This window comes from Vibrio ouci (genome assembly GCF_004551525.1).
Classification (GTDB): domain Bacteria; phylum Pseudomonadota; class Gammaproteobacteria; order Enterobacterales; family Vibrionaceae; genus Vibrio; species Vibrio ouci.
Genome location: NZ_SATR01000017.1, coordinates 1 through 57,671, shown reverse-complemented (window position 1 = coordinate 57,671; position 57,671 = coordinate 1). Strand labels below are relative to the sequence as shown.

The following is a 57,671-nucleotide window of genomic DNA, read 5'->3' as shown; positions in this document are numbered from 1 at the left end:
AAAAACAAATAATACAGCTCAATTATCTGTGAAAGTTATCAATAAATTGTTCCATCCCGATTGAACATAATGCTTAAGTATGAGGATATGATGGGCAACAAAACCGGAAGGATTAGATCAAGAGGTGAGGATTCTAAGGACGAGTGAGAAGCTAACGATTTAGAGGAAACTTAAACTAGGGGCTAAACGATAAGAGATTCCCTACTCCCTCATGCTTCGGTCTATGGAATGACGGTGTATTGGGTATGAAGTTAAGAATTCTAGATGTAAAAAAGCCCCGTCATTTCTGACGCGGACGGCTAGTTGAGGCTTTCTTGAAGTTCTAGTCCAGAACTCCAAACGTAAAAAAGCCCTAGTCTTTCGACTAGGGCTTCAATAGTGGTCGGTGAAGAGGGATTCGAACCCCCGACCCTCTGGTCCCAAACCAGATGCGCTACCAAGCTGCGCTATTCACCGAAACTGTTTTTAATGAGAATTTCGCACTTCAGAGGGTCGCCCTCTGGTCCCGCTATTCTCAAACTCAGAGATGCGCTACAAATACGCTATTCACCGAGCAAATAATGGGGTGGCTAACGGGACTTGAACCCGCGACAACTGGAATCACAATCCAGGGCTCTACCAACTGAGCTATAGCCACCGCTAATTTTTGTTGTTTACCGCCATCAGCGTTAAACGAAAGAGTGGTCGGTGAAGAGGGATTCGAACCCCCGACCCTCTGGTCCCAAACCAGATGCGCTACCAAGCTGCGCTATTCACCGACATAGTATTTTTTTACTTGGTTTACGTTATAGAGAGTCAACCCTCTGGTCCCGCTTATTCCAAGAGCCGAGATGCGCTACAAACACGCTATTCACCGATTTATGTTTCTTCTCGTTTTCACAAGAAAGGGAGCAAAGCTACCTGAATAATGGGGTGGCTAACGGGACTTGAACCCGCGACAACTGGAATCACAATCCAGGGCTCTACCAACTGAGCTATAGCCACCACTGATATTTTTTACCGATAAACCTTAAGGCGATTGGCACGCCCGAAAGGATTCGAACCTTCGACCTTTGGCTCCGGAGGCCAACGCTCTATCCAACTGAGCTACGGGCGCATGCCCCATCGGCGGAGTGGAATAATACGTATATCACACTATGTCGTCTAGTACTTTTTCAACTTTTTTTATCGTTTGGCGCCTTTTTCAACAATTAAAGTGTGATAAACCCCTATTTCCCATTAGATAACTGATTACAAGGAGGTAACTTGCTGTTTATTGCAACAAGTTAACAGGATATAATCACCCATTATTTACATTGATTTAACAGCAATTCGCCCTTTGTATACGAAGTGTGCACTGCCGTTGGTCATAATCACACTCTAATAAATGGGTAAGCACGAACTTACCTTCAGGAATGTAAAGTGAGTTTAATGGATATGTCTCGAAAATTATTAACCGCTTTGGTCGCTGCAATCACTTTTTCTAGCGCCTCTTTTGCAGCAAGCGTAAGCCAAGAAGAATATGATGCAATTGCAGAACGTATTAAGCCTGTTGGTGATGTTTACCTAGCAGGTGCTGAGCCAGTGAAAGTGGAACCAACTGGCCCGCGCGACGGCGCAGCAGTTTACGGTATGTTCTGTACAGCATGTCACAGCTCTGGCGTGAGCGGCGCACCTAAGACTGGTAACGCTGGCGATTGGGCACCTCGTATCGCACAAGGTAAAGACGTACTAAAAGACCACGCAATTAACGGCTTCAATGCGATGCCGGCGAAAGGTTCTTGTATGGACTGTTCAGACGACGAAATCGTTGCAGCAATTGATCACATGATCAAAGGCCTATAAGCCCCCAAGACTGTAATAGATAAAAGAAAGGCTTGAGTGCATCACTCAAGCCTTTTTTGTTTCCTTCTATATAGAAGCAACTTAGTTACTTCTTAAACATGGCACGTAAGTTAGCGATGTGTGCCTGACCTTTTTCCATTCGCTCTTCTGCCGACACTGGTTTCTTAGTTTGCTCCCATTCGACATCATCAAACGGTAGTTCGTCTAAGAAGCGGCTCTGAGTCGGCTTAATGAGCTCACCAAACTGACGACGTTCCTTACACATGGTAAAGGTCAGTTCACGTTGAGCACGCGTAATCCCTACGTACATCAAGCGACGTTCTTCTTCGACATTGTCTTCATCGATACTGGTTTGGTGTGGCAAGATACCTTCTTCACTACCAATTAAGTACACGTATGGGAACTCAAGACCTTTTGAAGCATGCAGCGTCATTAACTGCACTGCATCACTCTCTTCATCTTCTTCACCACGTTCCATCATGTCACGCAGGGTTAAACGCTGAACCACTTCTTTAATGGTCTTCTCTTCTTGATCGTAATTGTCCCCCTCAAGGTCAGCGACAATCCAAGAGTAGAGATCAGAGACGTTCTTCATGCGCATTTCTGCCGCTTTCGGGCTCGCAGAGGTTTCGTACAACCAATCTTCATAGTTGATATCACGCACAAGCGAGCGCACCGCTTCCACCGTATCACCACGTTCAGCTTGGTCGGCAATTTTCACCAGCCAAGCCGTAAAGCGGCGTAGGTTTTCCAGACCACGACCTGATAGGGTTTGTTCTAAGCCCATTTCAAAACTGGCTTCAAACAAGCTCTTACCACGCATATTGGCATAGCTGCCGAGCCTCTCTAACGTCACCGGACCAATCTCACGGCGCGGCGTATTCACAATGCGCAAGAAAGCATTGTCATCATCTGGGTTCACCAGTACTCGCAGGTAAGCCATTATGTCTTTGATTTCTGCACGAGCGAAGAACGATGTTCCGCCTGACAACTTGTAAGGCACGCGGTTTTGCATCAGCGACTTTTCAATTAAACGTGATTGGTGGTTACCACGGTAAAGCACGGCGTAATCTTTATACTCGGTACGATTAAGGAACTTATGCGCGATAAGTTCACCGGTCACTCGCTCCGCTTCATGCTCTTCGTTTTTCGCCAGCAACACTTTGAGTTTTTCACCATCAGGAATTTCCGAAAACAGTGACTTGTCATAGACATGGGGGTTGTTGGCAATCAAGATGTTGGCCGCGCGCAAAATTCGACTGGTTGAACGGTAGTTCTGCTCAAGCTTAATCAGACGCAAGTTTGGGTAATCTTCGCCAAGTAACACCAGGTTTTGCGGTTTAGCACCGCGCCATGAGTAGATTGACTGGTCATCGTCCCCTACTACGGTCAAACGTCCACGCTCACCAACAATTAGCTTCACTAAGTCATATTGGCTGGTGTTGGTATCTTGGTATTCATCCACCAACAGGTAGCGGATACGGTTCTGCCAACGCTGACGCACCTCTTCATTGGTTTTAAGCAAAAGCACTGGCAGAGAAATCAGGTCGTCAAAGTCGAGTGCGTTATAAGCCTTCATCTGCTTTTGATACATTTCAAAACAGAAGGCAAAAAGCTGTTGCTGCTCACCCTTAGCCTGCGCTTTGGCTTGATCGGGAGTCAGCATGTCATTTTTCCAATTGGAAATGGTACTCAGCAGTTGACGCAGTAAGTCTTTATCACCATCAAGCTGCTTTTCAGTTAACTCTTTCAGCAGCGCCATCTGGTCTTGGTCATCGAATAACGAGAAGCCAGACTTAAGTCCGAGCGCTTTGTATTCGCGCTTGATGATATTCAGGCCTAAAGTATGAAAGGTCGAAACCATTAGGCCCTTGGATTCATTCTTGCCTAGTGTCTGACCAACACGCTCTTTCATTTCTCGGGCGGCTTTGTTGGTAAAGGTTACTGCCGCGATATTGCGAGCTTTGTAACCACACTGCTGAACCAGGTATGCGATCTTATTGGTAATTACACGTGTTTTACCCGAGCCCGCACCAGCAAGCACCAAACATGGGCCTGATACGTACTTAACGGCTGCGTCTTGATTGGGGTTCAGCTTCATGGTCATCTCTGAAGTACAAAAGGTGGCGCATATAATAATAGTGCAACAAGCAGATTGCTATGTTTACTCAACGATACCTAAGCGTCTCATTCACAATTTTTTTGCCTAATTCATGCAATAGTTTGTTGCATATATGGTGACACTTTAGGCTATAATGAATGAACGTTCATTCACTAACCCACTATGTTAACTGTCTGGTTCTGTTTCTATGAAAGATAAAAGACAAAAAATCATAGATGCCGCAGAAACCCTGATTGCAGAATCAGGCTTTCAAGGCCTCTCGATGCATAAGTTGGCCAAAGAAGCTGGGGTCGCAGCAGGAACGATTTATCGCTACTTCTCTGATAAAGAAGATTTACTGCAACAAGTTCGTTTAGAGGTTGCTCAACGTAACGCCGAAGCAATTCAGCGTGGTGTTGACGAATCTATGCCACTAAAAGAACGTTTTCGCAAAATGTGGTTAAACATTTTTGATCTCTCGGTGTCGAATATCGACAACTTAAAGAACCGTGCTCAGTACGACTCTTTACCTTGTGTTCGTAGCCACGAGACCAAAGAAATTGAGCGAAAGATGTTCAGTAAAGTCGATCAACTTTTCACTGAAGGGCGTGAGACGGGGGTATTTAAACCCTTAGGTAACCCAGTGTTGGCTGCTCTTAGTTTAGAAGTCAGTGTCACCCTGGCTCGTAAACAATCGCTTGGATATTACCAACTTGATCAAGATGCCATTGAAGCGGCAATTGAAGCCAGTTGGGATGCAATCATTACACATTAACTTGGAGTTCTAATTAGAATGAAAAAGTGGACTTTCTTTATGTTACTTATCGCGGTACTGCTGTTTGGCAGCGTGATAGGTTTCAATCTCTTTAAGCAACAGAAGATCGCTGAATACATGGCGAATCGACCTGAACCTGAGTTCCCGGTAACGGTAACCGAAGTTCAAGCGGTTGATTGGGTACCTGTGATTGATGCGATCGGTTTTATCGAACCTAACCAAGGTGTTACGGTTGCAAACGAAACGAGCGGTGTGATCGACAAAATTTCATTTGAGTCTGGTACTCAAGTAGAAGAAGGTCAGCCATTGGTATTGCTTGACTCTGCAGTTGAAAAAGCAAACCTAAAGAGTGCTCAAGCTAAGCTGCCAGCAGCTCAAGCGAAATATAAGCGTTACCAAGGTCTTTACAAGAAAGGCTCTATCTCTAAAGAAGCGTATGATGAAGCAGAAGCAAACTACTTCTCTCTACAAGCTGATATTGAGAGCCTAAAAGCATCGATTGATCGCCGCGAAATCAAAGCGCCATTCTCTGGTGTGGTTGGTATTCGTAACGTTTATCTAGGTCAGTACCTACAAGCTGGTACAGACATCGTGCGCCTTGAAGATACTAGCGTAATGCGTCTGCGCTTTACGGTTCCTCAAACAGATATCTCTCGTATTTCTATCGATCAAGAAGTCGATATTTTTGTTGATGCTTACCCAGAGAAACCATTCAAAGGTTCTATCTCAGCAATTGAGCCTGCGGTAAACATCCAAAGTGGCCTGATTCAGGTTCAAGCGGATATTCCAAACAGTGACGGTCAGCTGCGTAGCGGTATGTTTGCACGTGCGAACATCATTCTACCTAAGCTTGAAAACCAAGTGACTCTGCCACAAACCGCTATCACCTTTACTCTATACGGCGACAACGTGTACATCATCTCTGATAAAGATGGTGAGAAGCGCGTAACACAGCAAGTGGTTAAAGTGGGTGAACGTACACAAGACATCGCACACATCCTTGAAGGTGTGAAACCTGGTGATGTTGTTGTTACGTCTGGCCAAGTACGTCTAAGTAACCACGCCAAAGTTCGTGTAGTAGAAAGCGATGCAACTACTCCACCAGCTGAAACACCAATGCTGTAACTGGAGGCCTCATGCGCTTTACTGATGTTTTTATTAAACGTCCAGTTTTAGCGGTATCGATCAGCTTTTTGATTGCCCTGCTTGGTTTACAAGCAATCTTCAAAATGCAGGTCCGTGAATACCCTGAAATGACGAATACTGTGGTAACGGTTTCGACCAGTTACTACGGTGCCAGTGCAGACTTAATCCAAGGCTTTATTACTCAGCCATTGGAGCAAGCGGTCGCACAGGCAGACAATATTGACTACATGACTTCTCAATCGGTTTTGGGTAAATCCACCATTACCGTCAACATGAAGTTAAACACCGACCCGAACGCGGCACTGTCTGACGTTCTGGCGAAGACTAACTCGGTTCGCTCTCAGCTTCCTAAAGAAGCCGAGGACCCAACCGTAACCATGTCTACCGGTTCGACAACTGCGGTACTTTACATCGGCTTTACCAGTGATGAGCTTTCTTCAAGCCAGATCACTGACTACCTAGAGCGTGTAATCAACCCACAGCTATTCACGGTTAACGGTGTATCTAAGGTCGATCTATATGGTGGTATGAAGTACGCACTGCGTATTTGGTTAGATCCATCGAAAATGGCGGCGCTAGGCCTAACGGCGACTGATGTCATGGGCGTACTCAATGCCAACAACTACCAGTCGGCGACTGGTCAGGCTGTCGGTGAGTTCGTGCTTTACAACGGTAGCGCTGATACTCAGGTATCGAACGTTGCCGAGCTAGAAAACTTAGTCGTAAGCTCTGACGAAGGTGATATCACCCGTCTAAGCGACATTGCCAAAGTTTCACTAGAGAAAAGCCACGACGTTTACCGTGCAAGTGCTAACGGCCAAGAGGCGGTGGTTGCCGCGATTAACGCCGCGCCAAGTGCGAACCCAATTAACATTGCAGCAGATGTACTCGAGCTACTACCTCAACTAGAGCGTAACCTGCCAAGTACCATCAAGATGAACGTGATGTATGACTCAACGATTGCGATCAACGAGTCTATCAACGAAGTAATCAAGACGATTGTTGAAGCAGCGGTTATCGTACTTATCGTTATCACCCTGTTCCTAGGTTCGTTCCGTGCGGTAATCATCCCTATCGTTACTATCCCGCTATCACTGATTGGTGTTGCGATGGTAATGCAAGGTATGGGCTTCTCATGGAACCTGATGACACTACTGGCGATGGTACTGGCTATCGGTCTGGTAGTAGATGACGCGATCGTTGTTCTTGAGAACGTCGACCGTCATATTAAGTTAGGTGAGTCACCGTTCCGAGCAGCAATCATTGGTACCCGTGAAATCGCAGTACCGGTTATTGCAATGACACTAACGCTGGGTGCGGTATATGCGCCAATCGCGTTAATGGGTGGTATTACTGGCTCGCTATTTAAAGAGTTCGCCTTAACCCTAGCAGGTTCGGTATTTGTATCGGGTATCGTGGCACTAACACTATCGCCAATGATGTGTTCAAAAATGCTTAAGGCTAACGAAGAGCCAAGCAAGTTTGAGCAGAAAGTTCATCATGTCCTTGATGGCATGACGAACCGCTACGCGAAGATGCTAAAAGCAGTCATGCAGCATCGTCCAGTGGTGATTGGTTTTGCAATCATCGTATTCGCCAGTCTGCCGATGCTGTTTAAGTTCATTCCAAGTGAACTTGCGCCATCAGAAGATAAAGGCGTAGTGATGCTGATGGGTACAGCGCCATCAAACGCGAACCTAGACTTCATGCAGAACACCATGAACGACGTAAACCAAATTCTGTCTGATCAGCCAGAAGTTGCGTTTGCACAGGTGTTTACTGGTGTACCTAACTCAAACCAAGCATTTGGTATTGCGTCTATGGTGCCTTGGAGTGAGCGTGAAGCGAGTCAGTCTGAAGTAGCAAACCGCGTGGGTGGTCTAGTGGGTAACGTTCCAGGTATGGCGGTAACGGCATTCCAGATGCCAGAACTACCAGGTGCAGGTTCAGGCCTACCGATTCAGTTCGTTATCACCACACCAAATGCGTTTGAGAGCCTATTCTCAATCGCAACCGACGTGCTAACGGAAGTGAAATCGAGCCCGATGTTCGTGTATTCAGATCTCGATCTGAACTACGACTCAGCTACGATGAAAATCAACATCGACAAAGACAAAGCCGGCGCTTATGGCGTGACCATGCAAGACATCGGCATCACACTAAGTACTATGATGGCCGACGGTTACGTAAACCGTATCGACCTGAATGGCCGCTCTTATGAGGTAATCCCTCAAGTTGAGCGTAAGTGGCGTCTAAACCCTGAATCGATGAACAACTACTACGTACGCTCTGCTAACGGCAAAGCAGTACCACTAGGCAGCTTGATCACGATTGATGTTGTAGCAGAGCCTCGCTCGCTACCTCACTTCAACCAGCTAAACTCAGCAACGGTTGGTGCGGTTCCAGCACCGGGCACGGCTATGGGTGATGCAATCAACTGGTTTGAAGGTATTGCGGCAGAGAAACTACCAAGCGGCTACAACCACGACTACATGGGTGAAGCGCGTCAGTACGTGACAGAAGGTAGCGCACTATACGCAACCTTTGGTCTAGCACTGGCGATCATCTTCTTGGTTCTAGCGATTCAGTTTGAATCACTGAAAGATCCGCTGGTTATCATGGTGTCAGTACCACTAGCGATTTGTGGCGCTCTGATTGCCCTCGCTTGGGGCGCGGCAACCATGAACATCTACTCTCAGGTAGGTTTGATTACTCTGGTTGGTCTGATTACTAAGCACGGTATCTTGATCTGTGAAGTAGCCAAAGAAGAGCAGTTACACAACAAGCTGAGCAAGATGGACGCGGTAATGGAAGCGGCGAAAGTACGTCTACGCCCTATCCTAATGACCACAGCAGCGATGATTGCAGGTCTTATCCCGCTAATGTACGCAAGTGGTGCAGGTGCAGCGCAGCGCTTTAGTATCGGTATCGTAATCGTAGCTGGTCTAGCGATTGGTACCATCTTTACGCTATTCGTACTGCCAGTGATTTACAGCTACCTAGCTGAAAAACACAAGCCACTACCAGTGTTTGTTGAAGACAAAGATTTGGAAAAGCTGGCGCGCGTTGATGAAGCAAAAGCAGCTCACCGCGAGCTAGCAGACAACAAATAATCTGCTAGAAATTGAAAAGGTCACTTCGGTGGCCTTTTTTATTTGCCTCATTTAGCTGATATTAGCTTCGAATTTTTACTATCGAGGTAGCGACTTTCCGGTATCAATTACATAGAATGAGAGCAAATTGAAAGGAGTTTTAGTCACATGTTTGACCCAAAGAAACTAGAGCAAATTGCTAAACAAATTCATGATTCTATGCCTGCGCCAGTAAAAGAGCTTGGCTCAGACGTAGACCAAAAGGTTCGCCAAGTCATCCAAGGTCAGCTTAATAAGCTAGACGTAGTGAGCCGCGAAGAGTTCGATGTACAGACACAAGTCCTACTACGCACTCGTCAAAAGCTTACCGAGATGGAAAAGAAGCTAGCCGATTTAGAACAAAAGCTAGCGGATAAATAATAAAAAACGCTTCCAGATTGGAAGCGTTTTTTATTATTGCTGTTGCGCTTTGAGAGCTTGCAACGAGGCTTGCTTAAAGCCCTGCGCAGAGACGGTATAGGTATAGTCTTCCATCACCGTTTGCTCTACGATATTGATGCTACCAATCTTCACTTCTTTATTACCAATAAAGTGGCCATTGAGGAAGTTCTTGCCTGCAACGGTTGCTGGTGAGTATTGAGTAAAGCCATCGTGGCAAACCCCTTTCATCTCGATAAACTGACCATCAACGGCAATCTCTCGATTCGGTAACGGGCGATCATCAGAGCCTTGCTCGTCTTCACCGTTACAGCGATGGCCGCGGTCAACAAAATACAAAGTGAAGTCACCATCAAAGCGTACCGTCAAATAGCCATAGTTATGTTCATCAGCGGCAATAGTATCAGAGGCTACTTGAGCTCCTGAACCTGCCACAAACTGCCACTGCTGAGTATCAAACTGGCTTTTATCTAATTCTGGTAATGGACGTCCCATAGCGAAACACGATGCGGACGTAAGACCGAGAACCATACCGACGATATACTTATTCATTGTTAACTTTACCTTATTATTACCACTCCATTTATCTAACCACACTCACTAATTAATTTGTGCCCCACTTGTAGGACGCCTACAAAGTCTTGACCAAGTTTTCACCAACTTTACGTCGCACAAACAAAAAGGCTTGGTCAACGGAGACCAAGCCTTTTAATTAGATGTTGTGTTTTATGTTGTATTTATTGACCCCAGTCTATCTGGAGTTCTTTACTAACCTACAGTCTAGATTAGCGAATTACGCAGAATTAAGTCTTCACAGCTAAGAGCTTAATTCCCTTAGGGAACAAATTGCGCTGAATTAAGGTTTCATTTCTAGGAGAAGGCGCGGAGTTTACGATAGTAAATGAGCACCTTCGACACCGAAATGGAACCTTAAGGCAAGTAATTAGCCGCCTACTGCGATGTTCTTCATATCAGTCATGTAACCACGTAGCTCTTCACCAATGTACTCAACTGGGTGGTTACGGATAGTATCGTTTACTGCGATTAGCGTTGCGTTATCTACTTGGTTAGATGTTTCACCTAGACCTTTACCAATCACATCTGTTGATACTGAAGGCATGAACTTCTCACGTAGTAGTGGTGTTGCCACGTTAGCGAATAGGTAGTTACCGTATTCTGCTGTATCTGAGATTACTACGTTCATTTCGTATAGACGCTTACGTGCTACTGTGTTTGCGATTAGTGGTAGCTCGTGTAGTGACTCGTAGTACGCTGACTCATCGATGATGCCTGATGCAGTCATTGCTTCGAACGCTAGTTCAACACCGGCACGAACCATTGCTACTAGTAGGATACCGTTGTCGAAGTACTCTTGCTCAGAGATTTCAACGTCGCCTGCTGGGTAGTTTTCAAATGCTGTTTCGCCTGTCTCTTCACGCCAGCCTAGTAGGTTTACGTCATCGTTCGCCCAGTCAGCCATCATAGTGCTTGAGAACTCACCTGTGATGATGTCATCCATGTGCTTGTTGTAAAGCGGACGCATTAGCTCTTTAAGCTCTTCAGATAGCTCGAATGCTTTAACTTTCGCTGGGTTTGATAGACGGTCCATCATGTGCGTGATGCCACCGAATTTCAGTGCTTCTGTGATGGTTTCCCAACCGTACTGAAGTAGCTTACCTGCGTAGCTTGGGTCGATGCCGTCAGCGATCATCTTCTCGTAAGATACGATAGAACCAGCTTGTAGCATGCCACATAGGATAGTTTGCTCACCCATTAAGTCAGATTTAACTTCTGCAACGAATGAAGACTCTAGACAACCTGCGCGGTGTCCACCTGTACCTGCTGCCCATGCTTTTGCGATGTCCCAGCCTTCGCCTTTAGGGTCATTTTCTGGGTGAACAGCGATTAGTGTCGGAACACCGAAACCACGCTTGTACTCTTCACGCACTTCTGTACCTGGACACTTAGGTGCAACCATTACAACCGTTAGGTCTTTGCGGATTTGCATGCCTTCTTCAACTACGTTGAAACCGTGCGAGTAACCTAGTGCAGCGCCTTGCTTCATTAGCGGCATTACCGTTTCTACAACGTTAGTGTGCTGTTTGTCTGGAGTCAGGTTGATTACTAGGTCTGCTTCAGGGATTAGCGTTTCGTAGCTTGCTACTTCAAAACCATTTTCTTTTGCGTTCTTGTATGACTGACGCTGCTCGTCAATCGCTGCCTGACGTAGTGCATACGCTACGTTTAGGCCAGAGTCACGCATGTTTAGACCTTGGTTTAGGCCCTGAGCACCACAACCAACGATAACGACTTTCTTACCTTTCAGGTAATCCGCTTCTGTTGCGAATTCGCTGCGGTCCATGAAACGACAACGACCTAATTGGTCTAGCTGCTCGCGTAGGTTTAAAGTATTGAAATAGTTAGCCATCTGGGCGCTCCTTTAAAGAATTTTTCCGTTGAGGTCGGTCGTTTTGTTACCGAATGAGTTCATACTAAAACAGACATTCTGTTGCTTAAAGTGATATATTCACAATTAGTAATTGCAATTAATGCAACAAGGATGTGACCCTTTCATGAACATTAAGTGTCTGCAGTTGTTCATTCATCTGTGTGATAGTAAAAGTTTTGCCAAGACCGCCTCAGCGATGCATATCAGCCCTTCTGCACTCAGTCGCCAGATCCAAAAATTGGAAAGCGACACTGGGCAAGCACTGTTCCTGCGCGACAATCGCAGTGTCGAACTCACCCCTGCGGCGAAAAAGCTGTTGCCCGTGGCGCTGAATATTTTGGGAGAGTGGCAAAACTACAATGCGCAGCTAAAAGGTCATGAAGAAGAATTGAAGGGCGAGATTCGCTTGTTTTGCTCAGTGACGGCCAGTTACAGCCATTTGCCCGAACTGCTCTCTGAGTTTCGTCTCCAGCACCCTTTTATTGAATTCAAACTCTCGACTGGCGACCCTGCTCAAGCAATTGGCAAAGTACTCGCCGATGAAGCGGATATTGCTATCTCGGCCCAACCAGAGCAGTTACCCGCACGGATCGAGTTTGAAACCATCAGTGAGATCCCCCTGTCTGTGATTGCCCCAGTAGGGGTGAGTAACTTTGCTGAAGAGCTGAGAAAAGATAAACCTGATTGGTCGGTGATTCCATTTATTGTCCCTGAGTCAGGTACCGCCCGAGACCGCGTCAATGCTTGGTTTAAGTCAATGAAGATTAAACCTAACATCTACGCGCAAGTGTCAGGTCATGAAGCGATTGTCAGTATGGTCGCACTGGGTTGCGGCGTCGGTATTGCGCCAGATGTGGTGATCAATAACAGCCCAGTAAAAGAGAAGATTGAACGGCTTAAAGTCGCCGCGTCAGTAAAACCATTTAAGCTTGGGGTGTGCTGCAAGCGCTCACAGCTGGATAATCCGTTAGTCAAAGCACTATGGCAAATGGCCCACGATACTTATATCGCTCCATAGCCTAAGCGCCAGATACAACAAAGCCACCGCTTTTTTCCGATAAAGAAAGGCGGTGGCTTTCGATATATCCAATTATCAAACCAAGCTGTCATTTCCGAGAAGGAGGAACGACTGAGTTGGAAATCTCTAATCGCTTGATGAGATTCCCGACTACACGACTTCGTCGTTATCGGGAATGACACTGGCGTTAGATAACGCGAGAGAACTGCTGCTGCCTAGCCTTTGCTCTTAAATACTTATCAAAACACATACAAATGTTACGAATCAGTAGACGGCCACGTAGGGTAACGCGGATTTCTTCGTCATCCACTTCGACTAGCTCGTCATTGATAAAGGTCTGCAGTAAACCTAAGTCTTCTTTGAAGTAGTGATTAAATTGCACCTTAAACTCAGACTCAATCATGGTCTTATCCAGTTTAAAGTTACAAATAAGCTGCTTAATCACTTCACGACGAAGTAAGTCATCACTATCAAGTGCGACACCTTTCCATAATGCATGGCGCTGGTCCGTCACTTGCGCGTAGTACTTCTTCAACTCTTTCTGGTTTTGCGCGTACGCATCACCAATCATCGAAATCGCTGAAACACCGAAGCCAACTAAGTCTGCTTCACCTTGGGTGGTGTAACCTTGGAAGTTGCGGTGCAACACGCCATTACGCTGCGCCACGGCCAGTTCATCATCCGGCTGGGCGAAGTGGTCCATACCGATAAACTGATAATCCGCACCCGTTAGGGTTGTAATCGTGTCTTGCAGTATCGCCATTTTCTCTTCGGCGATCGGCAGATCTTCATCTTTAATCTTACGCTGCGCGGCAAACAGTTGCGGCATATGTGCGTAGTTAAACACAGATAAACGGCCTGGCTTCATTTCCAGAACTTGCTTAAGCGTCTCAGCAAACGAGTCTTTGGTTTGCTTCGGTAGGCCGTAAATCAAATCTAGGTTGGTTGAACGGAAGCCTAGATCTTTAGCACGCTCGACCATGGCAAAGATAAATTCTTCATCTTGCTCACGGTTAACCAGATTCTGCACTTCTTTGTTGAAGTCTTGAACGCCAATGCTCAAACGGTTAAAGCCTTCACCACGTAGGTGATCCAGCATGTCTAGCTCGATTTCACGCGGGTCAACTTCGATACTGATTTCAGCATCGCCTTCAAAGTAGAACTCACCGCGAAGAATCGCCATCACACGGCTAATTTGTGCTTTGGTTAGGAAAGTTGGAGTACCGCCGCCGAAGTGAAGCTGAGTCACTTTACGACCTTGAAGCAACGCCGCGCGAGTACGGATTTCTAGCTCCAACACATCAAGATACTCATCCGCTTTATGGGCATGACGAGTGATGACCTTATTACAACCACAGTAGTAACAAAGCTTGTGGCAGAAAGGGATGTGAATATAAAGAGAAAGCGGTCGCTCTGGATACTGAGTACACGCCATGTCGTAGTCTGCGACAGTAAACGCTTCATGGAATTCTAAAGCTGTTGGATACGAGGTATAACGAGGACCTGAATAGTTGTACTTATCAAGAACCGCTTGATCCCAGACAATTTGTTGGCTTGCGACGACTGGCTGCGACATGATGGTATTTCCGTTTGGGCTTTAATGCTTATGTGACCAATAGGGTCATTGTAATTAGCAGGCTATTTTGCCACACCTAACAGTGAGTCGTTGGTGCACAGGCTGCTTTTTGAGTAGCAATACTCAGAATTGATAACTCGATCACTACCCTTTTAGTGTAAGCGATCGAGTTATAAAAGTTACGCGCTAGATCATTTGAATGTTGATCTGATTATTTAGCGGTTTCACTTTTTTCTGCAGACGTTTTAGCTCTTCAGTAATATCTTGCTGAAGGCGTGACTCTGCTTTGTGGCGCTCAAGGTTTTGCTTCATGCGCTCTTGCTTAGCCAACTCCTGACGAGCTTCACCGCGCGCCATATCTTTAACGATATGGAACAGCTCAGACGTCGCTGGGTATTCTTGGTCGAAATCGACACGCTCTTCACCTTGGACGTAGTCCATGATGTTATATAGACGAATACTGATCTCAGATAGGTCACACTGCTCTTGAATGCCGGCTAAGCAAAGGACGTTGACGCTTTCAAAGATGTTGGCATTACGCTTTTCAATTGCCAACTTTTGTTGCTGCAATTGCAATTCCTTTTGCTTCTTGAGCTGGAGCAGAAGGTAACCAGCATAAGAGGCTAAACCCAGAACAATTACGCTGCCTGCGATAGCTAATAAGGTTACATTCATTGTGCTCTTTACCCTTTAAATTGGTTCAGATCCAAACCTTCAAACTGAGAAAGAAGCTCATCATCTGAATTCGCTTTTTTGCTCGGCTTCTGTTTTGCTACTGGCTCAACAACTTCTTCTTCCTCGAACTCTTCTTCTTCAGGTTCTTCGTAGATACCAAGTTGCTTCATCAGGATTTCAATACGTGCAAGTTTTTCATCGACGTACTTCTGTAGACCTGCACCTAGGTTGTCACCATTGTCTAGGCGGTCCAATAGCACATTCAGTTGCGCGTCATTCTCAAGCATTTCTAGCTCTTTCTCAGCGCTAATACGACGCTCAGCTTTGCTTGGTTTTTTCGCCGCTTCAACAACTAAAGGAATCTTCTTTTTGCTGCCTAAGCGTGGGTCGCGCTTTTGGCTCGCAGTCTGTTGCTTTTGTGTTTTAGCTTCAGAGTTGCGACCACCGGTCTTTAGACCTTTGCGCTTTTTGTCTTTTTTACGTAGACGTCCTTCAACGTCTGATTCAGTACGGTTGCGAACAACGATTACGTCGCTATTACCGCCTGATCTTGCTTTCTTACTACGGCTCATTACTGGGCTTTCCTCAGTAAAATTACATCATTACCAATAAATTCAAGCTCGAGCTGATCCCGCTCTGCCAAGTATTGAAACGTTTTACGACTGAAAAAGACCACATGGGTCAGATCGTTTTTGTAGTGCCATGAGGCAAACGCTTCAACATCAATGACCATCTTAGTCATAAGACCAATCCAGCCACCCGGCTTAACTAAATTCAACCATTGCTGCCACACTTTATTGGGCTCATAAAGGTGCTCAATAACTTCTGTGGCAGTGATAAAGTCATACGACGTGTCTAACACCGAGCGATCTGGGTGATAGTAAAGGTCATACAAACTCATGGTGTGTCCTTGCTGTTCCAACATTAAAGATAACGTTGGTCCTGGGCCACAACCAAAATCTAACCCGTGAGAGTTGGGAGCTATACGCGTTAATATGGGGTCAGAAACCCGAGATAAAAAGCGTCGATATCCTTCGTCATTTGGATCATTCTCATGCAGATCGTAGTGGGCTTTTTCCGCTTTTGCATCCAAACGCTGGTCTGGATTAACAAACACAAGCTCACACTGCTGGCACTGAAGATACTCTCTACGCTTATCTTCATAATAGTGCTTGATGTCTAAGCTCTGACAAAGGGGGCAATTATGCATATCGGCTGCGTAAACTCATCCTCAAACAGGGATGCGAAACATACCAGAAACTGGCGTTAGAGTGGAGCACTATTGCGCAAATAATCATCGATTTTTGAAAAATAGGAATAAAAAAAGCGATAGAGTGTCTCTATCGCTTTCTAAATGCCTTGCGGCAAAACTGTGTTGTACTGAGTTCAGTACACCAATAATCCATTTGTTTTTAGCGCTTTCCCTGCCAAAAGTGTTGTTTGCCACCGTCCTGGTGAGTTTTGGCTTTCCTTTAACTTCCTGCTATCTGGGCTAGTCCTTAGCCTGATCCTTTACGCTGTCTTAAACCATTAGACAAGTCGACCATCCGTATCAAGTAGGTGTCCTACCTACCCTGATTCCATTCCTCAACAACCAAGCATCCTTCGCTTGCGTCCTTGGAGACCTCCTGGTCTGAAATCCTTCATCAGCGCCCTGCCGATAACGATACTTTACCGTGATAACGGCTTTGAACAATCCTCAAAAAACAATATTTTCAGTTAATTTCTCGCGTTCAAATCATAGCCTTAAATTTCAACACCTTGCAGAGATCCCACAGAAAATAGATGAGTAATGTATGGACGATCTCTTACAAGCAGAGTGGCGAGAAAGAACATTGGCTCCGATTGGCGAGAGTGATCGCGATCATACGAAAAAGCCCAGACCGAAGTCTGGGCTTTTTCAATACAACTTATGCTCGAACAAATTCAAAGGGCTTAGTGTAGGCCACCAACATATTTTGAAAGAGTATCGATATCTTCATCCGTTAGCTTCTTAGCGATATCACGCATCATTTCGTTCATATCGTTTGCACGAGAGCCGTCACGGAATCTTTCTAGCTGAGCTTTAATGTAATCAGCATGTTGACCTGAAATTTTCGGGAAGCCAGATAGCTCAGTACCATCACCACGAGGACCGTGACATGCGATACAAGCTGTTAGACCACGTTCAGCGTCACCAGCGGTATAAAGAACCTTGCCAGCATCAACAACATTTTCAGGTGTTGTGTTGTCCGAGATAGGTAGAGATGCGTAGTAAACCGCAAGATCTTTCATATCTTGCTCAGACAGTGGCATAGCCATACCACCCATCACTGGGTCTACACGACCTTGTTTACCACCACTAGTCATACCCAACTTGAATTCTTTCAGCTGCTTTTCAATATATTTAGCATGCTGACCAGCAATTTTCGGGTACATTGCGAGTTGACTGTTGCCGTCAGCACCATGGCAGGCAACACAGGTTTGAGATTTTGCTTTACCAGCTTCTATGCTGCCTTGGGCCCATACGGAGCAGCTGGCTAAAAGACTCAATATTAGCGCTAATTTCTTCATGACATTCCATTTATAATTATCAAGCTTCCAGTACCACTCATGGTACAATAGGCGACCTTATGCCGAGCACGGTTATTTTACACAATTTCACAAAAAAGTAATCAATCGACTACACAAAGTCGAGATGGAGTTAACAGTGAGCGTAAAAATTCATTATCAAAACACTCATTTCATCACAAGTGCGCCGGATATCCGCGCCTTGCCAGCAGATGAAGGTATCGAAGTTGCGTTTGCAGGACGCTCCAATGCGGGCAAATCAAGCTCACTTAATCGCTTGACCAACCAGCGTAGCCTTGCAAAAACCAGTAAAACGCCTGGTCGTACGCAACTTATTAACTTATTTAAAGTGACTGACGGTTGTCATATTGTTGACCTTCCTGGGTACGGCTTTGCACAAGTCCCGTTAGAACTGAAGAAGAAATGGCAAAAATCGCTAGGTGAATACCTACAGAAACGCTCATGCCTAAAAGGCCTAGTGGTACTGATGGATATCCGTCACCCGATGAAAGACCTAGATCAGCAGTTGATTTTCTGGGCTGTAGACAGCGGTATTCCAGTCCAAGTGTTGCTTACTAAAGCCGACAAACTGAAAAGTGGTGCACGTAAGGCACAAGTATTGAAGATTAAGAAAGATGCAGTTGGCTTCGGAGGCGATGTCAGCGTTGCTGCTTTCTCTTCACTAAAAGGACTTGGGGTTGACGTACTGCGTAACAAACTCGATGAGTGGTTTGCACCAGCACTAGCCGAGTCAGTGGTTGAAGAGATCATTGAAGAAGAAAATATCGACGACGAGCAGCAATAATAGCAACTCGATAAATCACTTCTATATAGATAGGCCCTGCAGCAATGCGGGGCTTTTTATTACTATTCCGTAGGGAATAAGGGATATTCCAACAATCGAACACTGTTTCTTTATACTTGCCTAAATTAAATTACTCCACAGGCTGGTTATCCATGAAACGCATCACTTTCCTATCTCTTGCAATGGTCTTCTCTATTTTTGCGCATGCAAATCTTATCGTCGATAAATCCGGCGTTGATGAGAAGGACTATGTTTACGATATGCACCAATGTGAAAACCTTGCTGGAGGAGTAAAAAAGGAGACGCGTTCACGAGGTGCTGTGGGGGGTGCATTGAAAGGCGCTGCTGTCGGTGCGGCGGGTAACGCCATTGCAGGTGGCTCAGGCAGTCAAGGCGCTAAGACTGGTGCTGCGGTTGGCGGGGCTGTCGGTGTCGTTGGTGGAAGTCGAGATCGCCGTGCCAACCAAGCTGCATACGAAAGTGAGCAACACACCGTCATGAGAAATTGCATGACAAACCGCGGCTATACGGTTCTCAACTAATATTATCTCGCCGCAGAAACAAAACGCCCCACCATCCTGGCGGGGCAACGGGAGAGAAATAGTTGTTATAAATTATTGTGCGCCCTAGATTACGAATTTCTCAGTTGAGGTCAACTCGGCTCCCTCTCTATTAACCGCTAGAAAAACCACCCTTCTTTCTGAATTAAAACAAATACTTAAATACAAAACCAACTAATAAAATGAAAGATAATTAGATTGTTTTTCTGCCCAAAATAACCAAACTGTGAATGGAGTAAAGTTACAAAGTTTTGTGTGATTACAGAAAGGTGAATCAATGGCTTATCATGACAATGATTATCGACAACGAGATAGGCAAATAGCGAGATATCGGGAGATATTTAGGCAGCATATTGAGTTTATTGAATTTTTCTTTCGCCCAATAAAAAACGCCCCAGTCAAAAACTGACTGGGGCGGCTGAATCAGCCTAATCCAATAACGTGAAACAAAAGGTCTGAAAGATAGAACATCTTACCTCTGTACCCTACGCAGATTAATGTACAACAATTGGTCAGAAATGAAAACTACTTTTGTAAGTTTTTTTCATTAAAATTTTATTAAATAACATTTTGACAAAATCATCAGGAACTTATTTCTTGATAAAAAAAAGCCAGTGTTTGTGCACTGGCTCATGTTATTTGTTGGTATTTGACTATTTTTTGTCTAGTGCGCCTGATCCCAGTTATCACCATGACCCGCTTCAGCAACAAGAGGAACATCTAGCTCTGCAGCCGATTCCATTAATTCTTGTACTTTACTTTCAATTTCGGTCAAAGCTGACTCTTGAACTTCAAATACTAATTCATCGTGTACTTGCATCAACAGCTTAACGCGACCGTCGCCTTCAGTTTGAATCCATTCATCAACCAATAGCATCGCTTTCTTAATGATATCTGCCGCGGTGCCCTGCATTGGCGCGTTGATCGCCGCTCGCTCAGCCGCTTTACGACGCATACCATTACGAGATTGGATTTCAGGTAGATGTAAACGACGGCCAAAGATGGTTTCAACATAGCCTTGCTCAGATGCCGTGCTACGCGTGTCTTCCATGTACTGCATTACACCAGGGTAACGCTCAAAGTATTTGTTCATGTAATCTTGAGCTTCACCACGTGGGATACCCAATTGCTTCGCTAGACCAAACGCACTCATACCGTAGATAAGACCAAAGTTCACCGCTTTTGCACGGCGACGCTGCTCTGAGCTCACTTGGTCAATGGTAGTGCCCATGATCTCGGCTGCGGTTGCTGCGTGGATATCTTTACCTTGTTGGAATGCGTCCAATAGCGCTTGATCACCTGACAGGTGCGCCATAATACGCAATTCAATCTGAGAGTAATCGACTGCCATGATTTTATAGCCATGTGGGGCAATAAACGCTTGGCGAATACGGCGACCTTCTTCGTTACGGATTGGGATATTCTGTAAGTTTGGATCGGTCGAAGATAGACGACCTGTCGCTGTAACTGCTTGGTGATAAGAAGTATGCACACGCCCCGTTTCAGGGTTAATCATCTTCGGTAGCTTATCGGTGTAAGTTGACTTGAGTTTCGCCAGACCACGATATTCCAAAATCAGTTTTGGTAATGGGTAATCCAGTGCGAGCTCTTGCAACACTTCTTCGTTAGTAGAAGGCGTGCCTGACGGCGTCTTCTTGATGACAGGTAAGCCCATTTTTTCAAACAGTAGTGCTTGCAGCTGCTTCGGTGAGTTCATATTGAACTCTTGCTCAGCAATCTCATACGCCTTCTGTTCAAGCTCATCCAATCGCTGAGCAATCTCTTGCGACTGAGCGCCTAGCTTCATGTCATCAATCAAGACACCAGTTCGCTCAATGCGAGAAAGAACAGGAACCAATGGTACTTCTATCTCTTGATAGATAGCTTTAAGCTTCTGGTCTTGATCGATGTTTTCCATCAAGCGATTGTGCAGGCGAAGCGTCACATCCGCATCTTCTGCAGCATACGGAGACGCTTCATCAAGCTCAATTTGGTTAAAGGTCAGTTGCTTCTTACCTTTACCGGCAATTTGTTCAAATGAGATGCAGCTATGCTGAAGGAAGCGCAGTGCCAAGCTGTCCATATCATGCTTACCACCCACGCTGTTATATACATACGAAGCCAGCATGGTGTCGTGCTTGATACCTTTCATTTCAATGCCGTAGCGCGCTAATACACTGGCATCGTATTTGAGGTTTTGGCCCACTTTCGCTTGAGCGTCATCTTCTAGAATTGGTTTTAACTGCTCTAGTACCCAATCACGATCTAGCTGAGCGGGTGCATCTAGGTAATCATGAGCAACAGGAACGTACGCAGCGACACCTTCTTCGGTTGCAAACGAAAGACCCACAAGATTCGCGACCATGTAGTCTAGGCTGTCAGTTTCGGTATCAAAAGCGAATACCTCGGCTGCTTTGAGCTTCTCTAGCCAAGCGTTAAAGCTTGCTTCATCTAAAATAGTCTCATATTGGCTGCGATCGATGGTCACCGCTGAAGTGTCCATCTCTGCGCCACTTGATGCTTTCGCAGCACCCGTTACAGAGCCAGATTTTTCATCCGCCTCTACTACGCCGTTACCGCCATCTAATAACTCATTGAGCCATGACTTGAACACTAGCTGACCGTAAAGTTTAATCAGTTCGTCTTTGTTTGGTTCCGCTTTTAGTAGCGACTCTGGCGTCTCTTCTAGTTCAACATCAAGCTTGATAGTTGCGAGTTCATAAGACAGTTTGGCATTGTCTTGGTTGTCGATAAGCTTTTTAGCCATGGTTTTAGAACCGCGGAAACCAAGTGGCGCGATATCATCAAGGTTTTGATACAACTTATCTAGACCACCAATACCTTGTAGCAGAGCCGTTGCCGTCTTGTCACCGACACCAGGAACACCAGGGATGTTATCGACTTTATCGCCCATCAGCGCTAGGTAGTCGATGATCAGTTCCGGTGGAATACCAAACTTCTCAATCACACCTTCACGATCCATCACCACATTCGTCATGGTGTTGATCAAAGTAACGTTATCATCCACCAACTGAGCCATATCCTTATCACCGGTACTGATCAGTACTGGCATACCCGCTTGAGAGGCTTGATACGCTAAGGTACCGATCACGTCATCGGCTTCAACGCCAGGGATACAGATCAGCGGCAGGCCCATTGCACGAATCACATTATGTAGTGGCTCGATCTGGCAACGCAGATCATCAGGCATAGGTGGACGATTTGCTTTGTACTCTGGATACATATCATCACGGAAGGTTTTCCCTTTCGCATCAAAGACCACAGCAATACGATCGGAAGCAAATTGACGCATCATGCTACGCAGCATGTTGACCACACCGTAGACCGCATTAGTTGGAATATCGCCATTACTCATCGTGCCTGGGTAGGCATGAAATGCGCGATATAGGTAAGAAGAACCATCGATAAGAATCAACGGATTATCAGGAATATTGGCCATAGTCTTTACGTATCCAAAGAAAATGCAAAAAAGATCTGCTTAGGATGCCATGAGTCCGTCAGTGAATCCATTTTAACTCTCTCAACTCTACTCACACATTTGATTATTCTTATATCAACGGCCAGCCTCACCTGTGGATAACTCTGTTTATATTATTTATACACAGGATATAAAAATGGAATAGAAGCACGACAAAAACACCATAAGCCCATGTAATAAAAGAACATTAACAGAGATCGATCATCCACAGATCGATCTTGAAACGATCTTGCATTGTGGAAAAGACTATTGGTGTCCTTTTATTCGATCCCAAATCGCAGGCATAAAAAAAGCGACATCTTTCGATGTCGCCTAGCAAAAAGGGGTCAAAGCAATTCAGGTGAATGAGGTGCTTTGCCATAAAGCTATAAATTACACTGGAAGCAATGTGAGCAATGTCGTGTCAAAAAGAACTCGTGCAAGTTCGATTAAGTTCAGTGTCATCACCGTCTCCATATTGAATCTGGTAACTCAACGTCCTTGTGAACTTCTCTCATTCCCTAAGACGAGATAAATAATAACCATTCTCATTTGATGCGTCAACAGTTAAATGAGAAAAAATCTCATTTAATTTTTATATCAGTGCTATAGCTGCTTTACGAAGTGGATTCTACTCTCTATAAGAGGATGCTTTTCTTCAAAATTTTCAATCAGATAGCCATTTCTAATCAGCAGTCTCAACATCGCAGGAAATTGATTTCGCGATTTCACTTTTAGCTGCTTATAACCCTGCTCTGCTACCCACTTTTCTTGAATTTCCAACAGTTTTTGCGCCACACCTTTATTGCGAGCCAGTGAGGAAACGCCACCAAACCAGCTGTAAAAGGTTTGCTCATCCAATTGATAACCAATTTTAAAACCAAGTAGGTTGTCCCCTTCTTGCGCGACCTGGATAAGAGAGCGTGCTTTACCTTCCAAACGCGCCGATAAAGTTTCGACCGTCTCTTTATGGGCAAACTCTTGGATCTGCTCTACAACTTGGACACACTCGGCCAATGTGCCCTCTCGGTATATAATGCTCATTGCAACTCTCCAAAACTAGAAAAGGCTGACAAATGCCAGCCTTTTGAATCATTCATTCGATAATGACTACTCTTGCTCTTCTCGCAAGAAGGTCGCTGCTTGAGCATTTTCTTCCGCTAGCCACTCTGCCACGTCTTTGGCAAAGTAAGTCAGAATGCCATCGGCGCCCGAGCGCTTAAAGCACATCAGTGATTCCATCACGGTTTCACGCTCTTTTAGCCAACCGTTGGAAAATGCTGCTTTGTGCATCGCATACTCACCGGAAACTTGGTAAGCAAAAGTCGGAACTTCTAACTCAGACTTCACGCGGCGAACAATATCAAGATATGGCATACCTGGCTTAACCATTACCATATCCGCGCCTTCGTTGATGTCCATCGCCACTTCATGGATCGCTTCATCGCTGTTCGCCGGATCCATTTGGTAGTTCTTCTTGTTACCGCCTTTAAGGTTACTTGCGCTGCCGACCGCATCACGGAACGGGCCATAGTAGCAAGACGCATACTTGGCAGAGTACGCCATGATTTGAGTATTAATGTGACCCGCTTGCTCTAACGCTTTGCGAATCTCGCCGATTCGGCCATCCATCATATCTGAAGGTGCCACAACATCTGCGCCCGCTTCAGCATGAGACAGCGCCTGCTTAACCAAAACCTTAGTAGTTTCATCATTAAGCACGTAGCCCTCTTCATCAATGATGCCGTCTTGACCATGGGTAGTGAATGGGTCGAGTGCCACATCAGTAATCACGCCAATTTCTGGCACATGCTCTTTCAGTGAACGTACCGCACGCTGAACCAAACCTTCTGGGTTGTAAGCTTCAGCGGCACATAAGCTTTTCGCATCTTGGTTTACTACAGGGAATAGAGCGATCGCTGGTACACCTAGCTGAGCAAGGTACTGCGCTTCTTCCAGCATCAAGTCGATCGATAAGCGTTCGATACCCGGCATAGAATCCACGGTTTCGCGGCGATCTTTACCCATCAGGATAAACATTGGGTAGATTAGATCGTTAACAGACAATTGGTTTTCAGCCATGAGGCGACGGCTAAAGTCATGTTTACGCATACGGCGCATACGACGGCCAGGGAATTGACCTTGAATCGAAACTGACACTCTATTCTCCTTGTGTGGTGAAAGTGCTTGAATTGAATAATATCATTCAATGGAGGCGACGCTAGCAACAAAACGTAAAAATGCAGAAAATGACCAAAGGCCCACACTGCCGTATACTGGTGCCACTTAGTTAGCCGAATCATTTGCCCAGAGAACGATCATGATTGATACCCACGCCCATATCTATGCCAGTGAATTTGATGCAGACCGTGATGACGTTGTAAAGCGTGCACTAGCCCAAGGCATTGATAAGATTCTCCTACCGAACATTGACCTAGAATCGATTGAGCCAATGTTAAAAACAGAGGCGAGTTATCCAGAAGTTTGTCGCTCAATGATGGGCCTTCATCCATGTTATGTCGATAGCAATGTGAAACAAACCCTTGAGGTCATTTGCTCTTGGTTCAACAAACATAACTTCATCGCCGTAGGTGAAATTGGCATCGACCTGTATTGGGATAAAACCTATAAAGCCGAGCAGGAAATGGCTTTCATCACTCAGTTAAACTGGGCTAAAGAGATGAAACTTCCAGTGGTGATTCATACTCGCGATTCGATTGAGGAAACTCTGGCGCTACTTCGCCAAGAGCAAGATGGCTCCCTCTCTGGGGTATTCCACTGTTTTGGTGGCAGTGTTGAAGAAGCAAAGGCGATCAATGACCTCGGCTTCCACTTAGGTTTAGGTGGTGTATCAACGTTTAAAAACGGTGGTATGGATAAGGTGATCCCGCACCTTGATATGAACTATGTGATTCTAGAGACAGATTGCCCATACCTAGCGCCTGTGCCACACCGTGGTAAGCGTAATGAGCCTGCCTATACTTCTCTTGTCGCGCAACGAGTGGCGGAACTAAGAGAGATAAGCCTAGCTGAGGTAGACAGCCTAACTACGGCCAATGCGCTGCAGCTGTTCAAACTGTAAATCGAAAAAACAAAAAGGGGTTGATGCTTTCACATCAACCCCTTTTTTCATTGTGGCGATAAGGCCTACTCTTCGACTTCTTCGTCTTCATCTTTACGCTCATAGAAGCGCGCAAAGAACAAACCGACTTCAAACAGCAGACACATTGGAATCGCTAATAGTGTCTGAGAAATCATGTCTGGCGGCGTCAGCATCATACCGACAATAAACGCACCAACGATGATGTATGGGCGCTTCTCACTCAAGCTCTTAGGGTTAGTCGCCCCGGTCCAACATAGCAAGATGATCGCTACTGGTACTTCAAACGCGATACCGAACGCCAAGAACAGCGCTAAAACAAAATCGAGATAGCTGGAGATGTCGGTTGCAAACTCTACCCCGCCAAGAGAAATAGCGGTAAAGAAGCCAAACACCAACGGAAATACCACAAAGTACGCGAAAGCCACACCACAATAGAACAGCAGTGAGCTTGAGAACATCAATGGCATGATCAAACGACGTTCATGCTTATACAAGCCCGGTGCAACAAACGCCCACACTTGGTACAAGATAAACGGCACCGCTAGGAAAATAGCCGCGATTAAAGTCAGCTTTAACGGTGTAAAAAACGGTGACGCGACATCGGTAGCAATCATCGTTGCCCCTTCTGGTAGACGCTCTACCAAAGGCGCGGAGACAAACTCATAGATGTCATTGGCAAAATAGATCAGACCAAGAAACACCACTAGCACGGCAACAATAGCACGTAGCAAGCGGTTACGAAGTTCCAATAAGTGGCTGATCAAAGGCTGTGTCTGCTCAACAGAAGACATGGAAACCTCTACTCAAAAAGATAGAAAAAGAGCTACGGACTTTATACTTCAAGTCGTAGCTCCTCTAAATACGAGACTATTCGGCTTTTTTATCTGCCTGTGGTGTTGGCTGAGTGTTTAAACTTTCAACCTCACCAGCGGAGTCATTGGCGCTGTGAACGGATGCAGCTTGGTCATCCACAGTCTCAGTACTGTTCGTTGCTGAGTCGCTTTTGCTCGCGTACGGACGTTGGACGTCTTGCGCAGCTTGCTTCAGTTGTTCTACTGAAGACTTAAGCTCAGGAGAGAGATCTTCCATCCCCATTTGCTCTGCTTTACGCAAGTTCTCTTGCAGTTCTTGTACCTTAAGCTCGTGAGAAAGTTCGTCTTTCACACTGTTTGCCATACTTTTCGCGGCACCAACAAATTTGGAGACACTGCGAATCGCATGTGGCAAACGCTCAGGACCAAGCACCACCAGCCCAACAACAGATATTAATACCAGTTCCCAAAAACCGATATCAAACACGAGTTACGCCTGCTCTTTGTCTTTCTTAGTTTCAGCAGTTGCTTCTGTTTTCTGCTGCTCTACGCTTTTTTGCTGATCAACAGCTTTTGGCTCGAAATCTGCGTCTTTTTTGTCTTTGTCCGCATCATCTTCGCTCATTGCTTTCTTGAAGCCTTTTACTGCGCCACCAAGATCGCCACCAATACCGCGTAGTTTCTTAGTACCAAACAGTAGAACTACAATGACAGCAATAATAAGAAGTTGCCAAATACTAATACCACCCATTCTTTTTACCTCGGGTCTTATTAAACAAATTTATTTCAAGAGTTTAACGTCTATTGACGGTAAGCTCGCCAACTAAGCAACCAAAATGTGACCCCGCCAATGGCACTGGTCAATGAAAGCTGCTCATAAGTGCTGTTTACCAATATTGCCGAGCATACGACTAATGTGGCACCAACACCAAATAAAAATTTACCGGTCGCCTGCTGACGTTTACTTGAACGATAACCTTGGTAGAGCTGATCCATACGTTGGTTCATCATCTTACCTTGGCGCAAGCTGTCATACAGCAACTCTGGCAGTTCTGGTAGTTTTTCTGCCCAGAACGGCGCGCGATCTTTCACCGCGTTGATCACCGCTTGCGGGCCAACTTGGTTCATCATCCACTCTTCAAGGAATGGCTTAGCGGTCTCCCACAAATCTAGCTGTGGGTATAACTGACGCCCTAGACCTTCCACATAAAGCAGTGTCTTTTGTAGCAACACTAATTGCGGTTGCACTTCCATATTGAAGCGACGCGCAGTGTTAAACAAGTTTAAAAGCACATGACCAAACGAAATTTCACACAGCGGCTTAGCAAAAATCGGCTCACACACAATGCGAATCGCAAATTCAAACTCGTCAATGTTGGTTTCACGTGGAACCCAACCTGAGTCAACATGCAGTTCAGCAACGCGTCGGTAGTCACGATTAAAAAACGCTAAGAAGTTTTCCGCTAAATAACGCTTATCTTCACTGTTTAGCGTACCAACAATACCGCAATCTAGCCCAATCCAACGTGGATTCTCTGGATGTTCTGGTTCAACAAATACGTTGCCAGGGTGCATGTCGGCATGGAAGAAGCTATCGCGAAATACCTGAGTAAAGAACACACTCACACCACGTTCCGCTAGAAGCTTCATGTTGGTGCCGTTGGCCTTCAAGCCTTCAATATCAGAAACTTGAATGCCGTATATTCGCTCAGAAACCATGACAGTTTCATTACTAACGTCAGTAATGACCTCTGGCACATACAATTCTTCGCTGCCTTCGAAGTTGCGACGTAATTGAATTGCATTGGCCGCTTCACGACGTAGGTCTAGCTCATCCAATAATGTTTTTTCGTACTCACGTACCACTTCGACTGGTTTCAATCGACGTGCTTCAGGAAGCGCTTTGGCGACTATACGTGCCATTCGGTACATAAGTTTTAGATCTGCATCAATGACCGGGCGAATATCTGGCCTGATGACCTTTAATACCACTTCTTGGTTAGTCTGTTTGAGCTTAGCGGTATGCACCTGAGCAATTGACGCCGACGCTAGCGGTTCAATCTCAAAATCATCAAACCAAGTATCCAGCGGACCACCTAATGCTTGCTCCATTTGCTGTTTCGCCAACTGGCCATCAAACGGTGATACTTGGTCTTGCAGTAAGGCTAATGGGTCTGCGATATGAGGAGGAAAGAGGTCGCGGCGGGTCGACATCATCTGACCGAACTTAATCCACACTGGGCCAAGTTCTTGTAGTGCTAGACGTAATCGGTCACCCAGCGGCTTTTCTGGATGTTGATTTTTAATCCAGAACAGACTTTTTCTTAGCAGAAGAGGCGCTTTAGTTAACTGATGTTCAGGAAGCAGTTCATCAAGCCCATACTCAAGCTGGACTCGAACGATATGATATAAACGGCGCAGCTCAGTTAGGGTCATGCAAGCTCCAACAATTTATTGAGCTTCGCTTCCACGCGCGCTGCCTGACTTTTCACATCATCAACCTGATCACAGAAATGTGCCACTTCTAGCGGTGCTGGAGCAATCTTCCACTCTTCCGTTAGTACCTGCGCAAGATGGTTTTGATGCTTACTCGCCTGAGCTTTAAGCATATTGCCAACGCCAGTAACACCTTGCACAAGCGTATGTGCAACGACATCACCTGTCAGTTTAGATAACCACTCTTCAAGATCTGGTTTGCAATCGGTCATCAGCTGCGAAAACTTCTGCGCAAGTTGGATATCACCTTCTAACACCAACTTATCTTGCTTGATGAGCTTAGTGATATTGGATTGATCACGCAGCTCAGGCAATACCGATAAGTTAAGTGATAGATAACAATCAGGTTGCCCTTCGTAGTTAGCCAGCACATCAATCTGCTGACTAAAGATGAATGTCAGGGTCTTATTGAGTTCTTTGAGGTTAACTTGAATCACTTGCCCTTTAAGGCGAGCAAGTCGACGACCCAATTCTGGATCGTTTTTAACCAATGTATTGAGTGTGGTCTCAATGACCGCAGTAACAAGAGGTTCAAATGGCATCGTCAGCAACCTTAGAACTTATAACCACGGTGCAACGCCACAATACCACCGGTTAAGTTGTAGTAACTGGTGTTATCAAAGCCCGCTTCATCCATCATGCCTTTCAAGGTTTCTTGATTCGGGTGCATACGGATAGATTCAGCAAGGTAACGGTAGCTTTCTGCATCGTTGGCCACCAGCTCACCCATCTTAGGTAACAGGTGGAATGAGTAGGTATCGTAAATTTTTGATAGCGGCTCTAGGATTGGCTTAGAAAACTCAAGCACAAGGAGACGACCACCTGGCTTTAGCACACGGTACATAGAACGCAGCGCTTTATCTTTATCTGTTACGTTACGTAGACAGAAGCTGATAGTGATGGCATCAAAGTAGTCATCTGGGAATGGCAGCTCTTCAGCGTTGGCTTGTACATAGTGAACGTTGCCAACAATGCCGTTGTCGCGCAGTTTGTCACGGCCAACATTGAGCATAGAGTTATTGATATCAGCCAGAACCACATGGCCTTTTTCACCTACGATGCGTGAAAACTTAGCAGTAAGGTCACCGGTACCACCACCAAGGTCTAGAATACGCTGACCAGGACGAACACCACTACAATCGATAGTGAAACGCTTCCACAGGCGGTGAATACCACCCGACATTAGGTCATTCATAATGTCGTACTTAGCCGCCACAGAGTGGAAAACTTCAGCAACTTTCGTCACTTTCTCGTCTTTTGCTACGGTTGTGAAACCAAAATGCGTGGTTTCATTTGATTCTAAAGCTGTATTCGATTGCACGCTTGTATCCGTCATGATGATTCCTCTTCGAGCAGCGCTACTAATTAATACGACCTAAGCGCTGCGGGCGATTAGTTTACTTTATCCTCATCCGGATGTCTTTCGGCGAAAGAATCATTTTTATCCAATACACGCTTTTCTGTGAGGCCATCGTGTTGAGCAAGTTGGACCAAATCACTTGAGATTGGCTTTTTCACCTCAACCCCGAGCTGTTTAAAGCTTTCAGCTTGGCGAATCACATTACCTCGACCACTTGCTAACTTGTTCATCGCGCCTTGATAATTCTGGTTGGCTTTATCTAACGCACCGCCCAAACTTTCCATATCATCAACAAACAGGCGTAGCTTGTCGTAAAGCTTACTGGCTCGCTCGGCGATGATTTGTGCATTCTGGTTTTGACGTTCATTGCGCCATAAATTGTCGATAGTGCGTAGTGCTACCAGCAAGGTTGTCGGACTGACCAAGATAATGTTTTGCTCCATCGCATCTTTGACCAAGCTCGGATCCGCTTGAATCGCCACTTGAAAGGCAGGCTCAACCGGAATGAACATCAGTACATAATCGAGGCTTTGAATGCCTTTCAGTTGATGGTAGTCCTTATTGGATAAGCCTTTAATATGAGCACGCAATGCAAGTAAGTGGTCACTTAGGGCGCGTTCCCTTTCGGCGTCGGTTTCGGCGTTAAAGTAGCGTTCATAGGCGACCAAAGCCATCTTCGAGTCAACCACCACCTGCTTATCTTGCGGTAGGTAAACAATCACATCGGGCTGATAACGCTTACCCGCTTCGTTTTGCAGACTGACTTGGGTTTGATATTCATGACCTTCACGCAGACCAGATTCCGCTAGCACACGCGCTAGTACCACTTCGCCCCAGTTGCCCTGCTGCTTGTTGTCGCCTTTAAGTGCTTGCGTCAGGTTGAGCGCTTCTTTGGTCATCTGCTCGTTCAAACGCTGCAGGTTTTTCAACTCATGCACCAGCGTGTGACGCTCTTTGGCTTCTTGGTTAAAGCTGTCATTGACCTGCTTCTTGAAGCCTTCTAACTGTTCACGCAATGGTGAAAGCAAGCCATCGAGGCTTTGGCGGTTTTGCTGGTCAACTTTGGCGGTTTTCGCCTCAAACAGTTGATTAGCTAAGTGCTCAAATTGCTGCTTAAGGCGCTCTTCGGCTTGCTCTAGCAATTGCAGCTTTTCTTGATTGGCTTTGTTTTGTTGCTCGTGACGCGCTTCTTGCTCACGCAGTTGGGCCTCAAGCTGTGATTTATGCTCGCGAACTTGGTTTAGATCGTCAGCATACTGCTGGCGCTCTTGTTTGACCGCATCGAAATAGCGCAGCTTCTCTAGTACGGCCATCAGTTTGCCGTGAGACTGTTTGAGCTCGTAGGCAGCTTTATCTCGCTCGCTATCGAGTTCATCCAGCTCGCTTTGCGCCTCAGCTAACTCTTTGTGTAACTGGGCGATTTGACTCGTGGCCAACTGCTGATTTGATTCTAACTGCTGCTCTAAAAGCTGATTGTCGAAGCGCATTTTCTGTTTGACCCACCAGCCAACAGCGACACCACTGGTAATTGCGCCCGCTACACCGCTGACCAACACACTTTGATGCTCAAGAATCCATTGCATAATAACGATTTAACTCTTCTTTATTTGGTATTGATAATGGTATTTTACCACTGGATAAATGTCCAGTTTGTCGGTTAGATATCGAACAGCTAGACTAGGCGCTCCGTACTCTGTACCACTCTTGTGACCACTGAACGATAAGTCGTTGGTTTTATTAAAGGAATATCATGAACGAGCGTCGCGCTTTAGGATTAGGTTTATCCGCTGTACTACTCTGGTCGACGGTAGCCACTGCTTTCAAACTCACCCTAGCTGAGTTCTCTCCCATTCAAATGCTCACTGTGGCGAGTATTGTTTCTGCCATTGCGCTGATCATCATCTGCGCGGTGTCGGGCAAATTGAAGTTACTATCGAGTACTTTTCTTTCTAATCCTTGGTACTACCTATTACTAGGCCTTATCAATCCACTCGCTTACTACATCATTTTGTTTAAAGCCTACGATTTGTTACCCGCCTCTCAAGCACAAGCGATTAACTACAGCTGGGCAATCACCTTAACCTTAATGGCAGCGGTATTCCTCGGACAAAAAATCCGAACGAAGGATTGGATTGCATGTACCTTTAGTTACCTTGGCGTGATTGTTATTGCGACCAAAGGTGATGTGCTAGGGCTAAACTTCGATAGTCCACTGGGTGTTGGTCTAGCTCTGCTATCGACACTGCTTTGGGCGGGCTACTGGATTTTGAATGCCAAGAATAAAGCGGATCCAGTCGTTGGCGTATTGCTCGGCTTTTTGGTCGCGATTCCATTTGCGATTGGTTTAACCCTCTATGAAGGGGAAAGTTTTGCTCAGATAAGCACTCAAGGTTGGCTAGCGGTGACCTATGTCGGTTTATTTGAGATGGGTGTAACATTTGTTCTGTGGCTTAGCGCTTTAAAAGCAACGCAAAACACCGCTCGAATCAGCAACCTGATTTTTGCATCACCATTTATTTCATTGATGCTACTGGCCAGCATCATCGGTGAACAAATTCACCCAGCGACGTTGGTCGGCTTGGTACTGATTATCACAGGATTAGTGATCCAACAGATCAAAGTCGGCAAAAAAGATCAGTCGAAACAAGCCGCTTAACAACTTGATAACTTGGTCTATCAGCCATCAAATAGCTGATAGGCCAATTCACTGCCCTGTCCTCTTACTCCATCGATTTTGACCGCCAGTTCTGGCGAGGCATGCAGTGCCTGCGCTGCCTTACTGTTGGCCAGATAACGCTGCTTTTCGGCCTGATCAAACATATTATCCCAACGTTGGTGCGCATCGCGCGCTAGATACATCAGACAAGCCAAGCGTTTTGACTCGACCGCTTTAGCTGGGTGATTAACGTTAGCAATCGCATCAACCAATTGATTGGGGAACATCCAGCTTTCTGCTAACGCCGCACCTAACTGCTGCGCATCAACCCCTAACAGCTCTCGCTGCACTTGGGCTGGGTTTTCTCCACTAGAGATTCGATGACTAATAATCACTGCTTTTTCTGGCTCAAGGGTATGAATCATCAGCTCACCGATATTGTGTAATATCCCGGTACTAAAGGCTTCATTGGGGTCGAGCTTAATATCTTTGGCGATGGTACTGGCAATGGTGGCGACTTCAAAAGTACCCGCCCAGTAGTCTTTAACGTTAAGGGTTTCAATTTTAGGAAAGGTAGACGCGAGAATCGAAGATGAAATCAAATTACGGATCGCGCCAATACCTATCCGAACAATCGCATCATTGATGTTAGATACCCCTTTGACTCCGCCAAATTGGGCCGAGTTAGCCATCCTGAGCACTCTCGCCAATAACACCTGATCCATCGCCATTTTATGGGCCAAATCACCAAAATCGATCGACTCTCGATTGACCATTTCCAGTAGTTCTTGCAATACACTTTCGATACGTGGCAGCTCGTTGATACGAGAGATCAGTGCTTGTTGACTCATAGAGTTCACTCCTTGCGCCTAATGAGTTGTACTTCATTAATATAGGCTAGGATTAGCGCCTTGGGATGATAATTGTCGCCGTTATCGTGACCTTGACACCAAGTTCAAATTCTCAACACTCAACCATGTCAAATAGACACCAATAATCTAATTAGACAAAATTTCATCCTGTCATTTAGACACAATTTAACGTAAAAAGCCTTTAATAACAGCAAAGTAAGACTGGGCATGCTTCTTGATATAGCTATAACAACTCAACTAAATAGGAAGCGCGCTATGTCGTTTATCAATACACACCACAAACCTGAAGGCCTCTCCGAAAAGACCGCTCTATTGGTCACACGTATTCTTAAAAAAACGCTTAACTTGTTCTACGGTAAACATCTAGCCAAGCGTGCTATGTTACTTGAAACCATCGCCGCTGTTCCTGGAATGGTTGCTGGAGTGTGTAACCACCTAAAAGCTTTACGCAGAATGAAAGACGACGGTGGTTGGATCAAAGATCTACTGGATGAGGCGGATAATGAACGCATGCACTTGATGATTTTCCTTGATGTCACTCATCCATCAATTTTTGAGCGTATCATCGTCATGTCACTGCAATTTATCTTCTTGTTTATCTACGGTTTTATTTATTTAATTTCCTCTAAGACCGCCCACCGCATCGTGGGTTATTTTGAGGAAGAGGCGTGCAATAGCTACTCGGAGTATATTGAAAAGATCGAAAGCGGCGCACTGCCAAACCTACCTGCACCAGAAATTGCTTTGAGCTACTATCAGCTTCCAGACAACGCAACCTTCCTCGATGTTCTGCATCGTATTCGTCAAGATGAAGCCAAACATCGCGATAATAATCATGAGTTTGCCGATCTCTATAAAAGCCGCACACTGCCGGCGCACCAAAGTTAATCAGCATACAAAAAAGCCAGTATCCAACGATACTGGCTTTGTCATAAATAAGTGCTTACTTACACCCATTGCCCTGCAACGAAGCCTGAGCTCCAACACCACTGGAAGTTATAGCCACCAAGCCAACCCGTCACATCCATCACTTCACCGATAAAGTACAAACCTTTGAACTGCTTACATTCCATGGTTTTTGATGACAGATGATTGGTGTCTACGCCGCCTAAAGTTACCTCTGCAGTGCGATAGCCTTCGGTGCCATTTGGTGCAATTTGCCAATTTTCGAGAGTATGCGTGATCTCACTCAGTTGCTTGGCATTGAACTGCTTGAGCGGCTTGTCTTGCAGTACTTTTCGATCAATCAGTACTTCGACTAAACGCTTCGGTAATACCTTTGCTAAGGTGTTTTTCAGGCTCTGATTTGGGTGCTTCTCAAGTGAGCGTTGCAATAGCTCATCAATATCCGCTTCTGGCACCAAGTTAATCGTGATCTTTTCGCCCGCTTTCCAGAATGAAGAGATCTGCAGTACCGAAGGACCGGACAAGCCACGGTGAGTAAACAGCAGCGCTTCTTTAAATACCGTCCCATCTTGCGCGGTGATCTCAGCCGGAATCGCGATTCCAGACAATTCAGCAAAGGCTTCTTTGTCTTCTTTGTGCAGGGTGAATGGCACCAGCCCCGCAGTGGTCGAAATAATATCTAGACCAAATTGCTCGGCAATTTTATAACCAAATGGCGTCGCACCCAATTTAGGCATCGATAATCCACCTGTCGCAACGACCAGAGACTGACACTCGATCACGCTAGTATTGGCATGCAACGTAAAGCCAGATTCCGTTTGCTCGATATGATGAATGTCTTGCTGATAGCGTTGGCTAACGCTTGGATAGTCACACTCAGCCAGTAGCATTTTGACGATATCTTTTGAGTCATGATCACCGACACAAAATAGCTGTCCATGGTCACGCTCTTCAAACTCGATACCGTGCTTGCTCACCATCGAGATAAAGTCCCAGTTGGTGTATTGCGATAAGGCCGATTTTACAAAGTGTGGATTTTGACACAGGTAGTTGTTGGCAGAAACATCATAGTTGGTGAAGTTACAGCGCCCACCACCAGCGATCAGAATTTTGCGCCCCGGCTTTTTGGCATGATCGAGCACTAATGTTTTACGACCGCGTTTACCCGCTTCTGCCGCACACATTAAACCTGCCGCACCCGCACCGATGATGACAACATCAAACTTTTCTGTCATGAACAACTACTCATAAAAAACCAATAAAAAAGGATGTGCATAACGCACATCCTTTGCAATTTGAGCGGATATTCTAGCGATATTTAATCAGATTGCCAATTCGCTGCTTAAAGAATCATCGCCGCCAGTAACGTCACAGCCAGTAAAGAGGTCGATAAGATAAACAGCTCTCGAACCCGATCGCATTTACCTGTAAACACCTCATCATGGTGATGGTGGTACTCTTTACTCTTAATGTAGTGGAAGAGGCGGACTTGCTTGGTCACATTACCATGGGTGGTAAAGAAGCCATTGCCATCCACCTGTTGATATAACAGCGGGTGTGCTTCTCGCATGATATAGATTAAAGAACGCAGTGCAGTCAGGTAACGAGCCATGTTAACCACGGTTACCATCATTAGCGCAAATAGAATGGTGTCAGCATTGATCATCTTTTCCTCCCTACATCTTCATGTTTGCCCGGAGAAAAAGACGATCTACTTAGAGTGTCTTGTGCTGAATGTTACTCAGCAGGGGCATCCATAATTGAAGATGAACCTTCTTTTGCCAAAGCAGCTAAGTCTTTATCGATAAAGAACAGCGCTTTGCCATCTTCACCAACAAGATCCAGCTTATCTAAGATCCCTTTAAATAACTTCTCTTCCTCGTGCTGCTCTGCAACGTACCACTGTAAGAAGTTGAATGTTGAATAGTCTTGAGATGTAAACGCGACATGAGCCAGTTTATTGATTTTCTCAGTAATCATTTGCTCATGTTCAAATGTCTCGCGAAATACGTCGCCAAGGCTATTGAACTCGTGCTTTGGTGCTTCGATCGCACCTAAAATTGGCATTGCACCGGTTTCACTCACGTAAGTGAATAAACGCTGCATGTGCTCCATTTCTTCTACGGCGTGGGCACGTAAAAATTCAGCTGCGCCTTCGAATCCCTTGTCTTCACACCAAGCACTCATTTGTAAGTATAGATTGGATGAGAAAAATTCGAGATTAATTTGCTCATTCAATTGTTCAACCATTGCTTGAGAAAGCATTTGCTACTCCTACTAAGTCTCTGAAGTTAAATTGACTATATCATGTTCGCAACCATAACACTTTGTCTAACAAATGTGGATCTGAGATCACTCTTGCAAAATTTCTTCAACCAAGGTGCTAATCTTTAAACAGATACTTACAAGGAGATAGCATTATGAGTTATCAGCATATTTTGGTTGCCATCGACCTCTCTGAAGACAGTAAATTGTTGGTCAACAAAGCGGTATCCTTGGCCAAACCTCTTGGCGCCAATATTTCGTTTGTCCATATCGATGTGAACTACGCAGAGCTCTACACTGGACTGATTGATATCAACTTGGCAGAGACCCAGCATCAAGCGATTGAGGCATCTCAGAAGCAACTGCAAGACCTCGCAGAACATGCCAATTACCCAATCAAACATACCTTAGTCGGCAGCGGTGATTTAAATAACGAGCTGTGTGACACGATTAAAGAGTTCAATATCGACTTAGTGGTTTGCGGCCATCATCAGGATTTTTGGAGCAAACTACTCTCGTCAACTCGACAACTGATCAACTGCTCTCCGGTCGATATGTTGGTAGTACCACTCAAAGACTGATTCCTGAAGCGTATTAATATAGAATGCGCCCATAGTTTTTGATAATGAGTCTTAATCATGGGTTATCTATCTGCCGTCACGCTACTGTGGGCATTTTCTTTCAGCCTGATTGGTGTCTACCTCGCCGGTCAGGTTGACTCTTGGTTTTCTGTTTTTATCCGAGTGGCACTTGCGAGCTTGGTGTTCCTGCCATTTTTGAAGTTTAAAGGTGTTGATAAGGGGCTTATCGTGAAGTTGATGACCGTAGGTGGTTTTCAACTCGGTTTGATGTACTGCTTCTACTATCAGTCGTTCTTGCTGCTATCCGTGCCTGAGGTTCTACTCTTTACCATCTTCACTCCTATCTATGTCACTTTGATCTATGACTTACTCAAACGTCGTTTTTCACCTTGGTACTTAGTAACCGCCGCGATTGCGGTAGCCGGTGCAGCGGTGATCAAGTTTGCCGAAATCAATGAGAACTTTATTGTTGGTTTCTTAGTGGTACAAGGAGCAAATGTCTGTTTCGCGATTGGACAAGTTGGCTATAAATACCTAATGGAACAATATGACGTCGACCTGCCACAGCACTCGATCTTTGGTTACTTCTATTTAGGTGCCCTGTGTGTTGCAACGGTTGCGTTCGCTCTGATGGGCAATCTAGACAAAATGCCAACCACCAGCACTCAATGGGGAGTATTAATTTATCTTGGTTTAATCGCTTCAGGTGTCGGTTACTTCGCTTGGAACAAAGGTGCAACCATGGTCAATGCGGGCGCTCTGGCGGTAATGAACAATGTACTTGTCCCGGCAGGACTTATCGTTAACATCCTCATTTGGAACCGCGAGGTCGATCTGGTGCCACTGACAATTGGCGGGGCAATTATTTTGCTTTCTCTGTGGGTCAACCAGACTTGGGTGAAACGCAAAGTCGAACAAAGTTACCAATCGGCGTAAACAAAAAAGCTCTCCAACTGGAGAGCTTTTTTATATCTAGTGAATGCTTGATTGATTCTGCGCTGACCTTGCCTCAGGCATTAGCGCTGCCAACTCTTTTGAGTACTCAATACTGGCTTCAAGTTTCTTCTGTCGCTTCAATAACTTGTTTTGCTTTTTAGCCAACTTCAGCAATTTCTTTTGCTGTTTAAATTGCTTCTTCAACGCTTTGTTGGCTTTCTTTACTGCCTTCTCATCAGCTAAATCCACCATACTGAGCGCGATATCGTCAGCAGGTTTATCGGTAGTGATGACTTTTTGCAGTTGGGCTTTCTGTTTCACCTTTTCCACCACACGGCGCACTGCTTGAGCTTTTTCCTCTGAACGAGAAGGAAGTGCTTCCGCCAACAAAGCACAGCTCTGCTGCTCTTGGAGTGGCTTATTTTGGCAGTGCTGAGGAGGAATCGCTGCGGGCTTACAAAGTGATGCACTTTCCGCAGATGAGCGAGCACATGAACGGCAGACATACTTAGGTTCAACAACCAAGCGATGGATATCACCTAAGTTTTCCGCAATTTGCTTGCGATTCATCTTACAAAGTCGTTTAGCCACTCCAGCTAATAATACGAATAGTTCTTAGTAAGATATACCCGCTAATTAACCAATAGGCAAGCTTTAAAAGTGGCTAACAGATACGGTGTGCGCTAAGTCATTGATGCGTTGACATAAACATCAAATCGATTCTTTTTGGTCTCTATCGCCATCGATGGTTTACGCTCATTTAACCAATTTGCATAGTCTGGGCGCTTAACTACAACACGCTTAGTGGCAAGAGCTAATGCTGGCTCTAATAACCCATCTGCATCCAAGTCAGCACCGACTAATGACTGAAATACGCGCATCTCTTTTTTGACCAAAGCGCTCTTCTTTTTGCTTTCTGGGTGCGGATACATAGGATCCAGGTAGACCACATCAGGCTTAACAAAGTCAGCGTCATTGGCAAGATCGCTCAATGCACTGAGGCTTGATGCGTGAATCAAAGACATACGCTCACTGACCCACTGACCAATTTCAGCATCTTGTTTCGCGCGCTCTAAGCCATCATCCAACAAAGCTGCGACCACTGGATGTCGCTCGACCATTTGCACTTTACAGCCTAAAGAAGCCAATACAAACGCATCACGCCCTAGCCCAGCCGTTCCATCAAGAACTGTCGGTGTGGTGCCTTTATTTAGTCCTGCCGCTTTGGCGATCGCTTGGCCTTTACCACCACCAAACTTACGACGATGCGCGACAGCGCCACTGGCAAGATCGACAAAGATAGCACCTAGCTTTGGCTCATCCAGCTTACGTAACTCCAATTGCTGTTCGGTCAATACCAATGCAAACGGGCTATCTTCGCTATGGGTTAACCCCCAGCGCTCTGTCAGCTGTTGAAAACGGTCTAATTGGGTTGAGTCTTCACAATGAAGTTGTAGTTGCACGGAGTGCTCCAAAGCCTAGTCACGATATAGGGTACGCAGTGTACTGGATTTTCGATTACGGTACTAAAATTTCTATTTATCCATCAGCTCTTCAACTAGCTCCGCCAGCGGTTTAGGTTTGCCGATGATATAACCTTGTGCGTAATCGACCTGAAGCTCCATGAGTTGCTCAATAATACGCGTATTCTCAACGAATTCTGCCACGGTTTTCTTGCCCATTTGACGCGCTAAATCGTTGATTGAACGTACCATCAAGTGGTCCATTTCATTGACATCGATATCGCGCACGAACAAGCCATCAATCTTTACGATATCGACCGGTAACTTTTTAAGGTAACCAAACGAAGAAAGACCCGACCCAAAATCATCCAATGCGATACGACAACCGAGCTCTTTAAGCTGGCTAAAGAACTCTATCGCTTGATTCATATTGCTCATCGCCGCCGTTTCGGTGATTTCTAAGCAGATTTTCTCACACGGCACTGAACTGCTCTCAAGCTTGTCTAATAAGAACGAGATAAACTCTTTATTACCCATTGAGTGGCCCGATAAGTTAATCGAACATAAGCTAAGCTGCTCTAGGGCTTGGCCATTTTCAGCCAGCCAATCTAAGGTCTGCGTGACGACCTGCTTATCCAGCAAATGAGCGATGTTATAACGCTCCGATGCTGGCATAAAAATCCCCGGGGAGATGTACTCACCTTGCGCATTCTTAATTCGAATTAGGATTTCAAAATGCATTCCAGGCTCTGAATCGGTCAAACTCAAAATCTGCTGAGCGAACAGTTCAATACGTTGATTGGCTAGCGCATCATGAACAAGGTTGACGCTTTCCATCTCCTGCTCACGGCGGCGCAGCTCTTTATCATCCAAGCAGTACAGGTTGTAGCGATTACGTCCCTCTTCTTTCGCCACGTGACACGCGGTATCAGCCTGTGCATGAACCATTTGCGGTGACAGCGCCGTGTGGTCAATCAATCGAATACCAATCGAGCAATTGAGGCTAAGACGAATATCTTCCCAAATAAATGGGTGCTCACTGAGAGTATTAATAATGGTCGAGGCCAACTTCTTCGCGTCCACTTCGGTACAGTCTTTCAGCAGAATCGCGAATTCGTCTCCACCCAAACGCGCTAAGATGGTGTTATATGGCAGCACTTCTTCTAGCATGCTGGCACAGAACTGAATCGCCGCATCGCCCGCCTCATGGCCAGCGGTGTCATTAAGCACTTTGAGCTGATCAAGGTCGATGTATAACATCGCATGAGTTCGCGTATAGCTTTCAACTTCAGCTAACGCCTTGTTCAGCTCAGTTTCGAAATAGTTGCGGCTGTAGGTGCCGGTCAATAAGTCATGTTCAGCCTGGTATTGCAGTTGATCCGACAGTTGTCTCGTTGCTGTTACATCCTCACCGACGATGAGCAGGTGGCCACTTTCCACCAGCGGGCGGATGTTCTCTCGAATCCATACAGTATGACCATCACAATGTCGATATTCGATCTCTCTGCGCCACACGCCTTTCAACGCCTGCTTGGGTTGCAGCAGTACCTGACGAGGGATAATCGCATCCTCATGAAGGTAGAACTCTCTCAAGCGATGGCCCAGCAGTTGGTCCGAGGTATAGCCCAACAGCTGCTCAGCAAATTGATTGACCTGTTGAATTCGGTTCTGGTCATCAAGTGTCAACATCATGATTGGTTGCTGATCATAGTAATGGCTTAGATTCGCCTCACGCTGAAACAGTCTCTCTTCAGTGATTTTACGCGAGGTAATATCACGAGCTTCGAGTAAGAACTGTTTGCCGCTGTTGAGCGATGGAATCGGTTTAAACGACAGCTCTAACACCATAGAGCCAAGCTCAGCATGCCAAATTTCTGCTTCAAACTGCGCATTGGTATCGGTCGTTGCTTCGCTAAAAAATTGCTTAATCTTCTGCGACGTCGCGGCTTCCCAATGGTGATGCTGCCAGATTGGCCGTTCAACCGCGAAGTTTTGGTCATACAGCAACTCTTGCAACTTACGGTTGCTCGACACCACAGTGCCATGCTCATCCAGAACACCAATAAAGTGGTAACTCTGATCAAACACCATTTCAATTAAAGTTTGACTTTCCTTGGCGAGCTGCTCACTGCGTTTGATTCGCGTGAGGTAGTAAACCAAGACTAGGATGATGACAGAGAGCACCGTGACCACACTGCCGGCAATCTTAAGCTCATTATGATAACGCTGTGAGAAGCTGAGCGGCTTATTAAAGATGACCGAGGTGGCTTCTCCTTCAATGCCTAATCCCCACTTGAGGACAGCTTGGTAGTCGAGCTTAATCTCTGGTGTACCGACTTCGATTTTCGGTAATGGTTGTTCTGGATTTTCTAGGACATCCACCAAGATACGCGCGGTTTGTTTGCCATTCATCACACCGCTTTGGATAACCCCGCCTACTGCGCCATAACCCAGACCTAGGTCGTGCACCATATAGATGGGTGCATTAGCTGCTTGATTGAGTTGTTTCCACTGCTCGGCATCGGTTCTCACTGTGCCGTCCTTATCGCGGTAGTAAATCCAAAATAGCACACTGCTGTTACGATCTAGCCCTGCGACCAGTTCAAGCAATTGAGGGTAGCTATCTGGGACCACAGAAATAATCTTCTGACGATATTTAGGATTGTTGTTCAGGAAATTGGTGACCTGGCCGCGAACCGCCTCTCCCGTTACTGAGTGATCGCTGATGATATAAATCGATTCTACTTCGCCTTGAAGGCGCTCTATCAGTGAGATGTTGCTAAATAGGTCTATATCCTCAATCACCCCAGTTGCTGTGATATCTTGGTGTAATTCAGGGCTGTAATTATTGATGCCACCAAAAATGACCGGCGTCTGGCCAAGCTGCGGGGAAAGTTTATTCATCAGCGCTAGCGCATTGTTGTCACTGACCACAATTGCGCGAAACTTCTCTTGCTCAAACTTGGTTTTATAGAGATGGTACAACTGCTGTAGATAACCATCACTCTGCAAGCGCTTGGTATCTAGGTAAAGCACACGTGTGGAAATATCCGTTGCTTTTAATTCCGCATCAAGACCTTTTTGAAAGGAGTCTGTCCAAAAAAAACCTTGATGGTAAGAGTGTACAACCAGTACATCTCTGTTATCAGCAGCAACAAACATGCTGGTTAAAGCGGACAGCAAAAGAAGGCAAAAGCGCACTAAATTTAGGTCTCGATATTTGAGGAGTATAGGTATAATTGTATCACTAACGGTGATTATTTGTACTTATTCCATAGTGTTAACGTGAGCAGTAAGGAGTTCTATGCACGCGCAAAACGTAAAGCTCGATGATCTTGATAAGGCGATTCTTAAGACTTTAATGGAGGACGCTCGTACTCCGTATGCCGAGATGGCCAAGCAATTCGAAGTCAGTCCTGCAACGATTCACGTCCGAATCGAGAAAATGAAGTCTGCTGATATCATCCAAGGCACAGAGGTCATTGTCGACACTAAGAAGCTTGGCTATGACGTTTGTTGCTTTATTGGTATCAACCTTAATGCGGCTCGTGATTACCACTCTGCGCTCGAAAAATTGAATGCGTTAGAAGAAGTGGTTGAAGCGTATTACACCACAGGTGCCTATAACATTTTCGTCAAGTTAATGTGTCGCTCGATTGAAGAACTGCAATACGTGCTCATCGATAAGCTGCAAGCCATTGATGAAGTCCAATCAACAGAAACACTCATCTCATTGCAAAACCCAATTAATCGTAACGTTAACCCATAAAAAAACTCGCCGTAGAGAGTTTTTTATCAGATTTGAAATCTATTTTGAGGCCAAGTACTGCTTTAAATCCTCAACAGAAATACCTTGTTGAGCGATCTCTTTAGCTAATGATTCAACTTGCTCGCCTTTACGGGACTCTATCACCTGTTGAAACTGATAAACCATATCACGTAAAACTGGTAGAGGAACTTGCTTAGCGGCGCTTTGAATACGCTCAGCGCTTTGGTTGCCTAGCTCATTAAGAACCTTACCAAACATGAGTTTTTCTGGAGCGTCGTCTAGTTGCTCCATAACACGAGCCATCTCGTATGCTGTCATTGACATCGTTGTGATTTATCCACAGATTTCGATATAAGAAGCTCAAATATACAGCGTTTCATTTAATTAGCAAAGCGCATTTCCGCTTTCTTAAGCCGTTGCGTGATGCCATGTCTTGCCTGACTTCGACCATAAGATCATCAGGGCTGGCGTCACAATAAGCATCAAGGTTGCAATCATTACCTGTGGCTCCATACCTAAGCGCTGAACCGTACCAACCACTAATCCAGATCCGCTCATTTGAAATAGTCCCAGTAGCGCAGCCGCGGTACCCGCTTTATCACCAAATGGCGCAAGCGCTTTACCTGCTGCAGCGCCCAGAATCCATGCAAAGCCAATCGACGACATAAAGATTGGTAGCATAAAGGCAAGTGGCGTCGCTTGTGTTGCTAGCGATAACATAACCATACCCGCTAATGCTAAGGTCACAATTCCGACAGTCAGTGCCCAATGGGTACCAAACTTGTCCATAAACTTAGGCGCACTCATACACGCTACGATGTTGATAGCCGCATTAATACCAAACCAGAAGGTGAACTCATTCATGCTAAGGCCTAAGTTTTCCATCAACACCACCGGCGCAGAAGTCACGTAACCAAGAATTACCGCCATAGCCAACATACAGAGCGATGCATGGAATACAAACGAAGGCGTTTTCACTACATCTAAGTAACGATTAAGTTTGAAAACAGGCTCTTTACTCAATTGAGGGTTAGTCTCTTTCAAACCGACCCATAAGAACACCAACACTACGACCGCAAAGCCAGCCATAAAACTGAAGTTTGAACGCCAGCCAAATTGTTGTGTCAGCCAACTACCAAGAATCGGCGCTAATGCAGGTATAAAACAGATTGCCCCATTGAGGTAGCTGATCATCTTGCCACTTTTTTGTGGACCAAAGATATCGCGAACTGTTGCAAAGGCTGCTACCGATGTCGCGCACGCACCTAAGCCTTGTAGCAGTCGAGACACCAACATCCATTCAATACTTTGAGCACTCCACGCCAATAAAGCGCTCACTGCATAGATGCTGACACCGCCCAATGCAACAGTTCGACGTCCGAGTTTATCTGCTAAAGGCCCAGCAAAGAGTTGGCCGACGCCCATAGCAAATAGAAACCATGTGATCGTATCTTGTGCTAACGCGTGTTCCACGTGAAACGTTGATGAGATCATAGGCAAAGCAGGCAGATAGATATCAATCGCTAATGGGCTGAATAAAACCAACAGTGTCAGTAACACCAGTTGCGATTTCTTTGGAACATATTGGTTTGCCGTTTGCACTTACTACTCCGTTGCACAAGATGAATTTGGCGACATAGTAAGCTAAACTAGATATGCCATCCAATGACGAATAGTCATCAAAGTTATTCTATATGGGAATTTCTAATGAATATTGAAAAGCTTGCACGCCTCGACCTCAATTTGCTGGTTTGTTTACGCGTTCTGCTTGAAGAGCTTAATGTTACTCGGGCTGCTCATCGCCTTTGTTTAAGCCAATCAGCCGTGAGTAAAAACCTCGCTAAGCTGCGAACCCAATTTGATGATGCGCTGTTCGTCCGTCATGCACACGGGTTAAAACCAACACCTAAAGCACTGTTTCTTAAACCTAAGCTTGAAGTACTCATTCATCAGCTTGAGCAACTGACACAACCTGAAGAGTTTTCTCCTAGCTCAAGTGATTACCGCTACCAAATTGCCGCTGTAGAAAGTGTCTATCCTTTAATCTTGCCGCACTTTTTACCGCAGATATTTAAACGAGCGCCGCAGGTAACCATCGCTACCCACGCTTGGTCTGAAGAGACGTTTCGACAGATACAAAGAGGTGAAATTGATCTCGGCATCACAGGTAAAGATATCGACATTAACGATGCTAAGTTAACCATGCTGCCACCCAGCGATATTTGCGAACAAGAGATCTACCGTGATAACCAAATGTGTTTAGTCAGGAAAGACCACCCTGCACTCAATCAAAACTGGAATTTGGATAGCTATCTGGCTCAACGCCATGTCCAAGTCCGTTGTGATGGTAACGAGCGTTGGCTGTTGGATTATCGTCTCGCGGACTACGGCAAAGAACGCGATATTGCCATCACAGTACCGGATTTTAATAGCGCCGCGAGTCTATGCTCTTATACCGATTTTGTCTTCACTGCACCTAGCCACTTCGTCAAATTGGCCTCTAAGCAGCTCGATCTAACCGTGTTACCGCTACCAATGGAATTTCCTCCTATGGCATACACATTATTCTGGCATAGAGACCGAGAAAACGATCCGGCACTCTCTTGGTTACGCCAGATAATTAAAGATAAAACCACTGCGTTGAGATAGTTTGCAGCCCGCCGGTAAAAAGAGTAGCTTAGTGGCATCGTCCAGGTGGCATAACGTTGTAATGGACGCCATAACCATAATGAAGGATTAACACAGATGCTAACTAATACTGAGCAGCGCCTAACTGCGATTCGCGAATGGCTTGCAAACAACAATATTGATGCCCTGCTTGTTCCCCATGAAGACGAGTATTTAGGTGAATACGTACCAGCGCATAATGAACGCTTACATTGGTTAACGGGTTTTACCGGTTCTGCTGGTGCGGCTGTAATCACACAAGATAAAGCAGCAATTTTTGTTGATGGCCGCTACACAGTACAAGTCACTAAACAAGTTCCTGCTGATCTATTCGAGTACCGCCACCTGATTGAAGAGCCTGCGCTAGATTGGATTAAAGACAGCCTTTCAAATGGTGCTTCTGTGGCGATCGACCCTCGCATGCACAACTCAGCTTGGCTAGACATGGCACAGGCAAAACTTGCAGGAGCGCTTGAGCTTAAGATTCTCGCCAGCAACCCAATTGATGAGCTTTGGCACGATCGCCCTGCTACTGTGGTTTCTGATGTTCGCCTAATGGCAACAGAAGCGGTTGGTCAATCAAGTGACAGTAAACGCCAAGAAATCGCAGCGCTGGTTAAAAAAGCTGGTGCAGACAGCGCAGTAATCACAGCGCTTGACTCCATCTGTTGGTTACTCAACGTGCGTGGTCTTGATGTATCACGTCTACCAGTTCTGCTTTCTCATGCGATTCTGCACTCAGATTCAAGCGTGGAATACTTCCTGGATCCAGCTCGCGTACCTGCTGAATTTGACGCTCATGTTGGTGTGGGTGTGACCGTTCATCATCCAGAAGCACTACAAGCACGACTAGAAGCTCTAACTGGCAAGAATGTACTGGTTGACCCTGCGACAAGTAACGCATGGTTTAAGCTGGTTCTTCAAGACGCAGGCGCATCTGTGGTGAATAAAGCAGATCCATGTCTAATGCCAAAAGCAGCGAAGAACTCAGTTGAAATCGCAGGCATGAAAGCATGTCATATCCGCGATGGCGTGGCGATGAGTAAGTTCCTATCTTGGTTAGATGCAGAAGTTGTTGCAGGTAACCTGCATGATGAAGCGACACTGTCTGACAAACTCGAAGCGTTCCGTAGCGAAGACCCGACACTTATGGACCTTAGCTTCGATACGATTTCAGCTGCCGGCGGCAACGCTGCTATGTGTCACTACAACCATGAAAACCAACCGGAACCAGGTAAGCTAGAACTCAATACACTTTACCTGGTGGATTCAGGCGGTCAGTACCTAGATGGCACTACAGACATCACGCGTACCATCGCGATCGGTCAGCCTTCACAAGAGATGATTAAACAATTCACTCTCGCGCTAAAAGGTCATATCGGTGTTGCTCGTGCACGTTTCCCGAAAGGCACACGTGGTTACCAAATCGATACACTTGCTCGTCAGCACTTATGGGCGGAAGGCTACGATTATGATCACGGTACAGGTCATGGTGTTGGTCACTTCCTAAGTGTTCATGAAGGTCCAGCTAGCATTTCGAAGAAGCAAATCGATGTACCTTTAACAGAAGGTATGGTGCTGTCCAACGAGCCAGGATATTACCGTGCAGATGCATTTGGTATTCGTATCGAGAACTTAGAGCTTGTTGTTGAAACACCGACTAACGGTGACTTCCCTGTTCTGTCATTTGAGTCTCTAACACGCTGCCCGATCGACAAGCGCAACATCAACGTGGATATGCTGACTCGTCCAGAGCTTACTTGGCTGAATGATTACCACCAGAAAGTGTGGGATGAGATCAGCCCACTTGTTGAAGGTGATGTGAAAGAGTGGCTTCGCCAAGCGACTCTAGCTGTGGCGCATTCATAACTGAATCATCACACCTCAATACACAAAAGGCTCTCCAATGGAGAGCCTTTTTATTGCCATACCGTACTGTGCAACAGGCAGATGTTTCACGTGAAACATCGAATTTGTTCTAGACCAATGTCTTTTAACCAGAGTATGCCGAATGCCAATCGCGCCATACCGGGTCAAACCCTTTTGCGCGAATCATATCTTCAACCGAAGCGGCACTGCGTTCATCACTGATCTCAAACTGCTCTAGTTCAACATCATCCATTGCATAGCCTCCTGGCTGAGTTTTCGATGCTGCAGACATGCTAGTCACACCCAGAGGAAGCACGTTGTCCCTAAATGTTGCCGACTCACGAGTTGATAGTGACAGTTCAACTTCAGGGTTTAACAAGCGATAGGCGCAAATCAATTGGACCAATTGTTTGTCACTCATGACCGACTTTGGCTGAAGGCCACCTTCACAAGGACGTAAACGCGGAAAAGAAATTGAGTAGCGAGTTTGCCAATAGGTTCGTTCAAGATAATCTAAATGCGCAGCGACGTAAAAGCAGTCCGTTCTCCACTCTTCTAACCCAATCAGGGCACCAATACCGATCTTATCAATACCTGCTTTTGCTAAGCGATCCGGCGTATCCAAGCGGTACTCAAAATCCATCTTATTACCACGGAGATGGTGCTCGGCATAAGTATAGGGGTGATACGTTTCTTGATACACCATCACCGCATCCAAACCAAGAGTCCGAAGTTCTGCGTAATCGCCTTGATCCAGAGGCTGAACCTCCATCGCCAGATAATTAAACCGTTGCTTGATAGTCGGTACCATTTCGCGGAAATATTTCATCCCAACTTTGGTTTCATGCTCCCCTGTTACCAATAGCACACTATCGAACTTCATTCGCTTAATGGCTTCAACTTCAGCAATGACTTCGTCCTTATCAAGCGTGCGGCGTTTGATTCTGTTCTCCATCGAAAAGCCACAATAAGTACAAGCGTTAGCGCACAAGTTAGAAAGGTACAATGGAATATAAAGCGACATGGTATTACCAAAACGCTTACGAGTTGCCGAATATGACAACTGTGCCATTTGCTCCAAGTAAGGTTCCGCAGCTGGTGAAATTAGCGCTTTGAAATCTTCTAAATCACGCTTGGGCCTATTCAATGCGCGCTCGACATCTTGTGCGGTTTTGGCGTAAATCGACATCGAAATGTCATCCCAATTGAGCTGCTTAAATTGTTCAACGAAGCTCATGAACACCTCACTTATAGCTCATCCAAAAAGGAAGTCAGTGGGCTAGATGCAACAGCGTGAGACACCTTACCAGCAAGACCGGCTTCATAGGCCATACGTCCTGATTCGACCGCCATCTTAAATGCCTTCGCCATCGCTATCGGATCGCTCGATGCGGCAATAGCTGTATTTACCAGTACTGCATCTGCGCCCATTTCCATCGCGCGCGCTGCATGTGAAGGCGCCCCTATTCCCGCATCCACAACCACGGGAACGTTAGCTTGGTCGATGATGATCTCTAGGAAGTCGTGAGAAACTACACCTTTGTTTGAACCGATTGGCGCGCCCAAAGGCATTACTGCTGCACAGCCAACTTCTTCTAACCGCTTACACAACACAGGGTCGGCATGACAGTAAGGTAATACTATAAATCCTTGGCGTACTAGTTGCTCTGCCGCGGCGAGTGTCTCTATTGGATCTGGCATTAAGTATTTTGGGTCTGGGTGAATTTCCAATTTTAGCCAGTTAGTGCCTAACGCTTCTCGCGCAAGCTGGGCAGCAAAAACCGCGTCCTTGGCATTCTTTGCGCCTGATGTATTGGGTAGCAAGTTAACACCGGATTCAACTAATGGCTGCAAAATGTCATCTTGTTGGTCGTTCACATCGACACGCTTCAAAGCCATGGTTGCCAATTGCGAGCCCGACACTTGAATCGCTTTGGCCATCAACTGACTATTAGCAAATTTACCAGTGCCCGTGAACAGTCGTGATTTGAATTGTTTATCTCCAATTTGTAGCATCGACATTAGCCCCCTGCGATCGCTTGAAACAGAGAGATACTATCTCCCTGTGTAAGTTCTGTGCTCACCCATTCACTGCGCGGCACAACATTATTGTTGATTGCAAAAACACAGCCCATTTCAGGAAGTTCAAATTGACTGATGATTTGCTGTAGATTCGAATTAGTTGCAACTTGGTGTGATTGCTCGTTAATAGTAATGGTTATCACACCTGTTTCAGCAGCAAACTCTGGTGTAGTTGATTGTTGTAACGATGATGTCATTGCTGGCGACTCTCATATTCTTCGATAATAGGTATAGATGGATGCGGCCTATCTCTAAGCGCAAACTAGGCATTGCTTATCTTTTTGTATTTTCATGGTTTGCCACTGCATTCGTAGCCCATCAAATAGATGCAATTGAAATGGTTTCACGTGAAACATACCTGTCGATAGTCTTTGAATAGCAGCGAGTGCTTGGTAATTCCCAAGAGTGCCAACCACCGGACCAACAACACCACTATCACTACAGCTATTAGCTTGTTTAAGCTCATCAAAGGGATAAAGACAGCGATAACAGGCCTCATCCTTATCTAGCGCCAAGTAGTCAAACACGGCGAACTGCCCTTGCCAGCCAACAGCTGCTGCAGAGACTAATGGTGTATGACTTTCAAAGCAGACTTGGTTGATAAGCTGTCTAGTCTGCATATTGTCACTGCAGTCGAGAACCACATCTGCCAGCATGACCTCTAGATCCAGCTGAGCTTTGTCCAACCGTTTACTTATAGCACGTACTCGAACCATAGAATTGAGCTCAGTGAGATGTTTTACTGTCGCATCTGTTTTCGCGACTTGCAGATCTTGCTCGCGATAGATCACTTGTCTCTGTAAGTTGCTGCTATCAACCTCATCATCATCAACGATAACAAGTTTGCCGACACCGGCGGCAGCTAAGTACAAACTCGCTGCGCTACCTAATCCACCACAACCGATGATCAGCACATGTGATTTACTCAATCGCTCTTGCCCGCTTTCAGCAATTTCAGGTAATGCTACTTGGCGTTGATAACGAAGAAACTGCTTATCCGTGAGCATGTTCATCCCTCTTGATGTCTACCAGTTCGTTGTTCTGATCAGTAAACGTCTGTTGTCTTTCCTTCATCAGCTGTGCGAAAAACTCTATGACGGACTGAGGTGATTCTGCCAGCGTAATTGCACGAACTACCGCCAGACTAGAGATACCTGTTTGCCAAACTTGGTCAGCATTAGATTGGTCAATGCCTCCGATCGCAACCGTTGGAAAACCGAGCATGTCGCTACTTTCTGACTTATCCTTCTTCAGGTGGAAACCAGCATCAATGGCTCGATAAGGAATGCTATCAATCAGTTTTTGATACAGCGCCAAACGCACTAAACCCTGTGGTTTCGATGGCATCTGTTTTGTCGTGGTTGGAAAGATATGCCCTAATGCAATGTAGCTAGGATGAATTTGTACGATACGCAGCAATTCGTAATAGCCGTGGGTTGAAAGACCAAGACGAATGCCAGCTTGGGTTAGCTGAGCCAAATTCGACTCTTCTATATCTTCCTGCCCAAGATGAACACCGTAAGCATCATGTTTTATTGCCAGTTGCCAGTAATCATTGATAAACACTTGAGCCTTATACTGACGGCCAAGCTCTATCGCTCGGACAATTTGCTGCTCTAAGTCCTTTTGCTCTGGGTTCTTAATACGCAATTGAATGGTGGAGATTCCAAGCGGTAGTAAGCGCTCGATCCATGCAACATCATCAACAACAGGGTACAGCCCTAAACTCTGCTTAGTTAGGCTTGGAAAGCTGATGCTCTCGCCTTGCGCTGACCAACCTACTTGTATACCTAATCGACTATCTTCAAGAACTGGTGTTGGGAAATCATCAAATTGGCAAGCCCACTGAGTAGGTCGTCCCTGATCAAAGGTGTCACTCAACAGTGTTTCACGTGAAACATTGCCTTGTTGAGTAATCATTGCTCTCGCGAGTGTCAACGCATCCTCGATAGGAAAATCGAGTACTGTCAGCGTAACAACCCAGCCAAGATGATGTTCAGGTGCGAATATAGTGCTGGCTTTAGATTTAACGGAAAGCGCTCTCACTTCATCGTTAATTGGATGACGCCAAATATCAAGCTGAGACACCTTTCCATTTTTATCGGCTACTTGGCTATCAGAAATAGCAACAAAAACGGATGTCGATGGTTGCTTTGCACATATATCTACCGATAAGTCTGAGCGGTAATAAAACACGAATGAGCAGTCAGACTCAGGGGAATATCCATCAATGAGATCGGTAGTTACGTGTGTAATTTGTTGGTCGCGAACAAGCTGAATAGATTGAGTTGGGCTCACACCCAGCTCAATATCTTCGATGGAAAAGCCCTGCTCTTTCGCCAACAACAAGTATTGCTGAACTAAACCAGTCAGTTCAATCAATGATGACGGAATAAGGATTTTTCTCATTAGTCGCTCACCTCTGCATGCGCAGCTGGGTGGTACAGCTCGGAGCCTGTTTCTCTAAATTCCTGTGATTTTTGGCGCATCCCTTCAAGTGGGTCATCAAGCATTTTGATCGAGATAGCTTGGTCAGCAGCAACTTGCTCAGTATCTTTTGCATACTCTCGAACTTCTTGAGAGATCTTCATTGAGCAGAACTTAGGACCACACATCGAACAAAAGTGAGCAACCTTACCAGACTCTTGAGGTAGGGTTTCGTCATGGAAAGCGCGCGCAGTTTCAGGGTCGAGTGACAAATTGAATTGGTCTTCCCAACGGAATTCAAAACGAGCCTTGGACAGTGCATTGTCACGAACCTGTGCTCCAGGATGTCCCTTCGCCAAGTCTGCAGCATGTGCAGCAAGTTTATAGGTGATCATGCCCACCTTAACGTCTTCTTTGTTTGGTAAACCAAGGTGCTCTTTCGGTGTTACGTAGCAAAGCATCGCACAGCCATACCAACCAATCATGGCAGCGCCAATACCAGAGGTAATATGATCGTAACCCGGTGCGACGTCTGTAGTCAGTGGACCAAGCGTGTAGAACGGCGCTTCATGGCAGTGCTCTAACTGCTCTTCCATGTTCTCTTTAATCATGTGCATAGGTACATGCCCTGGTCCTTCAATGATGACCTGTACGTCATATTCCCAAGCGATTTTGGTCAGTTCACCTAGGGTACGTAACTCGGCAAATTGAGCCTCATCATTAGCATCAGCGATCGAGCCCGGGCGAAGTCCATCGCCCAAAGAAAGTGCTACATCATACTTGGCACAGATTTCACAGATCTCTCGGAAGTGGGTGTATAAGAAGCTTTCTTGGTGATGCGCTAAACACCATTTCGCGATGATAGAACCACCACGAGAAACAATGCCGGTAACGCGCTTAGCTGTCATGGGCACATAACGGAGTAACAAACCTGCATGGATAGTGAAATAATCAACGCCCTGCTCTGCTTGCTCAATTAGAGTATCGCGCATCACTTCCCAGTTAAGGTTTTCCGCAACACCATTCACTTTCTCAAGCGCTTGGTACATAGGTACGGTACCGATCGGAACCGGACTGTTACGTAGAATCCACTCGCGAGTTTCGTGGATATTACGTCCAGTTGAGAGATCCATAACGGTATCTCCACCCCAGCGAGTTGCCCATACAAGTTTCTCTACTTCTTCTTCGATCGAGGAAGTCACCGATGAATTACCGATATTGGCATTCACTTTAACCAGAAAGTTACGACCAATAATCATTGGCTCAGATTCAGGGTGATTGATATTAGAAGGGATTATCGCGCGACCTTCGGCCACCTCTTTGCGCACAAACTCCGCGGTAATGTCCTTTGGCAGGTTTGCTCCGAAGCTTTGACCAGGATGCTGTTGAGTTAGCACTTCATCACGGTATTGAGCACGTCCCATATTTTCACGCAGAGCGATGTATTCCATTTCTGGGGTAATAATACCTTTGCGAGCATAGTGCAATTGGGTTACGCACTGGTCACCTTTAGCACGTCGAATTCGTGGTAGATTGCCGTAACGAAGATCGTCTAGCGTCTCGTCTTCTAAACGTTCTTTGGTGTATACAGAGCTCACTTCGTTGAGTAATTCCGTATCAGCACGCTCTTCAATCCACCCTTCTCTTAGCTTTGGTAAGCCGCTGTAGAGGTCAATGGTGTGCTCTGGGTCTGTGTATACGCCAGAGGTGTCATAAACGCGTACTGGCTCGTTAGGCTCGAAAATAGGCGCTTCTTTTGTGCCTCCAATAAGGCTATCGGCTAAAGAAATTTCGCGCATAGGAACGCGAATATCGGGGCGTGATCCCTCAACATAGACTTTGCTTGAGTTTGGGTACGGTTGTACCGAGAGTGTATCTATAAACTGTTTTGCTTCCAGTCTCGCTTGTTTGCGACTCGACATAGCATTTTTCCTTGCTTTGTTATTCTTAGATAAAAAGTAACGGGATAAAAATGCTTGGCGGAAAGATGCGACAAGAGGAATCGAATTATGGCCTAGGCGCGTGACCTAATGACCTACAACGGCATTCGATTATTTGATAGGTAAACCAGATAGAACTCTGGTGTAGATATCTTCTCTTGTTCCCTTCGCAGATATTAGTCTGATCAGGTTCAACGGATCCCGAATTAACGGTCTCAGCCTTATGGCACTCCGACAAGTAGAACGAGTATATAAAATCGGCTTGGGTAAACCAAGCCGACCTGACTAAAAATGTGTCACTTTTTGAACAGTGCTAGCTTTTGATCAGCAATTGAAAACCAATCCAAGCAGCGGAAATACTCAGTACAACATTGAGCAGAACGTTAAGCCCCATCTTAAAAAATGCACCTTGCTGCATAAGAAGCACGTTATCCATTGAGAAGGTCGAGAAAGTCGTTAAAGCACCGAGAAAGCCGAGGCCGATAATTTGACGCCAAGGTTCAGTCGCCAGCATTTCATTTTCAAAAGCGGCAATCAAAAGACCCATCATAAATGAGCCCACGACATTAACCGTTAGAGTTCCGTATGGGAATCCGCGCCCTAGTAGTAATGCGCATAGTTCAGCAACCAAATATCGTGAACACGCTCCAAATGCCCCACCAATCGCGATGAAGCCCAATATAGAAAGCTGTCCCATCATTTCCTCCAGTTAATATTTTTGTACATAGTAGTCGCTAACTAACCTATTTTTACAAGTTTAAATCAACAAATAGCCCAATAAACTAGTGAAAAATTCAAAAGTTACAGGAGTCACTTTACTTCGATGTATCCCATAAGCCCGGTTTTCATATGCTCAATAACATGACAATGATACATCCAGCGCCCGGGGTTATCAGCAACAAATGCGGCTTTCGCGCTGCCATTCTTACCAAGTAGTACTGTGTCGGTGTGAAACGGCTCTGCTACTTTTCTTCCATCGAGCTCAAGTACAGTGAACGTATGACCATGAAGATGAATGGGATGATGGTATTGAGTGACGTTCTTGAGATTAAATATATAAGTCTTACCGAGATCAAGCGTCGTTAGCGGTGCAGGAATATTATCTTTACTCATCCCCTCCCAAGCGCGCTTATTGGTCAACCAAAATTTAGGCATCACTTTACCATCTTTGCCTACCGGGCTTACTGCACCTTCCCATTCAAAAATAAAATCTATTTCTTCAGCACTATCGAGAGCTAACTGAGGAACTGGGTTAAGAGGCAATGTAGGGATCGGTTGCTGATCTGGAAGATCCGAGGCGATCACTTTAAAATCGCACAGAGCAAATGGGAAACGCCCTTTCATTTGACGCACGTATACACGCTCTCCTGCTTTGGGAGCAGTAAAAGCAACATCAACCCTCATCCCTGGCCCTATCTTGTGCTGTGTAAGCTTATAGGGCGTCCTAATAGGGTTTCCGTCAATTGCTACCACCCAAGCATCAACACCTTCGATAGCAATCGGATAAGTGATTGTATTATCGACATTAGCTATTCGAATCCGTGTCGTGGCGTTGGCCTTAAGAGTATAAGTTGGTTCATGGACTCCATTGACGCTACTCCACTCACCCGGCGTTCCCATACGGGCACTAAGACGTGGGATCATTAAGTCTTTCCACTGACCTTGCGTATCGAGGTGCCAGTGTTTGAGCATCAATACATGCTCCTCATCAAACTCAACTGACACTGCTTCTTCAACAATGATTAAACCAACTAATCCCATACCGAGCTGTTTTACGCTATTCATATGGGGGTGATACCAAAATGTGCCAGCATCAGGAGGCGTAAAACGATAGACAAAGGTTTCACCTGGCATTATCGGTGGCTGACTTAGAAATGGCACTCCATCCATTTCTATTGGAATTCTTAGTCCATGCCAATGAATCGTCGTAGGCTCTGAAAGCTTATTGGTAAACCTAATCGTGACCTCTTCCCCCTGACGACAACGTATAGTTGGAGCGGGTATTTGACCATTAAAGCCTAAGACATTGGTTTGAAAGCCAGGTACAAGCTCTGCAGTTGCAGGCTGAGCGGTAAGATCATATACAAGGGAGCCATTACTATCTTTAGCTCGAGTTATCGAACACGCTGGCAATAGACTAATAGCTGAAATAGCCAAGCTAGATTTAATGAAATGACGACGCGAAATATTCATAAACTAAGACGTTACTGAGTAGGTTAGACGAGTAACAGTAACATCTTGGTAAGAATAATTCTCAATAAGATTGAAGGTTTGAGGAGTGTAAGCTCCTTAAACGTAAAAAGCCTTAGTCGAAAGACTAAGGCTTTTAATATGGCAGGAGTGGAGAGATTCGAACTCCCAACACGCGCTGTTTTTGGTAAATTGGGGAATCCGCTGCTCTGCYAATWGAATRCTTCAACATCAAAAAGCAAAAAGGCTCCAGTCYTTCGACTAGAGCCTTAAATATGGCAGGGGTGGAGAGATTCGAACTCCCAACACGCGCTGTTTTTTGGTAAGTCGGGGAATCCGCTGCTCTGCTAATTGAATACTTCAACATCAAAAAGCAAAAAGGCTCCAGTCCTTCGACTAGAGCCTTAAATATGGCAGGGGTGGAGAGATTCGAACTCCCAACACGCGGATTTGGAATCCGCTGCTCTGCCAATTGGAGCTACACCCCTGTAGAATCTTTTCAAATTGTAGATTCGAAAAAACCTCGCTATAAGCGAGGCCTTCTAAATAAGTGGCGGAGCGGACGGGACTCGAACCCGCGACCCCCGGCGTGACAGGCCGGTATTCTAACCAACTGAACTACCGCTCCGCACTGGTTAGACACTAAGTCTAAATTTAAAGCCTGGCGATGTCCTACTCTCACATGGGGAAACCCCACACTACCATCGGCGCTAATTCGTTTCACTTCTGAGTTCGGCATGGAAATCAGGTGGGTCCAAATCGCTATGGTCGCCAAGCAAATTCTTTAATT

At 45.7% G+C, this 57,671-nt stretch carries 52 protein-coding genes, 7 tRNA genes, 1 rRNA gene and 1 riboswitch; of the genes, 16 read left to right on the top strand and 44 right to left on the bottom strand.

The genetic code is table 11. The annotated features are described in order from the left end of the window. Positions 1 to 379: 379 nt before the first annotated feature. The 5 genes from ELS82_RS12565 to ELS82_RS12545 all read right to left on the bottom strand — a co-directional run bounded on the left by ELS82_RS12565 (position 380) and on the right by ELS82_RS12545 (position 1,096). Positions 380 to 456: transfer RNA gene (locus ELS82_RS12565), tRNA-Pro, on the bottom strand. Between the two features lie 105 nt (positions 457 to 561). Beyond that, a tRNA-His gene (locus tag ELS82_RS12560) sits at positions 562 to 637 on the bottom strand. Between the two features lie 44 nt (positions 638 to 681). Further along, positions 682 to 758 (bottom strand) — tRNA-Pro (locus tag ELS82_RS12555). Between the two features lie 150 nt (positions 759 to 908). After that, positions 909 to 984: transfer RNA gene (locus ELS82_RS12550), tRNA-His, on the bottom strand. Between the two features lie 35 nt (positions 985 to 1,019). Continuing rightward, positions 1,020 to 1,096: transfer RNA gene (locus ELS82_RS12545), tRNA-Arg, on the bottom strand. Between the two features lie 314 nt (positions 1,097 to 1,410). Here ELS82_RS12545 and ELS82_RS12540 point away from each other — a divergent pair. Further along, a complete protein-coding gene (locus tag ELS82_RS12540) occupies positions 1,411 to 1,824 on the top strand; it encodes a c-type cytochrome (protein WP_134835769.1) in 414 nt (137 codons plus the stop codon). An 85-nt stretch (positions 1,825 to 1,909) separates the two neighbouring features. On the opposite strand, the gene rep is transcribed toward ELS82_RS12540, so the two are convergent. Beyond that, positions 1,910 to 3,925, bottom strand: coding sequence for a DNA helicase Rep (rep, locus tag ELS82_RS12535; RefSeq protein ID WP_134835768.1), 2,016 nt, complete (start codon positions 3,923 to 3,925; stop codon positions 1,910 to 1,912). A 208-nt stretch (positions 3,926 to 4,133) separates the two neighbouring features. On the opposite strand from rep, the gene ELS82_RS12530 reads away from it, so the two are divergent. The 4 genes from ELS82_RS12530 to ubiK all read left to right on the top strand — a co-directional run bounded on the left by ELS82_RS12530 (position 4,134) and on the right by ubiK (position 9,358). After that, complete coding sequence (locus tag ELS82_RS12530; protein WP_134835767.1) at positions 4,134 to 4,700, top strand: TetR/AcrR family transcriptional regulator; 567 nt, start codon at positions 4,134 to 4,136, stop codon at positions 4,698 to 4,700. Between the two features lie 18 nt (positions 4,701 to 4,718). Further along, on the top strand, positions 4,719 to 5,825 hold the full coding sequence (locus ELS82_RS12525) for an efflux RND transporter periplasmic adaptor subunit (protein ID WP_134835766.1): 1,107 nt from the start codon (positions 4,719 to 4,721) through the stop codon (positions 5,823 to 5,825). Positions 5,826 to 5,836: 11 nt separating this feature from the next. After that, on the top strand, positions 5,837 to 8,959 hold the full coding sequence (locus ELS82_RS12520; RefSeq protein ID WP_053440741.1) for a multidrug efflux RND transporter permease subunit: 3,123 nt from the start codon (positions 5,837 to 5,839) through the stop codon (positions 8,957 to 8,959). Between the two features lie 147 nt (positions 8,960 to 9,106). After that, the gene (gene ubiK, locus ELS82_RS12515) at positions 9,107 to 9,358 is read left to right on the top strand and encodes a ubiquinone biosynthesis accessory factor UbiK (RefSeq protein ID WP_004409681.1); all 252 of its coding nucleotides are present in this window, start codon (positions 9,107 to 9,109) and stop codon (positions 9,356 to 9,358) included. A gap of 33 nt (positions 9,359 to 9,391) precedes the next feature. Here ubiK and ELS82_RS12510 read toward each other — a convergent pair whose 3' ends face one another. After that, positions 9,392 to 9,928, bottom strand: coding sequence for a hypothetical protein (locus ELS82_RS12510; protein WP_134835765.1), 537 nt, complete (start codon positions 9,926 to 9,928; stop codon positions 9,392 to 9,394). Between the two features lie 391 nt (positions 9,929 to 10,319). Further along, a complete protein-coding gene (gene ilvC, locus ELS82_RS12505) occupies positions 10,320 to 11,804 on the bottom strand; it encodes a ketol-acid reductoisomerase (RefSeq protein WP_134835764.1) in 1,485 nt (494 codons plus the stop codon). Between the two features lie 145 nt (positions 11,805 to 11,949). Here ilvC and ilvY point away from each other — a divergent pair, with 145 nt between their 5' ends. After that, the gene (gene ilvY / locus ELS82_RS12500; protein ID WP_134835763.1) at positions 11,950 to 12,843 is read left to right on the top strand and encodes an HTH-type transcriptional activator IlvY; all 894 of its coding nucleotides are present in this window, start codon (positions 11,950 to 11,952) and stop codon (positions 12,841 to 12,843) included. A 187-nt stretch (positions 12,844 to 13,030) separates the two neighbouring features. Here the strand turns inward: ilvY and hemN are convergent, their stop codons facing one another. The 5 genes from hemN to ELS82_RS12475 form a co-directional block, all read right to left on the bottom strand. Then, positions 13,031 to 14,419 (bottom strand): oxygen-independent coproporphyrinogen III oxidase, encoded by a 1,389-nt coding sequence (gene hemN, locus ELS82_RS12495; RefSeq protein WP_134835762.1) that lies wholly within the window; start codon positions 14,417 to 14,419, stop codon positions 13,031 to 13,033. A 186-nt stretch (positions 14,420 to 14,605) separates the two neighbouring features. Continuing rightward, positions 14,606 to 15,094, bottom strand: a complete 489-nt coding sequence (locus ELS82_RS12490) for a DUF2489 domain-containing protein (RefSeq protein ID WP_134835761.1) — start codon at positions 15,092 to 15,094, stop codon at positions 14,606 to 14,608. Between the two features lie 8 nt (positions 15,095 to 15,102). Further along, a complete protein-coding gene (yihI, locus tag ELS82_RS12485) occupies positions 15,103 to 15,666 on the bottom strand; it encodes a Der GTPase-activating protein YihI (RefSeq protein WP_134835760.1) in 564 nt (187 codons plus the stop codon). Beyond that, entirely contained in the window at positions 15,666 to 16,304 is a 639-nt protein-coding gene (locus ELS82_RS12480; RefSeq protein WP_134835759.1) for a class I SAM-dependent methyltransferase, read from the bottom strand. Before ELS82_RS12480 ends, yihI begins: the two co-directional genes overlap by 1 nt. 725 nt (positions 16,305 to 17,029) lie before the next feature. Further along, positions 17,030 to 17,647, bottom strand: a complete 618-nt coding sequence (locus ELS82_RS12475) for a c-type cytochrome (RefSeq protein WP_134835758.1) — start codon at positions 17,645 to 17,647, stop codon at positions 17,030 to 17,032. 136 nt (positions 17,648 to 17,783) lie between these two features. On the opposite strand from ELS82_RS12475, the gene yihA reads away from it, so the two are divergent. Then, positions 17,784 to 18,449 carry a ribosome biogenesis GTP-binding protein YihA/YsxC gene (gene yihA, locus ELS82_RS12470; protein ID WP_134835757.1) on the top strand — a complete coding sequence of 222 codons (666 nt, stop codon included), beginning with the start codon at positions 17,784 to 17,786 and terminating at the stop codon, positions 18,447 to 18,449. 152 nt (positions 18,450 to 18,601) lie between these two features. Beyond that, the gene (locus ELS82_RS12465; RefSeq protein WP_134835756.1) at positions 18,602 to 18,991 is read left to right on the top strand and encodes a glycine zipper family protein; all 390 of its coding nucleotides are present in this window, start codon (positions 18,602 to 18,604) and stop codon (positions 18,989 to 18,991) included. A 441-nt stretch (positions 18,992 to 19,432) separates the two neighbouring features. Here ELS82_RS12465 and spfP read toward each other — a convergent pair whose 3' ends face one another. The 4 genes from spfP to hemB all read right to left on the bottom strand — a co-directional run bounded on the left by spfP (position 19,433) and on the right by hemB (position 24,647). Continuing rightward, a complete protein-coding gene (gene spfP, locus ELS82_RS27900) occupies positions 19,433 to 19,480 on the bottom strand; it encodes a small protein SpfP (protein ID WP_438356636.1) in 48 nt (15 codons plus the stop codon). A 193-nt stretch (positions 19,481 to 19,673) separates the two neighbouring features. Beyond that, on the bottom strand, positions 19,674 to 22,469 hold the full coding sequence (gene polA, locus ELS82_RS12460) for a DNA polymerase I (RefSeq protein WP_134835755.1): 2,796 nt from the start codon (positions 22,467 to 22,469) through the stop codon (positions 19,674 to 19,676). Between the two features lie 624 nt (positions 22,470 to 23,093). After that, the gene (locus ELS82_RS12455) at positions 23,094 to 23,531 is read right to left on the bottom strand and encodes a GNAT family N-acetyltransferase (RefSeq protein ID WP_134835754.1); all 438 of its coding nucleotides are present in this window, start codon (positions 23,529 to 23,531) and stop codon (positions 23,094 to 23,096) included. 66 nt (positions 23,532 to 23,597) lie between these two features. Next, the gene (gene hemB, locus ELS82_RS12450) at positions 23,598 to 24,647 is read right to left on the bottom strand and encodes a porphobilinogen synthase (protein ID WP_134835753.1); all 1,050 of its coding nucleotides are present in this window, start codon (positions 24,645 to 24,647) and stop codon (positions 23,598 to 23,600) included. A gap of 160 nt (positions 24,648 to 24,807) precedes the next feature. On the opposite strand from hemB, the gene ELS82_RS12445 reads away from it, so the two are divergent. Beyond that, complete coding sequence (locus ELS82_RS12445; RefSeq protein WP_134835752.1) at positions 24,808 to 25,569, top strand: TatD family hydrolase; 762 nt, start codon at positions 24,808 to 24,810, stop codon at positions 25,567 to 25,569. A 65-nt stretch (positions 25,570 to 25,634) separates the two neighbouring features. Here the strand turns inward: ELS82_RS12445 and tatC are convergent, their stop codons facing one another. The 7 genes from tatC to rmuC form a co-directional block, all read right to left on the bottom strand. After that, complete coding sequence (gene tatC / locus ELS82_RS12440) at positions 25,635 to 26,381, bottom strand: twin-arginine translocase subunit TatC (protein ID WP_134835751.1); 747 nt, start codon at positions 26,379 to 26,381, stop codon at positions 25,635 to 25,637. A 76-nt stretch (positions 26,382 to 26,457) separates the two neighbouring features. Next, complete coding sequence (gene tatB / locus ELS82_RS12435) at positions 26,458 to 26,889, bottom strand: Sec-independent protein translocase protein TatB (protein WP_134835750.1); 432 nt, start codon at positions 26,887 to 26,889, stop codon at positions 26,458 to 26,460. A 3-nt stretch (positions 26,890 to 26,892) separates the two neighbouring features. After that, positions 26,893 to 27,153: a Sec-independent protein translocase subunit TatA gene (gene tatA, locus ELS82_RS12430; protein WP_004409706.1), complete on the bottom strand. Its 261-nt coding sequence runs from the start codon at positions 27,151 to 27,153 to the stop codon at positions 26,893 to 26,895. Positions 27,154 to 27,203: 50 nt separating this feature from the next. Beyond that, positions 27,204 to 28,838 carry a ubiquinone biosynthesis regulatory protein kinase UbiB gene (gene ubiB, locus ELS82_RS12425; protein ID WP_134835749.1) on the bottom strand — a complete coding sequence of 545 codons (1,635 nt, stop codon included), beginning with the start codon at positions 28,836 to 28,838 and terminating at the stop codon, positions 27,204 to 27,206. After that, on the bottom strand, positions 28,835 to 29,440 hold the full coding sequence (locus ELS82_RS12420) for a ubiquinone biosynthesis accessory factor UbiJ (RefSeq protein WP_134835748.1): 606 nt from the start codon (positions 29,438 to 29,440) through the stop codon (positions 28,835 to 28,837). Before ELS82_RS12420 ends, ubiB begins: the two co-directional genes overlap by 4 nt. An 11-nt stretch (positions 29,441 to 29,451) precedes the next feature. Next, on the bottom strand, positions 29,452 to 30,234 hold the full coding sequence (gene ubiE, locus ELS82_RS12415) for a bifunctional demethylmenaquinone methyltransferase/2-methoxy-6-polyprenyl-1,4-benzoquinol methylase UbiE (protein ID WP_053440724.1): 783 nt from the start codon (positions 30,232 to 30,234) through the stop codon (positions 29,452 to 29,454). A gap of 56 nt (positions 30,235 to 30,290) precedes the next feature. Beyond that, complete coding sequence (rmuC, locus tag ELS82_RS12410; protein WP_134835747.1) at positions 30,291 to 31,841, bottom strand: DNA recombination protein RmuC; 1,551 nt, start codon at positions 31,839 to 31,841, stop codon at positions 30,291 to 30,293. A gap of 167 nt (positions 31,842 to 32,008) precedes the next feature. Here rmuC and ELS82_RS12405 point away from each other — a divergent pair, with 167 nt between their 5' ends. Beyond that, the gene (locus ELS82_RS12405; protein ID WP_134835746.1) at positions 32,009 to 32,914 is read left to right on the top strand and encodes a DMT family transporter; all 906 of its coding nucleotides are present in this window, start codon (positions 32,009 to 32,011) and stop codon (positions 32,912 to 32,914) included. Positions 32,915 to 32,934: 20 nt separating this feature from the next. Here ELS82_RS12405 and ELS82_RS12400 read toward each other — a convergent pair whose 3' ends face one another. After that, complete coding sequence (locus ELS82_RS12400) at positions 32,935 to 33,765, bottom strand: HDOD domain-containing protein (RefSeq protein WP_134835745.1); 831 nt, start codon at positions 33,763 to 33,765, stop codon at positions 32,935 to 32,937. A gap of 276 nt (positions 33,766 to 34,041) precedes the next feature. On the opposite strand from ELS82_RS12400, the gene ELS82_RS12395 reads away from it, so the two are divergent. Continuing rightward, positions 34,042 to 34,674 (top strand): alternative oxidase, encoded by a 633-nt coding sequence (locus ELS82_RS12395; protein WP_134835744.1) that lies wholly within the window; start codon positions 34,042 to 34,044, stop codon positions 34,672 to 34,674. Between the two features lie 59 nt (positions 34,675 to 34,733). Here ELS82_RS12395 and ELS82_RS12390 read toward each other — a convergent pair whose 3' ends face one another. The 3 genes from ELS82_RS12390 to ftnA all read right to left on the bottom strand — a co-directional run bounded on the left by ELS82_RS12390 (position 34,734) and on the right by ftnA (position 36,957). Next, positions 34,734 to 35,927: a BaiN/RdsA family NAD(P)/FAD-dependent oxidoreductase gene (locus tag ELS82_RS12390; protein ID WP_134835743.1), complete on the bottom strand. Its 1,194-nt coding sequence runs from the start codon at positions 35,925 to 35,927 to the stop codon at positions 34,734 to 34,736. Between the two features lie 107 nt (positions 35,928 to 36,034). Continuing rightward, complete coding sequence (gene uspB, locus ELS82_RS12385) at positions 36,035 to 36,358, bottom strand: universal stress protein UspB (RefSeq protein WP_004409720.1); 324 nt, start codon at positions 36,356 to 36,358, stop codon at positions 36,035 to 36,037. Positions 36,359 to 36,429: 71 nt separating this feature from the next. Further along, on the bottom strand, positions 36,430 to 36,957 hold the full coding sequence (ftnA, locus tag ELS82_RS12380) for a non-heme ferritin (RefSeq protein ID WP_004409725.1): 528 nt from the start codon (positions 36,955 to 36,957) through the stop codon (positions 36,430 to 36,432). Between the two features lie 155 nt (positions 36,958 to 37,112). On the opposite strand from ftnA, the gene uspA reads away from it, so the two are divergent. Next, on the top strand, positions 37,113 to 37,538 hold the full coding sequence (gene uspA / locus ELS82_RS12375; protein WP_134835742.1) for a universal stress protein UspA: 426 nt from the start codon (positions 37,113 to 37,115) through the stop codon (positions 37,536 to 37,538). A gap of 57 nt (positions 37,539 to 37,595) precedes the next feature. Next, positions 37,596 to 38,474 carry a carboxylate/amino acid/amine transporter gene (locus ELS82_RS12370; protein ID WP_134835741.1) on the top strand — a complete coding sequence of 293 codons (879 nt, stop codon included), beginning with the start codon at positions 37,596 to 37,598 and terminating at the stop codon, positions 38,472 to 38,474. A gap of 36 nt (positions 38,475 to 38,510) precedes the next feature. Here ELS82_RS12370 and ELS82_RS12365 read toward each other — a convergent pair whose 3' ends face one another. The 3 genes from ELS82_RS12365 to ELS82_RS12355 all read right to left on the bottom strand — a co-directional run bounded on the left by ELS82_RS12365 (position 38,511) and on the right by ELS82_RS12355 (position 43,138). Further along, positions 38,511 to 39,065 (bottom strand): hypothetical protein, encoded by a 555-nt coding sequence (locus tag ELS82_RS12365; RefSeq protein ID WP_208733161.1) that lies wholly within the window; start codon positions 39,063 to 39,065, stop codon positions 38,511 to 38,513. Positions 39,066 to 39,157: 92 nt separating this feature from the next. Next, positions 39,158 to 39,937 carry a class I SAM-dependent methyltransferase gene (locus tag ELS82_RS12360; protein WP_134835739.1) on the bottom strand — a complete coding sequence of 260 codons (780 nt, stop codon included), beginning with the start codon at positions 39,935 to 39,937 and terminating at the stop codon, positions 39,158 to 39,160. A gap of 72 nt (positions 39,938 to 40,009) precedes the next feature. Beyond that, complete coding sequence (locus tag ELS82_RS12355) at positions 40,010 to 43,138, bottom strand: EAL domain-containing protein (RefSeq protein WP_134835738.1); 3,129 nt, start codon at positions 43,136 to 43,138, stop codon at positions 40,010 to 40,012. Between the two features lie 103 nt (positions 43,139 to 43,241). Here ELS82_RS12355 and asnC point away from each other — a divergent pair, with 103 nt between their 5' ends. Then, a complete protein-coding gene (gene asnC, locus ELS82_RS12350; RefSeq protein WP_053440711.1) occupies positions 43,242 to 43,706 on the top strand; it encodes a transcriptional regulator AsnC in 465 nt (154 codons plus the stop codon). Between the two features lie 39 nt (positions 43,707 to 43,745). Here the strand turns inward: asnC and tsrA are convergent, their stop codons facing one another. Beyond that, entirely contained in the window at positions 43,746 to 44,030 is a 285-nt protein-coding gene (gene tsrA, locus ELS82_RS12345; RefSeq protein ID WP_134835737.1) for an H-NS-like global regulator TsrA, read from the bottom strand. An 84-nt stretch (positions 44,031 to 44,114) separates the two neighbouring features. Then, the gene (locus tag ELS82_RS12340) at positions 44,115 to 45,308 is read right to left on the bottom strand and encodes a multidrug effflux MFS transporter (protein ID WP_134835736.1); all 1,194 of its coding nucleotides are present in this window, start codon (positions 45,306 to 45,308) and stop codon (positions 44,115 to 44,117) included. A 105-nt stretch (positions 45,309 to 45,413) separates the two neighbouring features. On the opposite strand from ELS82_RS12340, the gene ELS82_RS12335 reads away from it, so the two are divergent. After that, positions 45,414 to 46,355 carry a LysR substrate-binding domain-containing protein gene (locus ELS82_RS12335; protein WP_134835735.1) on the top strand — a complete coding sequence of 314 codons (942 nt, stop codon included), beginning with the start codon at positions 45,414 to 45,416 and terminating at the stop codon, positions 46,353 to 46,355. A gap of 96 nt (positions 46,356 to 46,451) precedes the next feature. After that, complete coding sequence (locus ELS82_RS12330; RefSeq protein ID WP_134835734.1) at positions 46,452 to 48,242, top strand: aminopeptidase P family protein; 1,791 nt, start codon at positions 46,452 to 46,454, stop codon at positions 48,240 to 48,242. Between the two features lie 124 nt (positions 48,243 to 48,366). On the opposite strand, the gene thiH is transcribed toward ELS82_RS12330, so the two are convergent. From thiH to rrf, 11 genes are all read right to left on the bottom strand, one after another. Further along, positions 48,367 to 49,479, bottom strand: coding sequence for a 2-iminoacetate synthase ThiH (gene thiH, locus ELS82_RS12325; protein ID WP_134835733.1), 1,113 nt, complete (start codon positions 49,477 to 49,479; stop codon positions 48,367 to 48,369). An 11-nt stretch (positions 49,480 to 49,490) separates the two neighbouring features. Next, positions 49,491 to 50,258 carry a thiazole synthase gene (locus ELS82_RS12320; protein WP_134835801.1) on the bottom strand — a complete coding sequence of 256 codons (768 nt, stop codon included), beginning with the start codon at positions 50,256 to 50,258 and terminating at the stop codon, positions 49,491 to 49,493. 5 nt (positions 50,259 to 50,263) lie between these two features. Beyond that, entirely contained in the window at positions 50,264 to 50,521 is a 258-nt protein-coding gene (gene thiS / locus ELS82_RS12315) for a sulfur carrier protein ThiS (protein ID WP_134835732.1), read from the bottom strand. Between the two features lie 54 nt (positions 50,522 to 50,575). After that, positions 50,576 to 51,331, bottom strand: coding sequence for a HesA/MoeB/ThiF family protein (locus tag ELS82_RS12310; RefSeq protein WP_134835731.1), 756 nt, complete (start codon positions 51,329 to 51,331; stop codon positions 50,576 to 50,578). After that, positions 51,318 to 52,733: a thiamine phosphate synthase gene (locus tag ELS82_RS12305; protein WP_134835730.1), complete on the bottom strand. Its 1,416-nt coding sequence runs from the start codon at positions 52,731 to 52,733 to the stop codon at positions 51,318 to 51,320. Before ELS82_RS12305 ends, ELS82_RS12310 begins: the two co-directional genes overlap by 14 nt. Then, positions 52,733 to 54,673 (bottom strand): phosphomethylpyrimidine synthase ThiC, encoded by a 1,941-nt coding sequence (gene thiC / locus ELS82_RS12300; protein ID WP_134835729.1) that lies wholly within the window; start codon positions 54,671 to 54,673, stop codon positions 52,733 to 52,735. The genes ELS82_RS12305 and thiC overlap by 1 nt, the downstream gene beginning before the upstream one ends. A 163-nt stretch (positions 54,674 to 54,836) precedes the next feature. Beyond that, positions 54,837 to 54,935: riboswitch (TPP riboswitch) on the bottom strand. A gap of 69 nt (positions 54,936 to 55,004) precedes the next feature. Then, complete coding sequence (crcB, locus tag ELS82_RS12295; RefSeq protein WP_134835800.1) at positions 55,005 to 55,388, bottom strand: fluoride efflux transporter CrcB; 384 nt, start codon at positions 55,386 to 55,388, stop codon at positions 55,005 to 55,007. A gap of 113 nt (positions 55,389 to 55,501) precedes the next feature. After that, positions 55,502 to 56,884: a multicopper oxidase family protein gene (locus ELS82_RS12290; RefSeq protein WP_134835728.1), complete on the bottom strand. Its 1,383-nt coding sequence runs from the start codon at positions 56,882 to 56,884 to the stop codon at positions 55,502 to 55,504. Between the two features lie 408 nt (positions 56,885 to 57,292). Beyond that, positions 57,293 to 57,369 (bottom strand) — tRNA-Trp (locus ELS82_RS12285). 63 nt (positions 57,370 to 57,432) lie between these two features. Continuing rightward, positions 57,433 to 57,509 (bottom strand) — tRNA-Asp (locus ELS82_RS12280). A 31-nt stretch (positions 57,510 to 57,540) separates the two neighbouring features. After that, a 5S ribosomal RNA gene (gene rrf / locus ELS82_RS12275) occupies positions 57,541 to 57,657 on the bottom strand. Positions 57,658 to 57,671 lie beyond the last annotated feature (14 nt).

Coding starts and splice junctions, on each gene's coding strand:
- ELS82_RS12540 (WP_134835769.1), top strand. CDS start 1,411: ATGGATATGTCTCGAAAATTATTAACCGCTTTGGTCGCTGCAATCACT.
- ELS82_RS12445 (WP_134835752.1), top strand. CDS start 24,808: ATGATTGATACCCACGCCCATATCTATGCCAGTGAATTTGATGCAGAC.
- ELS82_RS12320 (WP_134835801.1), bottom strand. CDS start 50,258: ATGCTACAAATTGGAGATAAACAATTCAAATCACGACTGTTCACGGGC.
- thiC (WP_134835729.1), bottom strand. CDS start 54,673: ATGTCGAGTCGCAAACAAGCGAGACTGGAAGCAAAACAGTTTATAGAT.
- hemN (WP_134835762.1), bottom strand. CDS start 14,419: ATGTCGCAGCCAGTCGTCGCAAGCCAACAAATTGTCTGGGATCAAGCG.
- ELS82_RS12520 (WP_053440741.1), top strand. CDS start 5,837: ATGCGCTTTACTGATGTTTTTATTAAACGTCCAGTTTTAGCGGTATCG.
- tsrA (WP_134835737.1), bottom strand. CDS start 44,030: ATGTCAATGACAGCATACGAGATGGCTCGTGTTATGGAGCAACTAGAC.
- ftnA (WP_004409725.1), bottom strand. CDS start 36,957: ATGCTTTCTCAAGCAATGGTTGAACAATTGAATGAGCAAATTAATCTC.
- ELS82_RS12420 (WP_134835748.1), bottom strand. CDS start 29,440: ATGCCATTTGAACCTCTTGTTACTGCGGTCATTGAGACCACACTCAAT.
- uspB (WP_004409720.1), bottom strand. CDS start 36,358: ATGATCAATGCTGACACCATTCTATTTGCGCTAATGATGGTAACCGTG.
- ELS82_RS12390 (WP_134835743.1), bottom strand. CDS start 35,927: ATGACAGAAAAGTTTGATGTTGTCATCATCGGTGCGGGTGCGGCAGGT.
- ilvY (WP_134835763.1), top strand. CDS start 11,950: ATGAACATTAAGTGTCTGCAGTTGTTCATTCATCTGTGTGATAGTAAA.
- rmuC (WP_134835747.1), bottom strand. CDS start 31,841: ATGCAATGGATTCTTGAGCATCAAAGTGTGTTGGTCAGCGGTGTAGCG.
- ELS82_RS12525 (WP_134835766.1), top strand. CDS start 4,719: ATGAAAAAGTGGACTTTCTTTATGTTACTTATCGCGGTACTGCTGTTT.
- ELS82_RS12480 (WP_134835759.1), bottom strand. CDS start 16,304: ATGCATAATTGCCCCCTTTGTCAGAGCTTAGACATCAAGCACTATTAT.
- crcB (WP_134835800.1), bottom strand. CDS start 55,388: ATGGGACAGCTTTCTATATTGGGCTTCATCGCGATTGGTGGGGCATTT.
- uspA (WP_134835742.1), top strand. CDS start 37,113: ATGAGTTATCAGCATATTTTGGTTGCCATCGACCTCTCTGAAGACAGT.
- ELS82_RS12290 (WP_134835728.1), bottom strand. CDS start 56,884: ATGAATATTTCGCGTCGTCATTTCATTAAATCTAGCTTGGCTATTTCA.
- ELS82_RS12475 (WP_134835758.1), bottom strand. CDS start 17,647: ATGAAGAAATTAGCGCTAATATTGAGTCTTTTAGCCAGCTGCTCCGTA.
- ELS82_RS12400 (WP_134835745.1), bottom strand. CDS start 33,765: ATGAGTCAACAAGCACTGATCTCTCGTATCAACGAGCTGCCACGTATC.
- thiH (WP_134835733.1), bottom strand. CDS start 49,479: ATGAGCTTCGTTGAACAATTTAAGCAGCTCAATTGGGATGACATTTCG.
- thiS (WP_134835732.1), bottom strand. CDS start 50,521: ATGACATCATCGTTACAACAATCAACTACACCAGAGTTTGCTGCTGAA.
- ubiK (WP_004409681.1), top strand. CDS start 9,107: ATGTTTGACCCAAAGAAACTAGAGCAAATTGCTAAACAAATTCATGAT.
- ELS82_RS12510 (WP_134835765.1), bottom strand. CDS start 9,928: ATGAATAAGTATATCGTCGGTATGGTTCTCGGTCTTACGTCCGCATCG.
- ELS82_RS12395 (WP_134835744.1), top strand. CDS start 34,042: ATGTCGTTTATCAATACACACCACAAACCTGAAGGCCTCTCCGAAAAG.
- yihI (WP_134835760.1), bottom strand. CDS start 15,666: ATGAGCCGTAGTAAGAAAGCAAGATCAGGCGGTAATAGCGACGTAATC.
- ubiB (WP_134835749.1), bottom strand. CDS start 28,838: ATGACCCTAACTGAGCTGCGCCGTTTATATCATATCGTTCGAGTCCAG.
- ilvC (WP_134835764.1), bottom strand. CDS start 11,804: ATGGCTAACTATTTCAATACTTTAAACCTACGCGAGCAGCTAGACCAA.
- asnC (WP_053440711.1), top strand. CDS start 43,242: ATGCACGCGCAAAACGTAAAGCTCGATGATCTTGATAAGGCGATTCTT.
- tatA (WP_004409706.1), bottom strand. CDS start 27,153: ATGGGTGGTATTAGTATTTGGCAACTTCTTATTATTGCTGTCATTGTA.
- ELS82_RS12455 (WP_134835754.1), bottom strand. CDS start 23,531: ATGAGCATTATATACCGAGAGGGCACATTGGCCGAGTGTGTCCAAGTT.
- ELS82_RS12370 (WP_134835741.1), top strand. CDS start 37,596: ATGGGTTATCTATCTGCCGTCACGCTACTGTGGGCATTTTCTTTCAGC.
- ELS82_RS12465 (WP_134835756.1), top strand. CDS start 18,602: ATGAAACGCATCACTTTCCTATCTCTTGCAATGGTCTTCTCTATTTTT.
- tatC (WP_134835751.1), bottom strand. CDS start 26,381: ATGTCTTCTGTTGAGCAGACACAGCCTTTGATCAGCCACTTATTGGAA.
- ELS82_RS12405 (WP_134835746.1), top strand. CDS start 32,009: ATGAACGAGCGTCGCGCTTTAGGATTAGGTTTATCCGCTGTACTACTC.
- ELS82_RS12310 (WP_134835731.1), bottom strand. CDS start 51,331: ATGCTCACGGATAAGCAGTTTCTTCGTTATCAACGCCAAGTAGCATTA.
- ELS82_RS12305 (WP_134835730.1), bottom strand. CDS start 52,733: ATGAGAAAAATCCTTATTCCGTCATCATTGATTGAACTGACTGGTTTA.
- rep (WP_134835768.1), bottom strand. CDS start 3,925: ATGAAGCTGAACCCCAATCAAGACGCAGCCGTTAAGTACGTATCAGGC.
- ELS82_RS12330 (WP_134835734.1), top strand. CDS start 46,452: ATGCTAACTAATACTGAGCAGCGCCTAACTGCGATTCGCGAATGGCTT.
- ELS82_RS12335 (WP_134835735.1), top strand. CDS start 45,414: ATGAATATTGAAAAGCTTGCACGCCTCGACCTCAATTTGCTGGTTTGT.
- ubiE (WP_053440724.1), bottom strand. CDS start 30,234: ATGACGGATACAAGCGTGCAATCGAATACAGCTTTAGAATCAAATGAA.
- polA (WP_134835755.1), bottom strand. CDS start 22,469: ATGGCCAATATTCCTGATAATCCGTTGATTCTTATCGATGGTTCTTCT.
- ELS82_RS12530 (WP_134835767.1), top strand. CDS start 4,134: ATGAAAGATAAAAGACAAAAAATCATAGATGCCGCAGAAACCCTGATT.
- ELS82_RS12490 (WP_134835761.1), bottom strand. CDS start 15,094: ATGAATGTAACCTTATTAGCTATCGCAGGCAGCGTAATTGTTCTGGGT.